Origin of the sequence: Dankookia sp. P2, from assembly GCF_050632255.1 — a bacterium.
In the GTDB taxonomy this organism is placed as follows: Bacteria; Pseudomonadota; Alphaproteobacteria; order Acetobacterales; family Acetobacteraceae; genus Paracraurococcus.
In genome coordinates this window covers 1,680,311-1,734,346 of record NZ_CP192581.1, presented here as the reverse complement: position 1 = coordinate 1,734,346, position 54,036 = coordinate 1,680,311, and the positions used below count along the sequence as shown (strand labels likewise).

Sequence of the window (54,036 nt, the reverse complement as noted above, 5' to 3'; positions counted from 1 at the left end):
GCGCGGCGGCCAGGCCGGGCGCCAGGGCGAGCGCGGCGAGGGCCGCGAGGGTGATGCTTTTCATTGTCGTCCTCCCTTCGGGTCACGGCGGCCCGGCGGCCGCCGTTACACTGTGACCCTACCACCACCGGCTTGCGCCGACGCAATCCCAAGGCCCGGGTGGATGGGCTACAGCGGTTTGCGTTCAGGGAAGAACGCGGCGCCGTTGTGGCTGATTGCCGGCAGGGCAGGGTCAGCCGCGCAAGCGTTCACGCTCGTCCGCCACCTGCCCTAGGAAGCAGCATGCTCGCCGATTGCCTGCACGACCTGGCCGCGCTCGGCCCCGGCGGATTGCCGGCGCTGCTGGGCGCGCTGTTCCTCGCCGGCCTGGCCGGCGGCGTGACGCATTGCGCGACCATGTGCGCGCCCTTCGTGCTGGCCCAGGCGGCGACCGGCGCGGGGGCCGGGGCGGGCGGCTGCGGCGGCTGGCAGGCGCCGCGCTGCTGCCGTACCAGGCCGGGCGGATGCTGGGCTATGGCGCGCTGGGGCGCCGTCGCGGGCGGCGCGGCCGGAGCTGGTGACGCTGGCCAGCGGGCTGCGCTGGGCGCTGGCGGCGCTGCTGGTGCTGGCGGCGGGGCTGATGCTGGCCCAGGCCTCGAAGCGGCTGGGCGGCTGGGTGCCACGGCTCGGCCTGGCCACGCCGCGGCTGCCGCGGGCGGTGGAAGGGCGGATCGGCGCCTTGCTGGCGGACCCGAGGGGGTGGCGCGGCGTGCTGCTGGGGGTGCTGCTCTCGGCGCTGCCCTGCGGCCTGCTCTATGCGGCGCTGGCGGCGGCGGCGGCGGGTGGCAGCGCGCTGGCGGGGGCAATCGGCATGATGGCCTTCGTGCTCGGCACGATGCCGGCGCTGTGCGGCGTGGCGCTGCTCGGGCGGTTCTTCGCGCGCTGGCAGGGGCGCTGGACGCGGACGGCGGGCGGCGCGCTCTTCGCCCTCAACGGGGTGGTGCTGCTGGCGATGGCGGCGCGGCTGGTCGCCTGATCCGCGGCTGGGATGCGTCGCGCCGGGAGCGACGGCGTCCCGGGATTTGCCGGATTTTCACCGTTCGTCTCGCATCCTGGGATCGTCCCAGGAGGTGAGGTCGCATGCCGCGTGCAGTACTGGTGTCCGGGGTGCTGCCCGCCACCCTGGCGGAGAACAGCCGCCCGGGGGATTGGGCGGCGACACTGTCGCTGTCCGGTGACCTGGATGGGCTGGTGGGCGTCGAGCTGCTCGGCCGCGACGCGCTGGATTTCAGCGCCAGCCTGCTGCCGGGGCTGGATGCGGTGCGGATCGTCCCCGGGGCGATGGTGGATTACGAATCGCTCGCCAGCCCGGTGCTGAGCATCTCGCTGCGCCTCCGCTTTGCCGATGGCGGCACCTGGGACGACCTGGCTCCCCGAAGCGTCACGGTGCTCGATGTCGACGACACGGCGCCGACCGGCCTCGCCTTCGCCAGCGGCGGGACGTTGGTGGCGGGGGCGATCGGCTCGGCGATCGGCCGGCTGGCGGTGACCGACCCGGACACCCTGTCCGGCTTCCGCTTCAGCTTCGGCCCCGAGGACGACTGGCGGTTCGAGGTGGTGGACGGCGTGCTGAAGCTGCGCGACGGCATCAGCCTCGGCCTGGACGACATGCCGCAGCGGCCCCTGGTCGTCGAGGTCTCGGACGGCCGGCAATCGGCGGGCTTCCTGCTCTGGCTCGGCGTGGCCGATCCGAATGCAAGGCCTGGCCGACCTGCCGCCGGGGGAGACCCGCGGCGGCTTCGGCCTGGCGGATGCCGGCACGGTGCTGACGCTCCACGAAAGCCGCGACCTGGCGCGGGTGGATGCGCTGGCGTGCGGGGAACAGCTGCTGACCCTGCAGGAGGGCACCCAGATCGTGCTGCCGGCGGTGCAGCGGGTGCAATTCGTCGACGGCTTCCAGGATGTCCGGCGCGGGCAGCGCCGGCCTGCGGGCGGCGGCCCTGGTCCAGGCGCTTGGTGGCCAGGCGGCGGATCCCCGGACGCTGGCCGGACTTGTGGCGCGGTCCGAAGCAGGGGTCGCCTGGACCGACCTCGCGGCGGGGCTGCCGGGGCCGGGCGGGTCGGATGCCGATGCGGTCACCACGCTCTACCGGAATGCGCTCGGCCGCGACCCGAGCGGGGTGGAGCTGACGGTGGAGCTCGGGCCGGCTGGCGGCCGGGCTGGATCGGGCGCAGCTGGCGGTCGATGTGGCGCTGGGCGCGGAATCGCTCGGCCGGCAGCCGGAAGGCGGGGTCTGGGTGGCGGATGCGCTGGGCGCCGACGGCGCCTGGCGGGCCGGGACGGGCGGGCTGCCCGGCCCGGCCGCGCCGCCCGCGGCGGCGGCCGAGCAGGTCTGGCTGCTGTAGCGGCGCGGCTAGCGCACCACCACGTCCCGGTAGGCATGCCAGGTCGCATGCCCGACCAGCGGGAAGACCAGCACCAGGCCGAGATAGAAGGGCACCAGCGCCAGCCCCGTGAAGAGCACGATCAGCCCGGCCCAGAGCAGCATCGGCTTCCATCTCGAGCACCGCCTGGATGGAGACCGTGATCGCCTCCAGCGCCGAGATCTCGCGGTCCACCAGCATCGGGATCGAGACCGCCGAGACGGCGAAGCTGGCGGCGGCCAGGATGCAGCCGAAGCCCGTGCCGATGACCAGGAAGGGCAGCAGCTGGCCGGATCTCAGCATCGCGTAGGGCAATTGTTCCAGGCTGGGGACGCTGCCCAGGCCGAAGAACAGCGCGAAGAGCAGCCCGGCGATGCGCACCCAGAACAGGTGCAGCACCAGCAGCACCACGCCGATGAAGGCGATCTGCCCGCCGTTGCGGCGGAACGGGGCAAGCATGTCCGCCAGCGTCGGCGACCGGCCCTGCTCGCGCAGCCGGCTGGCCTCATACAGGCCGGCGGCGACCAGCGGGCCGACCAGGAAGAAGCCGGAGGTCGCCGGCAGGATGGCCCAGAGCGTCCCGGCCTCGAACAGCAGGAGCGAGACGACCCAGCCGGCCAGGCAGACGGCGCCGCCATAGGCCAGGGCGATCGGCTTGGTCGCCAGCATGTCCCGCCAGCCCGCGGTCAGCCAGACCCAGGGGCGGTCGGTGGCCACCGGCCGGATGCGGGCGGCCTGCGGCTCGGTCAACGGAATGGTTTCTGTCGTCACGGACTTCCTCCCCACAGGCACGGCCCAAGGGCGCGGCGTCGATATATCAGCATGACGGTTTCCTGCCCACGCTCGCTTGATCCGGATCAAGGACTCAGCAGGCAGTTCAAGGCGATCTGGCCGCTGCGCGCGGCGTGGCGGACAGGATCCGCCAATCTCCCCGCCGCGCCCTTTGGGGAGATCGCTTCATGGCCGTCGCGGGCTATGCAGACCCCGCCGCCGGGCACCTGCCGGCGCGGGACTTCGACATGGTGGAGGGGCCGATCAAGGCCTTTGCCATCGCCACCGTCTTCTGGGGCGTGGTCGGCTTCCTGATGGGGGTGCTGATCGCCTCCCAGCTGGCCTGGCCGCTGCTCAACCTCGACCTCGAATGGACGACCTTCGGGCGCCTCCGCCCGGTCCATACCTCGGCGGTCATCTTCGCCTTCGGCGGCAACGCCATGCTCTGCACCTCGCTCTACGTCGTGCAGCGGACCTGCCGCGCGCGGCTGTTCGGCGGCGAGGACATGGGCTGGTTCCTGTTCTGGGGCTACCAGTTCTTCATCGTCACGGCCGCGCTCGGCTATGTCCTGGGCGTCACCCAGGGCAAGGAATACGCCGAGCCGGAATGGTATGTGGACCTGTTCCTGACCGTCGTCTGGGTGGCCTACCTGATCGCCTTCGGCGGCACGATCATCCGCCGGCAGGAACCCCACATCTACGTGGCGAACTGGTTCTACCTGGCCTTCATCATCACCGTCGCCATGCTGCACCTGGTGAACAACGCCGCGCTGCCGGTCGGCGGCGGCAGCGGCAAGTCCTACATCGCCTGGTCGGGCGTGCAGGATGCGATGATCCAGTGGTGGTAGCGGCCACAACGCCGTCGGCTTCTTCCTGACCGCCGGCTTCCTCGGCATGATGTACTACTTCATCCCGAAGCAGGCCGAGCGCCCGGTCTACAGCTACCGGCTGTCCATCGTGCACTTCTGGACGCTGATCTTCCTCTATATCTGGGCGGGCCCGCACCACCTGCACTACACCGCGCTGCCCGACTGGGCGCAGACGCTCGGCATGGTGTTCTCGGTGATGCTGTGGATGCCGTCCTGGGGCGGCATGATCAACGGGCTGATGACGCTGTCGGGCGCCTGGGACAAGCTGCGCACCAACCCGGCGCTGCGCTTCTCCGTCACCGCGGTCGGCTTCTACGCCATGGCCACCTTCGAGGGGCCGGTGATGTCGATCAAGGCGGTGAACAGCCTGTCGCACTACACCGACTGGACCATCGGCCACGTGCATTCCGGCGCGCTGGGCTGGAACGGCTTCATCACCTTCGGCGCCATGTACTACCTGTTCCCGGTGCTCTGGAAGAAGACCGGCCTGTACAGCGAGAAGCTGGTCTCCTGGCACTTCTGGCTCGCGACACTCGGCATCGTCCTCTACATCACCGCGATGTGGGTCAGCGGCATCATGCAGGGCCTGATGTGGCGCGCCTACGACGAGCTCGGCTTCCTGCAATACAGCTTCGTCGAGACCGTCGCGGCGATGCACCCCTACTACATGATCCGCATGCTCGGCGGGCTGCTCTATCTCGGGGGCGCGCTGATCATGGTCTACAACCTCTGGATGACCGTGCGCTCCGACGCCCTGGCTGAGCAGGCTTACGCCGCGCAGCCCGGTCTCGTGCCCGCGGCCGCCGAGTGAAGGAGCGCCGATCCATGTTCCGCTTCCTCCGCGACCACGGCATCATCGAACGCAACCTGGTCCTGATGGGCGTGCTCACGCTCATCACCGTGGCGATCGGCGGCCTGGTGCAGATCGTGCCGCTCTTCACCCTCGAGACCACGATCGAGCGGGTGGAGGGCGTCCGGCCCTACACCCCGCTCGAGCTCGCCGGCCGGGACATCTATGTCCGGGAAGGCTGCTACACCTGCCACAGCCAGATGGTCCGTCCCTTCCGGGACGAGGCCGAGCGCTACGGCCCCTACAGCCTGGCGGCGGAGTCGATGTACGACCACCCGTTCCAGTGGGGCAGCAAGCGCACCGGCCCGGATCTCGCCCGCCTCGGCGGCAAGTATTCGGACGACTGGCACGCCGCGCACCTGCGCAGCCCGCGCGCGCTGGTGCCCGAGAGCATCATGCCGCCCTACGCCTTCCTCGACCGGCCGCTCGACACCGACCTCGATCAGGGCGAAGCTGGCGGCGCAGAAGGCGCTCGGCACGCCCTACACGGATGCGATGGTCGCCAATGCCGTCGCCGACCTCGAGGCCCAGGCCCGGCCCGATGCGGAGGGCGCCGGCCTCGCCGGCCGCTACGCCCGCGCGCGCCAGGGCAGCTTCGACGGCAACCCTGCCGTGGTCACCGAGATGGATGCGCTGGTCGCCTACCTGCAGATGCTGGGGACGCTGGTGCAGTTCCGCGACGTGACCCCCGAGCAGGTCCGGCAGCAGTAGGACGGGGGGCGGATCATGGACCTCCTCAAGCTGCAGTCGCTCCTCTCCACCGTCTGGGTGGTGTGGTTCTTCGTGCTCTTCCTCGGGATGCTCTGGTTCGTCCTGCGCCCGTCGAAGCGGCAGCACTATGCAAGCCTGGCCGACATCCCGCTGCGGGATGAGCGTGCCGGCACCGCGTCCCGATCGCGGAGGGCCGGTGGCCCGGAGCGTGAATCGGGCCGCCAGACTTTCGCCAGGAGCATCTGACGATGCCGACCAAGGTCGAGAAAGACAGCGTCACCGGCCGGGAGACCACCGGCCATGAATGGGACGGGCTGAAGGAGCTGGACACGCCGCTGCCGAAATGGTGGCTGTACGTCTTCTACGCCTGCATCGCCTTCGCCATCGTCTGGGCGATCATCTACCCGGCGATCCCGATGACCGGCGCGCGCGGCCTCTCGGGCTGGACGGCGCGCGGCGCCATCGGGCCGGAGCTCGAGGCCGAGCGCCTGGCGCGCGAGCCGATGCTGGCGAAGCTGCGGGCGGCGACGCCGGCCGAGATCGCCGCCGACCCGACCTTGCGCGCCTATGCGCTGGCCGGCGGGCGCATCGCCTTCGCCAACAACTGCGCGGGCTGCCACGGCTCGGGCGGCCAGGGCGCGGCGGGCGGCTTCCCGAGCCTGGCGGACGATGACTGGCTCTACGGCGGCAGCCTCGAGACCATCCACGGCACCATCGCGCATGGCGTCCGCAACGGCGTCGATGCCGATGCGCGGGGCATCGCCATGCCGCGCTTCCTGGCCGACGGGCTGCTGACCGCGGCGCAGGTGAACGACGTGGCCGAGCACCTGCTGGGCTTCACCGGCCGGGCCACCGACACGGCGGCGGCGGAGCGCGGCGCGGCGGTCTTCGCCGAGAACTGCGTGAGCTGCCATGGCGAGAAGGGCGAGGGCAACCGCGAGATGGGCGCCCCCGCCTGAACGACCAGGTCTGGCTGTACGGCGGCGACAAGGCGAGCATCCTGCGCAGCGTCGGCTATGCCCGCGCCGGCGTGATGCCGAACTGGGCGGCCAAGCTGGACCCGGCCGTGGTCAACATGCTGACCGTCTACGTCCACGCGCTGGGCGGCGGCGAGTAAACGGGGCGGATCATGGGCGAGGTCAAGTCTCCCGATCGCATGCAGGCCAAGGCGGCGCCGGTGACACCGGCGCCGCTCTACGCCACGCGGCAGAAGGTCTACCCGAAGGCGGTCAAGGGGACCGTCCGGCGGGCGAAGTGGCTGATCCTCACCCTCTGCCTCGTGCTGTACTACGCGGTCCCGCTGCTGCGCTGGGACCGCGGCCCGGAGATGCCGAACCAGGCGGTGCTGGTCGACATCGCCAATGGCCGGCTGTTCTTCTTCTTCATCGAGATCTGGCCGCAGGAGGTCTACTACCTGACCGGCCTGCTGGTGCTGGGCGCGATCGGCCTGTTTGCCGCGACCAGCCTGTTCGGCCGCGTCTGGTGCGGCTTCACCTGCCCGCAGACGGTCTGGACCGACCTGTTCATGTGGGTGGAACGGCTGATCCAGGGCGACCGCAATGCCCGGATGAAGCTGGACCTGCAGCCCTGGACCGCCGACTGGCTGCGCAAGAAGGCGATCACCCACGCCATCTGGCTCGGCATCGCGGCGGCCACGGGCGGCGCCTGGATCATGTACTTCAACGACGCGCTGGAGATGACGCCGCGCTTCTTCACCGGGCAGGCGAGCCTCGAGGTCTATTTCTTCTTCGCGCTCTTCACCGCCACCACCTACCTGCTGGCCGGCTGGGCGCGCGAGCAGGTCTGCACCTACATGTGCCCCTGGCCGCGCTTCCAGGCGGCGATGCTCGACGAGAATTCGCTGGTCGTCACCTATCGCGGGCTGGCGCGGCGAGCCGCGCGGCAAGGCCAAGCAGGACGGCCATGGCGACTGCGTCGACTGCATGGGCTGCGTGCATGTCTGCCCGACCGGCATCGACATCCGCGACGGCCAGCAGCTGGAATGCATCGGCTGCGGCCTCTGCATCGATGCCTGCGACGACGTCATGGGCAGGCTCGGCCGGCCGAAGGGGCTGATCACCTTCGAGACGCTGACCAACCTCGCGGCCTCCGAGGCCGCGGCGAAGCCGCTGCCGCCCGGCCCGGCCCGCCAGCAGTGCGGCATGCAGGCGCGGACGCACCTCAAGGTCGTCCGGCCGCGCACCCTGGTCTATGCCGGCGTGCTCGGCCTGGTGGTCGCGGTCATGGCCGGGTCCTGGGCGCTGCGGCAGACCACCTCGCTCTCCGTCCTGCGCGACCGGGCGCCGAATTTCGTCCGGCTGTCGGATGGCGGCGTGCGCAACGGCTATGCGCTGAAGCTCGGCGACAAGACCCGCGGCGTCGAGAGCTACGCGCTGGTGCTGGACGCGCCGGCCGGGCTGCGGCTGGTGGTGCAGGACGCGGCGCTGGATGCGCAGGGCCGCCCGGTGCTGACCACGCGGCCGGACGGCATCACCCAGTGGCGCGCCCTGGTCACCGCGCCGCCCGGCCTGCACCTGCCGGAGAACGTGCCCGTCACCTTCAGGCTGCTGGATGCGCGCGGCCGCGCCGAGGTCTCGACCGCCAGCGTCTTCATGGGACCGAAGCCATGAGCATGGCCATCCAACCCCGCCGCAGCGCCTGGATCCCCTGGGTCTTCGTCGGCGGCCTGCTGCTCGTCGTCGCGGTGAACGCCGTGCTGATCGTCACCGCGGTCAGAAGCTTCACCGGCCTCACCACCGGCCATTCCTATGACCGCGGCCGCGCCTACAACCATGTGCTGGCGGAGGCGGCGCGGCAGGATGCGCTGGGCTGGACCGCCCAGGTGACGCTGGCCGGTGGCGTGCTGCGGGTGACCGCGCGCGACCGCGCGGGCGCGCCGGTGGCCGGCCGGCTCGAGGGCGTGCTGCGCCGCCCGGTCGAGGGCACCGAGCTGCCCTTCGCCCCCGCCGTCGACCTGCCCGGCGCCTGGCAGGCGCCGGTCGCGCTCCGCGCCGGGCAGTGGGAGGCGCGGCTGCGGCTGACCGCTGCGGATGGCAGCCATATCGACATCCGCCAGCGGGTGATCGCGCCGTGACCCTCGCGGCCCGCGCCGCGCCCGAGGCCGCCGCCGTCTGCGCCCATTGCGGCGGGCCGGCCCCGGCCGGCGCGCGCTTCTGCTGCGCCGGCTGCGAGGGCGCGCATGTGCTGGTCGCCGGGCTCGGCCTCGATGCCTTCTACCGACGGCGGGAGGGCGCGGATGGCAGCCTGCGCCCGCCGGTCGACGCGCCGGCCGTGGATTTCACCCTGCATGTGCAGGGCGAGGGCGAGGAGAGGACGCTCGAGCTGATGGTCGCCGGCCTGACCTGCGGCGCCTGCGTCTGGCTGGTCGAGCAGGCGCTGGCGGCCGAGCCGGACGTGACCCGCGCCCGGATCGCGCTCTCCACCCGCCGGCTGACGCTCGGCTGGCGCGGGGCGGCGGCACGGGCCAACGACTTCGTCGCGCTGCTGGCGCGGCTCGGCTTTCGCGCCGCGCCCTGGTCGCCGGCCTGCCTGCGCGCGACCGAGGATGCCGAGGGGCGCGAACTGGTGCGCTGCCTCGGCATCGCCGCCTTCGGCGCCATGAACGTCATGATGCTCTCGGTCGCCGTCTGGGTCGGCTGGGACATGGGCGAGGCGACGCGCGCTGCCATGCACTGGGCGGCGGCGCTGATCGGCCTGCCCTCGGTGCTCGTGGCCGGCCTGCCGATCTACCGCAGCGCCCTGGCGGGTCTGCGCATGGGCCGGCTGAACATGGACATGGCCGTCTCGCTCGGCGTGCTGGCGACGACGTTGATGTCGGCCAGCGAGACGCTGCGCAACGGCGACTACACCTATTTCGACGCGGCGACCGCGCTGCTGGCCCTGCTGCTGGCCGGCCGCGTGCTGGACCGCGCCGCGCGCCGCCGCGCCCGCCAGGCGGTGGCGGAGCTACTGGCGCTGCAGGAAGGGCCGGTCACCCGGCTCGACGCGGATGGCACCGCGCATGCCGCGCCGGCCGGCAACATCCGCGCCGGCGACCGCATCCTGGTCGCGGCCGGCGAGCGGCTGCGGCTCGACGCGGTGCTCGATTCCGGGGAGGCGCTGCTGGATGCGAGCGCCACCAATGGCGAGACCCTGCCGCGCGGCTTCGCCGCCGGCGAGGCGCTGCCGGCCGGGGCCGTCAACATGGGCGCGCCCTTCGTCGCCCGCGTCACCGCCGCGGCCGCCGACGGCTCGCTCGCCGCCATGGCGCGGCTGCTGGAGCGTGCCGAGCAGGCCCGCGGCCGCTTCGTCGATGTCGCCGACCGGGTCGTCCGCATCTTCGTCCCGGTGGTGCATGCGGTCGCGGCGCTGACCTTCCTCGGCTGGTGGCTCGGGGTGGGCCTTACTCGGCAGGAGGCGCTGGTGCCGGCCGTCGCCGCGTTGATCGTCACCTGCCCCTGCGGCTTCGCCATCGCCGTGCCGGCGGTGCAGGCGGTGGCGGTCGGCGCGCTGTTCCGCCGCGGCGTGCTGGTGGCGAACGGCACGGCGCTGGAGCGGCTGGCGACCGCTGACCATGCGGTGCTGGACAAGACCGGGACGCTGACCGAAGGCCGCCCGACCCTGCTGCCCGGCAGCTGGACCGAGGCGGAGCTGCGCGAGGCCGCCGGCCTGGCGCGGGCGAGCAGGCACCCGCTGGCCCGGGCGCTGGCCGCCGCCTGCCCCGAGGCGCCGGCCGCCGAGGGCGTGCGCGAGGTGCCGGGCCGCGGCCTGCTCGCGGGCGAGCGGCGCCTCGGCAGCGCCGCCTTCATCGGCGTGCCGGGGGCGGATGCCGGGCTGACCCTGTGGTATGCGGCGCCCGGGCGCGCGCCCGTCGCCTTCCGCTTCGCCGACCGGCTGCGGGAGGACGCGCCGCGCCTGGTGGAATCGCTGCGCGGCCTCGGGCTTTCGGCCGAGCTGCTCTCGGGCGATGCCCCGCCCGCGGTCGCCGCGGTGGCGACCCAGGCCGGGATCGCGCATTGGGCCGCCCGGGCGACGCCCGAGGCGAAGGCGGCGCGGATCGAGGCGCTGCGGGCCGCGGGCCGCCGCCCGCTGATGGTCGGCGACGGCATCAACGACGCCGCGGCGCTCGGCCTCGCGCATGTCTCCGCCTGCCCGGGCGACGGAACCGACCTGGCGCAGACCGCGGCCGACCTGGTGCTGCGGGCGGAGGGGCTCTCCACCCTGCCGGCGGCCATCCGCACCGCGCGGCGGGCGCAGCGCCTGGCGAAGCAGAACATCGCCTTCAGCCTGGCCTACAACCTGGTGGCGGTGCCGCTGGCGATCCTTGGCGTGGTGACGCCGCTGATGGCGGCCCTCGTCATGGCCTCCTCCTCCCTCATCGTGATCGGCAACTCGCTCCGCGCCGGAAAGGACCCCGCATGGACAGCCTGATCCTCCTGCTGCCGATGGCGCTCTTCATGGGCTTCCTCGGCCTCTGCGCCTTCCTCTGGAACCTCCGCGCCGGCCAGTATGACGACCTGGACGGCGCGGCCTCCCGCATCCTGTTCGACGACATCCCCCGCAAGGAGCCACGCCCGTGAACGGCAGCACCGCTTTCTTCCTGGTCTTCTCCGGCCTCATCGCCCTGGCCGGCCTCTTCGCCGCCGCGATGGCGCATGACTACCTGCAGTTCTTCGGCTTCGCGCTGTTCGTGTTCGGCGTGCTGTTCGGCTTCAGCTGCATCAAGCGCCACTTCGACGCGCAGGACGCGGCGAATCACTGAGGCGGCGAGGCCGGCGCGTCACGGCGCCGGCGTCCAGCTCTGCTTCAGGCTGCGCAGGGTGAAGCTGGTGCGGGTGTGCCGCACGCCGGGCAGGCGGTACAGCTTCTCCCGCAGCAGGCGTTCGTAGCCCGCGGTGCCGCCGACCGCGGCCTTGATGACGTAGTCGTACTCGCCGGTGACCAGCCAGGCCTCGACCACCTCCGGCATCTCGGTCACCGCCTGCTCGAAGCGCTTCAGGCTTTCCTCGTCGTGGCGCTCCATCATCACCTCGATGATGACGGTGTCCGGCAGGCCGAGCTGCGCCTGGTCGAGGATGGCGACATAGCCCTTGATCACCCCCGACTGCTCCAGCCGCTTCACCCGCGTCCAGCAGGGGAGGGGAGAGGCCGACCTGCTCGGCCAGGCTCCGCATTGGTCAGCCGGGCGTTGCGGTGCAGGGCGCGGAGGATCCGGCGGTCGATGGCGTCCATGGCGGAAGCTTCTGCCGCGATGGGGCTGACAGGCAAGGGGGTTGTGCTAGCGTCTCCCCATGCCCCGCGAAATCCGCCTGAACGCCTTCGACATGGCCTGCATCGGCCACATCCAGCACGGGATGTGGACGCATCCGCGCGACCGCTCCACCGACTACCGCCGGCTGGACTACTGGACCGGCCTGGCCCGCACGCTGGAACGCGGGCTGTTCGACGGGCTGTTCCTGGCCGATGTGGTCGGGATCTACGACGTGCTCGGCAACAGCCCGGACGCCGCAATCCGCCATGCGGTGCAAGTGCCGCTGCTGGATCCCATGCTGGTGGTGCCGGCCATGGCGGCCGTCACGCAGCACCTCGGCTTCGGCGTCACGGTGAACCTGACCTATGAGGCGCCGGCGCTCTTCGCCCGGCGCTTCTCGACCCTCGACCACCTGACCGACGGGCGGATCGGCTGGAACATCGTCACCGGCTATCTCGACAGCGCCGCCCGCGCCATGGGCCTGCCGGCGCAGCTGGCCCACGATGCGCGCTACGACGCGGCCGAGCAGTTCATGGCGACCGCCTACGGCTTGTGGGAGGGCAGCTGGGCCGAGGACGCGGTGCGGGCCGACCGCGCCACCGGTGTCTATGCCGACCCCATGAAGGTTCGCGCCATCCGCTCCGGCGGGATCGAGGCGATCCACTTGTGTGAGCCCTCGCCGCAGCGGACGCCGGTGCTCTACCAGGCCGGGGCTTCCGACCGCGGCCGCGACTTCGCCACGCGGCACGCCGAATGCATCTTCCTCAATCCCTCCAGCCCGGAGAACGTCGCCCGGCTGATCGCCGACCTGCGCACCCGCGCCGCGCCGCGGCCGATCCGGGTCTTCGTCGGTGCCACGCTGATCCTCGGCCGGACCCAGGCGGAGGCGGAGGACCTGCTGGCGGACTACCGCAGCCATGCCAGCATCACCGGCGCGCTGGCGCATGCCGCTGCCTCGCTCGGGATCGACTTCGACCGCTTCGGGATGGACGAGCCGATCGCCGCCTCCGGCAGCAACGCCATCTCCTCCAACGTCGAGTCCATGGCGCGGGTCTTCGGCCCCGGCTGGACCAAGCGGCACCTGATCGACCAGTTCATCCTGGGCAGCCGGCAGAAGCCGCTGGTCGGCACGCCGGACGCCATCGCCGACCAAGCTGATCGCCTTCGCCGAGGCGACCGGGGCGGACGGCTTCAACCTGTCCCGCACCGTGATGCCGGAATGCATCGAGGCGGTGGCGGATCTGCTGGTCCCGGCGCTGCAGGCGCGCGGCGCCTACAAGACCGCCTATGCGCCGGGGACCTACCGCGACAAGCTGTTCGGCGCCGGCCCGCTGCTGGCCGCGCCGCATCCGGCGGCAGTCTTGCGCTGCTGAGCGCGAAATGGCGGAAGATCCTTCCGTTTTTTCGGCGGTGCAGCAAGAAATGCGGCAGGACCTCCGGCCCGGACCGGCGCATTCTTCCGGATGAGCCGGCCCGCCCGGGGCCTTGCCGCGCCCCCTGGGCAGTCCGACATTCAAGGCAAGGTGGGGCGGCCGAGGTCGCCCCGTCCGGGAGAGACATGATGGGCAGCATCCAACGCCCCGAAGCCACGCTCGAGGACCGCTGGGAGAAGGCGGGGGAGACGCTGCTGCTGACCGGCATCCAGGCCCTGGTCCGGCTGCCGCTGGTGCGCCACCAGCTTGACCGCGCCATGGGCTGGAACACCGGCGGCTATGTCAGCGGCTATCGCGGCTCGCCGCTCGGCACCTATGACCAGCAGTTGCTGCGTCAGGCGAAGCGCTTGGCCGAGGGCGAACATCGTCGTCCGCCCGGCGCTGAACGAGGACTTGGCGGCGACCGCGATCTGGGGCACGCAGCAGATCGGCCTCTACGGCAACCAGAAATACGACGGCGTCTTCGGCATCTGGTACGGCAAGGGCCCGGGCGTGGATCGCAGCGGCGATGCGCTGCGGCATGCCAATCCCGCCGGGACCGCGCCCAAGGGCGGCGTGCTGGCGCTGGCCGGGGACGACCCCTCCTGCAAGTCGTCCACCATCACCTCCGGCTGCGAGATCTCCTTCATGGATGTCGAGATGCCGGTGCTCGACCCGGCCGGCGTCACCGAGATCCTCGACTACGGGCTGAAGGCGCTGGATATGTCGCGCTTCGCCGGCCTCTGGGTCGGGATGAAATGCGTGGCGGAGACCATGGACGGCGCCGGCACGGTGCTGGTCGACCCGGCCGCCTATGCCAGCATCCGGCCGGATTTCACCTTCCCGGCCGATGGCGTGCACATCCGCCTGCGCGACCATGCCATCCCGCAGGAGGAGCGCCTCCGGCACTACAAGCTGCCGGCGGCGCTCGCCTTCGCCCGGGCCAATGGGCTGAACCGCATCGTCATGGACAGCCCGCAGGCCCGCTTCGGCATCGCCGCGCGCGGCCGCGGCTATGCTACGCTGCGCCAGGCGCTGCACGATGCCGGCATCACCGAGGAGCTCGGCCCGCATGGCGGGCCTGCGCATCTGGAAGGTCGGGATGGCCTGGCCGCTGGACGCGGTGGGGGCGCGGGAGTTCGCCCGGGGGCTCGAGGAGATCATGGTGGTCGAGGACCGCCGCCCGGTGATCGAGCCGCAGCTGCGCGAGGCGCTGTACCACGAGGCGTCGCGCCCGCGCATCACCGGCAAGACCGACGACCAGGGCCGCCGCCTGCTCTCCGACCTGACCGAGCTCGACACCGGCGCGGTGCTGCGGGCGCTCGCCGCCCGGCTGCCGGAGGCGCTGCAGACCGAGCAGCTGCAGGACCGCATCCGCCAGCTCGACCGCATCGCCCAGCTGCAGGCGCCGCCGATCCACGACCGCACGCCGCATTTCTGCCCGGGCTGCCCGCACAACACCAGCACGCGGGTGCCGGAAGGCAGCCACGCCATGGCCGGCATCGGCTGCCACACCCTGGCGATCTACATGGATCGCAACACCGATCTCTATACGCATATGGGCGCGGAGGGCATGCCATGGCTCGGCATGGCGCCCTTCGTTTCCGAGAAGCATATGTTCGTCAATATCGGCGACGGCACCTATGCCCATAGCGGCATCCTCGCCATCCGACAGGCGATCGCCGCCGGCGCCAACATGACCTACAAGATCCTGGTCAACAGCGCCGTCGCCATGACCGGCGGGCAGACCGTGGACGGCGAGCTCGGCGTGCCGGAGATCGCCGCGCAGATGGCGGCGGAGGGCGCGGCGAAGATCGTCGTCGTCTCCGACGATCCGGAGCGGCATGTCGGCGATGCCCGCATGCCGAAGGGCACGGAATACCGCCACCGCCGCGACCTCGACCTGGTGCAGCGGGAGCTGCGCGAGGTGCCCGGCGTGACCGTGCTGATCTACGACCAGCAATGCGCAACCGAGCGCCGCCGCAAGCGCAAGCGCGGCACCCAGGCGGCGGCGACGAAGCGCGTGGCGATCAATCCCCGGGTCTGCGAGGATTGCGGCGACTGCTCGCGCACCTCGAACTGCCTGGCGGTGGAGCCGGTCGAGACGGAGTTCGGCCGCAAGCGCCAGATCGACCAGAGCGCCTGCAACCAGGACCTGAGCTGCGTCGAGGGCTTCTGCCCCTCCTTCGTCACGCTGGTCGGGGCGGAGCCGGTCAAGAAGCCGGTGCCGAAGCTGGGCGAGGCGCTGGCCGAGCCGGCCCGGCCCGATGTGCGGGATGGCGAGCCGGCCTTCAACATCCTGCTCGCCGGCGTCGGCGGGCAGGGGTGACGGCGCTCTCGGCCATCCTCGGCATGGCGGCGCATCTCGAAGGCCGGCCGTCGCGCTCGGTCGACATGCTCGGCCTGGCGCAGAAAGGCGGCGGCGTCTTCGCCCAGTTGCGCATCGGCCGGGCCGGCGCCGATCCCGCGACGATCGAGGCGCCGCGGATCGGCATGGGCCAGGCCGACCTGCTGCTGAGCGCCGACATGGTGGTGGCGCATGGGCGTACCGCGCGGCCGCTGCTCGGCGCCGACCGCACGGCCGCGGTGCTGAACGTCGACCTGCAGCCGACCGCGCAGTTCGTGCTGAACACGGCGACGACCTATGACCGCCCGGGCATGCTGGCCAGCATCCGGGATGCCTGCCGCGAGGTGGTGACGGTGCCCGGCGTGCAGGTGGTGGAGGAGGCGCTGGGCGACCTCATCTACCTCAATGTCTGGCTGCTCGGCATCGCCTACCAGAAGGGGCTGGTGCCGCTCTCCGCCGAGGCGATCAACCGGGCGCTGGAGCTGAACGGGGCGCAGGTCGAGCGCAACAAGGCGGCCTTTGCCCTCGGCCGTGAAGCCGCGCTGGCGCCGCCCGCGCCGGTGACGCCGGAAGCGGAGACGCTGGACGCGCTGGTGGCGCGGCGGGTCGCCGACCTGACGGATTACCAGAATGCCGGCTATGCCCGCGGCTACGCCGAGTTCGTCGCCAAGGTGCGGGCGGCCGAACAGGCGGCGGTGCCGGGCGAGCAGCGGCTGGCCCGCGCCGTGGCGCAGCAGCTTTATCGCCTCATGGCCTACAAGGACGAGTACGAGGTCGCCCGGCTGCACAGCCTGACCAACTGGAAGGGCTTCCTCGACCAGCACTTCACCGGCACGCAGCGCATCGAGCTGAACCTGGCGCCGCCCTTCCTGGCCAAGCCCGACCCGGTGACGGGCATCCCCCGCAAGATCGCCTTCGGCCCCTGGATGCTGAAGGCGATGGGGATGCTGCGGCATGGCAAGGCGCTGCGCGGCACCGCGCTCGACCCCTTCGGCCGGACCGAGGAGCGGCGGATGGAGCGCGCCCTGATCGGCGAGTACCGCGCCGGGATCGAGCGGCTGCTGCGGCTGCTATCGCCGAAGACCCACGCCAAGGTCTGCGAATGGGCCGAGGCCGCGGCCGGCATCAAGGGCTACGGCCATATCAAGGCGCGCAACGCTGCCGCGGCGCGGGCGCGGATGGCGGAGATCGAGGCCGCGGCCGGCGCGCCGGCGCCGCTGGCGATGGCGGCGGAGTGAAGGGCGGCCCGGCGGCAAGGGCCGCCGGGCGACCCGCCCGCGCACTGGACGAAACCGCCTCGCTGGCGCGATATCGCCGACCGGAGGAGATACCATGCCGCTCGACACGCAAGGCCCCTCGGCCGCCGCCTTCGACCTGCCCGAGGCCACGCGCGAGCTGCGCGAGACGGCGCTCGCCTTCGCCAGGGAGGTCCTGGCGCCCAAGGCGCTCGAATGGGACCAGGCGCGGCATTTCCCGGTGGAGGAGATGCGCGAGGCCGCGGCGCTCGGCATGGCCGCGCTCTACGTGCGGGAGGAGAGCGGCGGCGCCGGCCTCACGCGCCTCGATGCGGCGGTGGTGTTCGAGGCGCTGGCGATGGGCTGCCCTACCGTCTCCGCCTACCTGTCCATCCACAACATGGTCGCCTGGATGATCGACCGGTTCGGCGACGACGCCCAGCGGGCGCAGTACCTGCCGGACCTGATCCCGATGCGGAAGGTCGCCAGCTATGCGCTGACCGAGCCGGGCTCCGGCTCGGACGCCGCGGCGCTGCGGACCCGGGCGCGCCGGGATGGCGGCGACTACGTGCTGGACGGCAGCAAGCAATTCATCAGCGGCGCCGGCGTCTCCGACCTGTACCTGACGATGGTGCGGACGGGCGGGGAGGGGCCGGGCGGCGTCTCCGCCCTGCTGGTGCCGAAGGAGACGCCGGGCCTGTCCTTCGGGGCGAACGAGAAGAAGATGGGCTGGAACGCCCAGCCGACCCGCGCGGTGATCTTCGAGGGCGCCCGCGTCCCCGCCGCGGCGCTGCTCGGCGAGGAAGGCCAGGGCTTCCGCTTCGCCATGGCCGGGCTCGATGGCGGGCGGCTGAACATCGCCGCCTGCTCGCTCGGCGGCGCCCAGGCGGCGCTCGACATCGCGCTCGGCTATGTCCAGGAAAGGCGCGCCTTCGGCAAGGCGATCGCCGATTTCCAGAACACCCAGTTCCGCCTGGCCGACATGCAGACCGAGCTGGAAGTGGCCCGCACCTTCCTCTGGCGCGCCTGCTCCAAGCTGGACGCGAAATCGCCGGACGCGACCGCCTTCTGCGCCATGGCCAAGCGCTTCGTCACCGATACCTGCTCGAAGGTCGCCGACGACGCGCTGCAGCTGCTCGGCGGCTATGGCTACCTCGCGGAATACGGGATCGAGAAGATCGTCCGCGACCTCCGCGTCCACCGCATTCTGGAAGGCACCAACGAGGTGATGCGGCTGATCGTCGCCCGGTCGATGCTGGGGCGGCGATAACCATGATCCTCTGGGATTACTGGCGCTCCACTGCGGCCTATCGGGTCCGGATCGCGCTGAACCTCAAGGGGCTCGAGGCCGAGCGCCGCATCCGCCACCTCCGTCGCGGCGAGCAGCGGGCGGCGGATTACCTGGCGCTGAACCCGCAGGGCCTGGTGCCGGCCCTGGTGCTGGCGGATGGCACCGTGCTCACCCAGTCGCTCGCCATCTGCGAATACCTCGACGAGACCCACCCCGACCCGCCGCTGCTGCCGCGCGACCCGGTGCTGCGCGCCCGGTCCCGCGCCTTCGCCCAGGCGATCACCGCCGAGATCCATGCGGTGCAGAATCTCAAGGTGCTGAACCGGGTGAAGGCGCTCGGCCATGACCAGGCCACCGCCAATGCCTGGGCCCAGGACACCATCGCCGAGGGGCTGGCCGCCTGCGAGGCGCTGGTCGGCGACCAGCCCGGACCCTTCTGCTTCGGCACGGCGCCCGGCCTGGCCGACATTGCCCTGGTCCCGCAGTTCTACAACGCCCGCCGCTTCGGCGTGGAGCTCGGCGCCATGCCGCGCCTGGTCGCCGCCGAGGCTGCCTGCCTGGCGCTGCCGGCCTTCGCCGGGGCGGCGCCGGAACGCCAGGCGGATGCCGAATAGGCTTGCAACCCGGGCGCGAATTGCGCACATCTGCGCAATGATCAGATGGTGTGCCATCATCCTGTCGCTGAGCCTCGCGCTCCCGGCCGCGGCGCAGCAGAGGCTGGTGGTGCCGGAGGGTACGGCAGTTGCCGTGCCGGCCCGCGGCGTGCCGGTCGCGCCGCGCGCGGCCCGGGCCGCGCCGCGCACCTGTCCGGCCCCTGCCGCCGGCCGAGCCGGAGATGCCGGCCGCGACAGCGGCGGCGCTGGTGCCGCTGGCCGCCGCGGCGGCCCTGGCCGCGGCGCTCACGGCGGGCGGCGGTGGCGGTGGCGGCGTCTCGGCGCCGGTCCGCACGCGCTGAGGTCCGCGGCGGGGAGTGTCAGCCGCGCGGCAGGGCGCGGCGCAATCTCGCGGCTGATATTGGCCCGTGCCTTCGCCTCGAAGGCCGCATGCAGTTGCGGGTGGCGCAGCAGCCGCGGGGCGGCGCCGATCCGCGCCAGGAAGGTCCGCTGCGCCCTGGCGAAGGCGGCATCGTCCAGGTGCCGCGCCTCGGCCCGCAGGCCGCGGCCGTTGCGGTCGAACACCGCCGCTTCCTCGCCGATCGGGCTGAGGTCGAGGTCGAGCAGCCAGAGCCGCGCCGCGCCGCCGGGGCCGCGTGGCAGCGGGGCGTTCAGGTGGTCTGCGGTGGCGCGGATGGTCCCGCCGACCCAGGCGATCTCGGCCGCGGTGAAGCCGCGCAGCCGGCGCGCCGTCCGGTCCCAGAGCTCGGCCGAGCGCGCCTCGTTATCCTCGGCGCCGGGAACCAGGACCGCGTCATGGAATAGGATGGCGGCAGCGATCAACCGGGCCACCTGCGGCCGCTGCATCGGCCCGGCGCGGCCGAAGCGCAGGTGCCGGGCCCAGAGCACGGTCAGGTGCTGCAGCCCGTGATAGTCGCGCCAGGGGGCGGTCATCCGCCGCAGCAGGTCGGCGCGGATGCCGGAAGGCAGGGCGACCGCATCAAGCAGGGACTGGAAGCCGCGCGGCCGGTTCATGCCGCCAGCCTGGCCGCGCCGTGCCGGCCGGCGCCGAGGACCGGCCGCATCTGGTCCTGTGCCTGCGTCCGGCCGGTTGTGGGATGGCGCGCGGGAATGGTCCTGTCACTCCTGTCGGGCCGCCGGACGACCGGCCTGGCATGGCACAAGGGCAGCTGCACCGGGGCCTCGTCTTGGCGACATCAACCATAACCAAATAAATATTGCTAATAATTCTCCTAAACGTGCATGGAGGCGATGCATCCTCCGCCCTGCCGAAGCCGATCGAGCGGGACCCGGCGCCGGACGAGGGTGAGGCCGGAAGGCCCTCGCCCCATCATCAGGCGGCATTCATCGATGTCTGCAACGAGAATGCCGCCGGCGAAACATCCGCCGATGTGCGCTGCCGCACAGCGTGGCTTGCATCCAGGATGCCTCTGGCGTCTCCTAGGCAGCGAAACGAGAGCGCGTACCCCATGGCCCAGAGCCCCGACGACGAACGGCTCACCCGCTTCCCCATGCTGCGGGACGTCGAGCCGGCCCTGCTGGCCGAGGCGTCCCGCCAGGCGCGCTGGCGCCGGGTGCAGCCGGGCGAGGCGGTCATCGACTACGACGACACCTCGGACGAGGTCTTCCTGATCATCTCTGGCACGGTGCGGATTGCCGTCCATTCCGCCAGTGGGCAGGAGGTGATCCTCGGCGAGGCCGGGGCCGGCGAGATCTTCGGCGAGATGGCGGCGATCGACGGGCTCAGCCGCTCGGCCAATGTCACCGCGGTGCACAGCTCGGTCCTCTGCTGCCTGCCGCGCGCCACCTTCCTCGACCTGGTGCTGAAGACGCCCTCCGCCGGGCTCCTGTTGCTGCGGCTGCTGACCGGGCGGCTGCGGCTGCTGGATGCGCGCAACGTGGAGCTGGCGGTGCTGCCGGTGCGGCACCGGCTCGTGGCGAAGCTGCTGCGGCTGGGCCGGCCGCGGGAGGACGGGCAGCTGCGGATCAGCCCGCCGCCGGCGCAACATGTGATTGCGGCCCGGATCGGCGCGCGGCGGGAAGCGGTGTCGCGCGAGCTCTCCGCCCTGTCGCGGGAAGGGCTGGCGACGGTGACACGGCAGAGCATCCTGCTGCCGAAGCCGGATGCGCTGCGCGAGGGGCTGCGCCGCGCGATGGCCGGCGATGCCGGCAAGGGCAAGGCGAAGGGCTGAGCCTCGCCGCCGGGCGGCGCTACTCCGCCGCGGCGACGGGGCGCTTGGCCCGCCGTTCCCCAACCAGCGCCATCGCCATGGTGGCGACGATGAAGAAGACGGAGGCGGCGAAGACCAGCAGCGGCTGGCCGTGGTCCATCAGGCTGCCGTAGAGGATCGGCCCAACCGTCCCGCCGATGTTGAAGCCGGTGGTGACGATGCCGAAGACCCGGCCGACCGCGTCCGGCGGCGCCGCGGCGCGCACCAGCATGTCCCGCGACGGCATGATCATGCCCGTGAGGAAGCCCGCCGCGCCCAGAGCCGCGACCAGCGCCAGCGGCCCGAGCGGCACCAGCCCGACCAGGGCCACCAGCGCCCCGGTCAGCCCGAAGCCGAGCGCCGCGACGTCGCCGTGCCGGCTGGTGCGGTCGGCAACCACCCCGCCGGCGAGCACGCCGAAGGCGCTGAGCAGCATGAAGGCGCTGAGCGCGACATTGGCCAGGCCGAAATCGACGCCATGCCCGCTGACCAGCGCCGCCACCGAGAAGTTCTGCAGCCCACCGGTCGAGAGGCTGAGCAGGGCGAAGAAGGCGGTCAGCATGATGACCGCCGGGGTCAGGACCGAAGCGGCCCCCTGGGCAGCCTTGGGCTTGGCGGCGGCGCGCGGCGCCGGGGCCGGGTCGGCGGCCAGCGCCAGGGGCAGGGCCACCGCGGCGCCGATCGCGCCGGCCGCGAAGAGCGCGGCCGACAGCCCACCATAGGCCGAGACGCCGAGCATCAGCGCCGGCGCCAGCGCGCCGCCGAGATAGCCGGCGAAGGTGTGGATGGAGAAGGCGCGACCGATCCGCGCCTCGCCGATGCCGCGCGACAGCATCTCGTAGTCGGCGGGGTGGTAGACCAGATTGGCGAGGCCGAGCGCCGCCGCGGCGGCCAGCAGCATCGGGTAGGTCGGGACGAGGCCGAGCGCGACGAAGGCCGCCGCGCCGAGGAGCAGCCCCGCCACCAGCACCCGGCGCGAGCCGAAGCGGTCCACCGCGAAGCCCATCGGCGCCTGCACCAGGCCGGAGACGATGTTGAACACGGTCAGCGCCAGGCCGAGCTCGACGAAGCCGACGCCGAGCCGGGCCTGCAGCAGCGGGAAGAGCGGCGGCAGCACCAGGATGTGCAGGTGGCTGACCAGATGCGCCGCGGAGACCAGGCCGAGCGTGCGGAACTCGGCCGGGGTCCAGGCCCGGGCTGCCGGTTCATCCATGGGGTGGCGTTCCCTCGACATCCTGCCGGGTAGATGGGGTGTCCCGGCCCGGTGGCCAGGATCGGCCAGGCGGCCGGGGCCGGGAAGCGGCGGGTCCCCGGGGCAGCGTCCCGCCCCGGGCATGGGTCAGGCCGGGTGTCAGCGCCGCAGCCGGCGGATCTGGTAGCTGTCGAAGGTGTATTCCGACAACTGCAGCCACTGGTAGGCATCCTGCTTGAAGGCGGTCATGTCGCGGAAGATCTCGGCATAGGCCGGGTCGGCCTTCGCGTATTCCTCGTGCATCTTCATCGTCTCGTCGTAGCAGGCGTCGAGCACGCTCTGCGGGAAGGCGCGCAGCTGCGCCCCCGGCGACCAGGCGCTTCAGCGCCTGCGGGTTCACCGCGTCGTACTTGGCGAGGCCGAGCGAGGTGGTCGCCGCCGCCGCGGTCTGCAGGATGCTGCGCCAGGCCGGCGGCAGTTCCTCGTATTTCTGCTTGTTGACGAAGAGCGAGAGGATGCCCGTCCCCTCCCACCAGCCGGGGTAGTAGTAGTAGGGCGCGACCTTGTAGAGGCCGAGCTTCTCGTCGTCATAGGGCCCGATCCACTCGGCGGCATCGATCGTCCCGCGCTCGAGCGAGGGGTAGATGTCGCCGGCGGCGATCTGCTGCGGCACCGAGCCGAGGCGGGAGAAGACATGGCCCGCCAGGCCGCCGATGCGGGATTTCAGCCCCTTCAGGTCCTCCGGCGACTTGATCTCCTTGCGGAACCAGCCGCCCATCTGCGCCCCGGTGCTGATCAGCGGCCAGCAGAGCACGTTGTACTTCGAGTAGAGCAGGGTGTTCAGCTTGTCGTTGCCGCCCATCTCGTACAGCCACGCCATCTGCTGCCGGCTGTTCAGCCCGAAGAGCAGCACCGTGCCGAACATGAAGGCCGGGTCGGTGCCGATCGAGTAGGACGACGCGGTGAAGCTGGCCTCGACGAAGCCCTTCGAGGTCGCGTCGCGCGCCTCGAGCGCCGGGACGATCTCGCCCGGGGCGAAGACGCGGATGGTGAAGTCGCCATCGGTCGCCTCGCTGACCATGCGGGCGAAGGTGGTGGAGGCGCCGTAGAGCGTATCGAGGTTGCGGGGGAAGCTCGAGGTGAGGCGCCAGGTGATCTTGGGGCGGGCCTGCGCCAGCGCCGGCGCGGCAAGGCCTGTTGCGGCCGCCGGCACGGCGGCGGCCTTCAGTACGGAGCGTCTGTCCATGGTCGATCCCTTCCCGGACGGGCGTCTTGACGCGCCCATCGCCGTGAGAGGCTAGCGCGAGCCCCGCCGCCGGCGATAGCCTGCGCCCGCCGGATTGGAGTTTCCCCGATGCGCCCGAACAGCCTGCACGCCGCCGACCTCGCCCACATGGTCCACCAGCAGACGGATCTCGGCGCCCATGCCAATGACGGCGCGGTGCTGATCGCCCGCGGCGAGGGCGTGCATGTCTGGGACACCGAGGGGAAGCAATACATCGAGGCGATGGCCGGCCTTTGGTGCGCCAGCCTCGGCTTTTCGGAGAAGCGGCTGGCGGATGCGGCCTACAGGCAGTTGCTGGCGCTGCCCTACTACCACACCTTCTTCCAGAAGGGGCACGTGCCCAGCGTGCGGCTGGCGGAGAAGCTGACCGCGGTGGCGCCGGCCGGGCTGAACCACGCGATGTTCCAGTGCAGCGGCTCTGAGGCGAACGACGCCGCCATCAAGCTGGCCTGGTACTACCACAACGTCACGGGGCGGCCGCAGAAGAAGAAGATCATCGGCCGCATCCGCGGCTACCACGGCAACACCGTGGCGACCGCCTCGCTCTCGGGCCAGCCGCACATGCAGGCGGATTTCGACCTGCCGCTCGGCGACCGCTTCCTGCACATCAGCAACCCCAACTACTACCGCGCCGGCCTGCCGGGCGAGACCGAGGAGCAGTTCAGCGCCCGCATGGCGGCGAAGCTGCAGGCGCTGATCGACCGGGAAGGGGCCGACACCATCGCCGCCTTCTTCGCCGAGCCGGTGCAGGGCGGCGGCGGCGCCATCACCCCGCCGCGCGGCTATTTCGAGGCGATCCAGCCGATCCTGAAGAAGGCGGAGATCCTCTTCGTCGCCGACGAGGTGATCTGCGGCTTCGGCCGCACCGGCCATTACTGGGGCTGCGAGACCTACGGCATCCAGCCGGACATGCTGAGCTGCGCCAAGCAGCTGACGGCGGCCTACCAGCCGCTCTCGGCGCTGCTGATCTCGGATGCCATCCATGCCGCGCTGCTGGAGGGATCGAAGCGCAACGGCAGCTTCGGCCATGGCTATACCTATGGCGGCCACCCCGTGGCCTGCGCCGTCGCGCTCGAGACCCTGGCGATCTACGAGGAGCGCGACATGGTCGGCCATGTCCAGCGCGTCTCGCCCGCCTTCCTCGAAGGGCTCGGGGCGCTGCGCGATCATCCGCTGGTCGGCGACGTGCGCGGCGTCGGGTTGATCGCCGGCGTCGAGCTGATGGCCGACAAGGCGGCGAAGGAGGCCTTCCCGGCATCGGCCAAGGTCGGGCTGCTGGTGCAGGAGAAGTGTCACGAAGCCGGACTCATCGTCCGCGCCATCGGCGACCGCATCGCCTTCACCCCGCCGCTGATCATCACCGCCGCCGAGATCGGCGAGATGTGCGCGCGCTTCCGCGCCGGGCTCGACGCCGCCTGGGCCGTGCTGCAGGAGCGCCGGCTGGCCGCCGAATAGGCGCGACTCCCACGCTTCGCGTTTCTTAGTAATTCCATCCTGGCCGGCACGTCCCGGCCGGGACCGGAAGAACGGAGGAAACGCGAATGCGGAGATCGATCGTGGCGGCCGCGGCCGCCTTGGCACTGCCGCCCTGGGCGGGGCAGGCGCATCCCCCGGGCGAGCACGGCCCGACGCAACGGGCCCAGGCGCCTGCGGCGACCACGGCACCAAGGCCTGCGGCGGCCCCGGGCGGCACCTGGTTCTCGTCCAGATACGGCGCCGACGACCAGATCGGCGCGATGAACCTGCTGACCCCTCAGAAGGTGCTGGAAGCGGCGAAGCTCGTCACCCGCGGCCAGGTCTACCGGCTCGGCGTGCCCATCGGCCGCGACACCCCGGCCTATCTGCCGCGCAGCGCCTCGGTCACGGTGATGATGCCCGACCAGCTCGGCGGCGCCATCGTGCCGTCCGAGAACAAGGTGTCCTATGCCGACGACATGTTCGTCGGCTGGCTCGGCGTCGGCAGCCAGATCGACAGCTTCGCCCATCTCGGCATCGACAACACCTTCTACAACGGCAACCACGCGCGTGACTTCATGCGCACCACGGGGGTGACGAAGCTCGGCGTCGAGACCATCCCGCCGACGGTCACCCGCGGCGTGCCGGTCGACATGGCGCGCGCCCGCAGCAAGCCGATGCTGGACGAGGGCGAGATCATCACCGCCGACGACCTCCGCGCCGCCATGCAGGCGCAGAGCGTCGAGGTGCGGCAGGGCGACGTGGTGCTGATCCATGCCGGCTGGGTCGAGCTGCTGGAGCGCGACCCCGCCCGCTTCGGCAAGGGCGAGCCGGGCATCGACAACGGCGCGGCGGAATACCTCGCCAGCCTCAACGTGGTCGCGGTCGGCGCCGACACCTGGGGCGTCGGGGCGGTGCCCTTCAAGAATCCCAACCGCGTCTGGGAGGGCCACCAGACCCTGCTGGCGAAGAACGGCATCCATATCCTGGAGGTCATGGACACCCGGGCGCTCGCGCGCGACCAGGCGAAGGAGTTCCTCTTCGTGCTGGGCCAGCCGCTGCTGAAGGGCGCGGTGCAGGCGATCATCAACCCCATCGCCATCCGCTGAGCTCCGCTGCCGGGGCCCGGCCCTCAGCCGCGTCCCGGCTTTTCCCCTGGCAGCATCCGCCGCAGCACCCCGTCGCGCAGAACCAGATGGTGCCAGAGCGCCGCGGCGACATGCGCCGCGACGACCAGCAGCAGCAGGTGCGCCAGCAGCTCATGCGCCTCCCCCAGAAGTGGCCGAAGGGCGGGGTGAAGGGAGCGGGCATGGGGATCAGGCCGAAGAGCGCGAAGGGACGGCCCCGCGCCCAGCGGCTCGAGGATCCCGGTCAGCGGCACCGCCAGCGTCGTTGCATAGAGCGCGCCATGCGCCAGATGCGCCGCCCGCGCCTGCCAGGCCGGGGTCCCAGGCGGGTCAACGGGCCGAAGGTTCGCCGCCCGCCACAGCAGCCTGAGCATCGACAGCCCCATCACCAGCGCGCCCAGCCCGGCATGCCAGTCGAGCCCCGCCTGCCGCGCCGGCCCGCGCGGCAGCAGGTCTTCCATGAAATTGCCAAGCAGTCAGGCCGCCGCGATCAGCGCGGCGATGCCCCAGTGCAGCAGCTTGGTCGGGGTGCCGTAGCCCGCCGAGGTGTCGCGCATTGCCATGCGGCGCAGGATGCCCGGGCCGCCCGGCCCGGTCCTTGCGGCAACGCAAGGCCGGCTACCGGCGCCGTGCCTTCCAGACCTGCCATCCCAGCAGCGCGAAGACGCAGAGCGCGAGCGCGGCGCCGATCGGGCCGGCCCAGTCCCCGACGAGGTGGAAGCTGTCCTCCAGCAGGTAGCCGGCGACCGCGAGCCCGCCGGTCCAGATCGCCGTCCCGATGGTGGTCCAGAGATAGAAGACGCTGCGCGGCAGGGCGACCAGCCCGGCGGGGATCGAGATGCCGGTGCGGATGCCCGGCATCACCCGCCCGATGCAGACCGCCGCCGGCCCGTTGCGCCGCAGCGCCGCCTCGGCCTGGCCGATCTCCTCCCGCCCCAGCCGGGTGAAGCGGTGCAGCCGGTCGATCATCCGGTACATGCGCTCCGCCCCATAGGCGCGGGCGAGCTCGAACCAGACTGCGTTGCCGACCAGCGAGCCGGCAATGCCGGCCAGGATCACCCCGGCCAGCGACATCTGCCCGCGCGCCGCGGCGAAGCCGGCCAGCGGCACCACCATCTCGGAGGGCAGGGGCGGGAACAGGTTCTCCGCCAGCATCAGGGCGAAGACGCCGAACAGGCCGCCCGCAGCAACGAGGTTGGTGACCCAGTCGATCATCGCCTGCCGATCATGGTGCCCGCCGGAAGAGCATGAGGGTGACCCAGCGCCCCCTGGTATAGTTGAATCCGGTCACCTCCCCAATCTCTTGCAAGGCGAGTGCCAGGGTTGCCGCCTCCCGCTGGAAGTCGCGTTCCGCCCGGTCGCCGACCGCCACCACCCGGCCCGGCGCGCCGGCCAGGAAGCGGGCGGCATCCCCGCCGGTGCGCAGCAGGCTGGTCCCGCCGCCCACTGCGAACAGCACCGAAGGCTCGGAGTGGCTGGTGATGCCGAAATCGCGGGAGGCGAGGCCCGGCGCCTGGTCGTGCAGCAGCGCGGCCAGGCGCGGCGCGATCCAGAGCGGCTCGAGCCGCGGCACTATCCCCTCCAGCACCGCGGCATAGAGCGGCACGGCGAGCAGCGCGCCGAGCAGCCCGGCGCGGCCCCAGGCGCCGCGCGCCGCGTTGCGCGCCACCACCCAGACCAGCAGGGCTCCGAGCGGCAGCAGCAGCGCCGCCCCGAGCGGATTCCGCACCAGGAACCAGCCCGCGGCCCCGCCGCCAGGGCCAGGCCGAGCGCCGCCAGCCCCAGTGCCGCCAGCGCGAACCAGCGCCACCAGCGCGCCGGCAGTCGGCGCAGCGGGTCCATCGCCCAGGCGGCGCCCAGCAGCATCAGCGCCGGGTACATCGGCAGGGTGTAGTGCGGCAGCTTGGTCGAGACTGCCTCGAAGACCAGCCAGGAGGGCACGATCCAGGCCAGCAGGAAACGGGTCGGCGGGTTCAGCCGGTCGCGCCAGGCGGTCGGCAGGGCGCAGAGCACGATCCAGGCGCCGGGAAAGGCGGCGATGCCGAAGCTCAGCAGGTAGAAGCCGGGCGGGCCGCCATGCTTCTCCTCGCCGCTGCCGATCTTCGACAGCATGTCGCCGCCGACCGCCTGCTCGAAGAAGCGGCCCTCCGTGGCGATGCCGATGGCGACGAACCAGGGCGCCGCAGCGGCCACCATCAGCGGCAGGCCCCAGCCAGGGCGGAGCGCCCGCAGCCAGGGCGCGCCCTTGTCGGCGACCGCCAGGGTGATGCCGGCCAGCAGCGGCACCATCGGCCCGACCGGGCCCTTCAGCAGTATGCTCACCCCCAGCACCAGCCAGAAGCCGGCCGCCTGCTTCGCGGTGAAATGCTCCGGCCGCAGATAGGCCTGGGCGAACAGCCCCATGGCGGCGGCGACGGTCGCGAGCAGCGCGGCATCGGTCTTGGCGATATGCGCCTCGGCCACCAGCACCAGGGAGGAGGCCAGCATGGCCGCCCCCAGCAGGGCCGCACGTCGGCCGACCAGCGACCGCCCCCAGTGGAAGGTCGCCAGCACCGCCAGCATCCCGCCCAGCAGGCTCGGGATCCGGTAGGCCCAGATGTCGCGGCGGGTGCCGAGATGCGCCGCCTCGACCAGCGTGACGGATGCCGCCTGCAGCCAGTGGATGCCGGCCGGCTTCTTGTTCCGCTCCTCCTCCCCGACCCGGATGCGGACATAGTCGCCGGTGTCCAGCATCTGCTTCGTCGCCTGGGCGAAGCGGGCCTCGTCGCGGTCGGTCGCCGGCAGGGTGAAGAAGCCCGGAAGCCACAAGGCCAGGCAGAGCAGGACCAGCGCCAGGCGCGGCCGGCGCTGCAGCGCCTCCGGCAGGGCGCCGAGGGAGCGGTCGGTACGCGATGGCGCCATGAGATCCATGGGCGCGCGGACTAGCATGGGCGGCGCCCGGGGGCCATAAACCCCGGCTTCATGGCCAATCCTCCGCAAAGCCCCGCAAGGCGCGCCGCCGCCGCCCTGCTCGACGCCGTCATCCTCCGCCACCGCTCGCTGGAGGAGGCGCTGGACGCGCTGCCAACCGACGGCAAGCCGCACCGGGTGCGCGGCAAGGGGAGGCGCGGCCGGGCGCCGCCGTCTCCCCGCGCGACAAGGCGGCCGCCCACCGGATCGCCGCGGCGGTGCTGCGCCGGGCCGGGTCGATTGATTCCGTGCTGGAGCCCTTCCTGCGCAAGGAGCCGCCGGAGACGGTGCGCAACGCGCTGCGGATCGGCGCGGCGAAGCTGCTGCTGCTCGGCACCCCCGCCCATGCCGCGGTCGGCAGCGCGGTGGACCTTGTCCCCGCGCCCTTCGCCGGGCTGGTCAATGCGGTGCTGCGCAAGGTGGCCGAGGCCGGGCCGGCGGCGCTGGAGGGGCTGGACGCCGAGCGGCGCGACACCCCGGGCTGGCTCTGGACCGCCTGGCACGCCGCCTATGGGCCGGCGGTGCGGGCGATCGCCGCGGCGCATCGGATCGAGGCGCCGCTCGACCTCAGCCTGAAGCCGGGCGCCGAGGCGCCCGAGGGCGGCGAGATGCTGCCGACCGGGACCTGGCGCTACCCGGCCGGGACGCGGGTGACCGAGCTGGCCGGCTTCGCCGAGGGCGCCTTCTGGGTGCAGGACGCCGCCGCCGCCCTGCCGGCCCGGCTGCTGGCGGTGCGGCCGGGGGAGCGGGTGGTCGACCTCTGCGCCGCGCCGGGCGGCAAGACCGCGCAGCTCGCCGCCGCCGGCGCCGCCGTGACGGCGGTGGAGCGCGACCCGAAGCGGGCGGCGCGGCTGCGGGAGAACCTGACCCGGCTGCAGCTGCCGGCCGAGCTGGTGGTGGCCGACGCGGTGCAATGGGATGCCGGTGGCGCCACCTTCGACGCCATCCTGCTGGACGCGCCCTGCAGCGCCACCGGCACCATCCGCCGGCACCCCGACGTGCCCTACCTGAAGCGCGCCAAGGACATCGCGGCGATGGCCGAGCTGCAGCGGGTGCTGCTGGCTGCGGCGGCGAAGCGGCTGACGCCGGGCGGCCGGCTGGTGCTGGCCACCTGCTCGCTGCAGGCCGAGGAGGGCGAGGCGCATCTCGCCGCCGCGGCGGCGCTCGGCCTCGCGGTCGATCCGGTGCGGCCGGAGGAGGTGCCGGGCCTCGCCGAGGCGATCACGCCCGCCGGCACGCTGCGCACCCGGCCGGACATCTGGGCCGATCGGGGCGGCATGGACGGCTTCTTCGTGGCGCGCTTCCGCAAGCCATGATGCCGGCGCCGGCCGCTGCCGCTTGACGCGGTGGCGCCGGCAGTTTCTCCTTCCCGCAATACACAAGCCGCGCGCAGCAAGGCACGGCGGAGGGACGCAGCAGCGCGGGGCCATCCCCGCGTCGCACAGCCTTCCCCCGCCGCGTCCCGCATGCCGCGGCAAGGGCTCAGGGAAGGAAGACAGGCATGTCCAACAGCGGGTCATCGCGCCGTACGCTCCTCCAGGCCGGGGCGGGCCTTGGCCTCGCCGCCAGCGTGCCGGCCACGGCGCGGGCGCAGACCGCCCCGGCGCGCGGCGGCGATCCGCTCCGCGTCGGCATCCTCACCGATCTCTCCGGCCCCTTCGCCGGCGCCGGATCCGTGCCGCTGTTCCAGGGCGGCGAGCTGGCGATCGCGCTGTTCAACGAGCGCGGCGGCGTCGATGGCCGTCCCGTCGTCGGCGTCTCGGCCGACAGCCAGAGCAAGGCCGACGTCGCCATCAACGAGGCCGAGCGCCTGCTGGGGCAGGAGAAGCTCGAGGTCGTCACCGGCATCTACTCCTCGGCCCATGCCGTCCCGCTGTCCGGGCGGTTCGAGGCGCAGAAGAAGATCATGTGGATCACCTCGGCGATTGCGACCGCGGTGCTGAAGGACAAGCACTTCCAGTACGTCTTCCGCCCGACCGTGCATTCCGACCAGTATGCCGAGGGCACCGTCTCGGTCGTCGCCGAGCAGGCGCAGAAGAAGCTCGGCATGCCGCCCGAGAAGGTGAAGCTCGCCTGCATCTACGAGGACGGGCCCTACGGCACCGGCGTCTCCGGCGCCATCGAGGCGAATGCCAAGAAGCGCAACATGCCGCTGGTGCTGAAGGAGGCCTATTCGGCGACGACGCCCGACCTCTCGACGCTCGTCACGAAGCTGCGGCGCGAGCGGCCGGACATCGTCTACCAGGTCGGCTACAACCCGGACATCACGCTCTTCCTGCGCCAGGCGCGCTCGGGCGGCCTGCGGTTCCGGATGCTGTTCGGCCATGGCGCCGGCTGGTCGCAGATCGACAAGCTCTGGGACACCTTCGGCAAGGACATCGAGTTCATGTGCAACGCCGACCCGGCGGCGACGCAGATGCTCGACTGGTCGAAGCTGCAGCCCGGCGTCGCCGACCTGGCGAAGACCTTCGTCGAGAAATACTCGGCGAAGCACCAGGTGCGCGACCTGCCGCCGCATGCCTCGATGGGCTTCAACAATACCTGGATCTTCCTCGAGCACGTCCTCAAGCCGGCGGTGCGGAAGACCGGCGGGATGAGCGCCGACGCGCTGCGCGAAGCGGCGCTGCAGGTGGATATCCCGCTCGGCGGCACCATCCAGGGCTATGGCGTGAAGTTCAACCCGCCCGAGGACGTCATGGCCGGGCAGAATGCCCGCAGCATCTGCGTGGTGATGCAGTTCGAGAACGCCAAGTCGCACGTGATCTGGCCCTCGCAGATCGGCCGCGAGCCGGTCATGCCGCTGCCGCCCGAGAACCCCTATGCGCTGAAGTCCTGAGGTGTCGGGCGCATTTGCGGCACCGATTCAGACCTCCGCGCCGTCCGGCGCTGTGGTCATCGGGGCCGGGACGCCGCTGCTGCAGGTCGAGGGCCTGACGAAGAAGTTCGGCGGCTTCACCGCCGTCGACGCCGTCTCCTTCAGCGTGCCGCAGGGCGAGATCCTCGGGCTGCTCGGGCCGAACGGCTCGGGCAAGTCCACCACCTTCAACTGCATCGCCGGGATGCTGAAGCCGACCGCGGGGTCGGTGAAGCTGGCCGGCGAGGAGATCGCCGGTTGCACGGCGGATGAAAGCTGCCGGCGCGGCATCGGCCGTACCTTCCAGATCCCGCGCCCCTTCCGCGGCCTGTCGCTGCTGGAGAACGCGATGCTGGCGGCGCATTTCGGCGCCGGCGGCGGCATCGACAAGGCCGAGGCGGAGCGCCGCGCGCGCGACGCGCTGCGGCTGGCGCAGCTGCCGGACGATCCCCATGCGACCGCGCATGGGCTGGGGGCCGCGGGCTTGAAGAAGCTGGAACTGGCCCGGGCGCTGGCGACCCAGCCGAAGCTGCTGCTGGCGGATGAATCGCTCGGCGGGCTCGACACCGGAGAGATGCGCCAGGCAGCCGAGATGCTGAAGCGCATCCGCGACGAGCGCGGCATCACCATCGTCTGGGTGGAGCACATCATGGGCGTGCTTCTGTCCGTCGTCGACCGCGTGGTGGTGCTCGACCACGGCGCGGTCATCTTCAAGGGCACGCCGGCCGAGGCCCAGGACGACCCCAAGGTCGCCGAGGTCTATCTCGGCCCGCCGGAGACACGCGCAGCATGAGTGCCGCCCTGTCCACATCCCCCGGCGCGACGCTGGAGCTCTCCGGCATCCAGGCCGGCTACGGCGATTTCCAGGCGCTGTTCGGCGTCGGCCTTCGGGTCGAGCCGGGCGAGGCGGTCGGCGTCGTCGGCCCGAACGGCGCCGGCAAGACCACGCTGCTGCGCGTCATCTCCGGGCTGATCCGGCCGCGCGCCGGCACGCTGCGCTATGGCGGGCGCGACCTGACCCAGGTGCCGCCGCACGAGCTTCCGGGATTGGGCATCGCTCATGTGCCGGAGAACCGCCGGCTGTTTCCTCATCTGACGGTGGAGGAGAACCTGAAGGTCGGCGCCTTCACCCGCGCGGCGCGGGCGCATTTCGACGCGCGGCGCGACCATGTCTACGAGCTCTTCCCGAAGATGAAGCAGCGCCGGCACCAGCTGGCCGGCACCATGTCGGGCGGCGAGCAGCAGATGTGCGCGATCGGCCGCGCGCTGATGTCGGGGCCGAAGATCCTGCTGCTGGACGAGCCCTCGGCCGGCCTCGCGCCCATCGTGGTGCAGCAGGTCTTCGAGCTGGTCCGCCGCATCCGCCAGGAAGGGCTGACGGTGCTGATCGTCGAGCAGAACGTGGCGCAGGTGCTGCGGGTGGTGGACCGCGCCTATGTGCTGGAGACCGGGCGCGTCGCCGCCGAGGGGCGCAGCGCCGAGCTCGCCGCCGATCCCGCCATTCGCCGCAGCTACCTGGGTGGTCACTGAATCATGGATCCGTTCTTCCTGGAGGCCCTGGTCAACGGCATCCTGCTCGGCGGCGTCTTCGCCCTGCCGGCGCTCGGGCTCAACCTCGTCTTCGGCGTGGTCGACGTGGTCTGGCTCTGCTACGCCGAGCTGGTGATGGTCGGCATGTATGCCGTCTGGTTCCTCTACACGCAGCTGGGCTGGCCGCTCTGGCTGGCCTTCGCCGCCTGCCTGCCGATCATCGCGGCGCTGGGCCTGGCGCTGCACTGGCTGGTGGTGCGGCCGCTGCTGACCTCGCCGCCGATCAACCAGGTGCTGGCGACGGGCGGCGTGCTCTTTGTCCTCCAGGGCGCGGCGACCCTGATCTTCTCGACCGAGTTCCGCTCGCTCGGCGTCGACATGCCGCCGATGGAGGTGGGGGAGGTCTTCGTCAGCGGCACCAAGCTGGCGGCCTTCTGCGCCGCGCTGCTGGGCGCCGGCGTGCTCTGGGCCTTCCTGGAATTCACCTATGTCGGCACCGCCATCCGCGCCATCGCCCGCGACCGGGAGGTGATGCCGCTGATGGGTGTCGACCCGCGGCGGATCTACCTGATCGCCTCCGCGGTCGGCGGTGCGCTGGCGGGGCTCGCAGCCTGCCTGCTGGTGGTCCAGCTCGACGTCCATCCCTTCGTCGGCCTGTCCTTCGGGCCGATCACTTTCATGATCTGCGTCATGGGTGGGCTCGGGAACATGCTGGGCGGGTTTCTCGCGGCCTTCCTGATGGGGCTGATCATCTCGGTCGGCGGCTTCTGGGGGACGACGGAATTCTCCTACGTCATCGCCTTCGCCTTCTTCATCGTCACCATGTTCATCCGGCCGCAGGGGCTTTTCGCGCGATGAAGGATTACGTCCTGCCGGCGGTGGCGCTGGCCGCCTTGCTGGCGCTGCCGCTGCTCTCGCCGCCCGACTATGTCATGCATGTCCTCATCACCATGGTGCTGACCGCGCTGGCCGGCACCGGCTGGGCGATGATGGGGCGCTACGGCCTGGTCTCCTTCGGCCATGGCGCCTTCCTCGGCGCCGCGGCCTACACCATGGCCATCCTCTGGAACAGCCTCGGCCTGACGCCCTGGATCGGCATCCCGGTCGGTGTCGGCGTCGCGGTGGTGATCGGCATGCTGCTGGGCTACCCGGCTTTCCGGCTGCGCGTCGTCGGCCACTACTTCGCGCTCGTCACCCTGGCCGCCGGCGAGATCGTCCGCATCCTGATCGTCGCCATGCGCGACATCACGGGCGGATCACTCGGCATGACCCCGGCCCAGGCGCCGCCGGGCGGCGGCTTCCTGGCGATGCAGTTCGACAAGACCGGCTTCTGGTGGCTCTCGCTGGCGGCCTGGGCCGCCGGGCTGCTGGCCTGGCGGCTGCTCGACCGCTCGATGTCCTCGAAGGCGCTGGCGGCGATCTCGGAGGACGAGGACGCCGCCGCCTCGATCGGCATCCGGGTAACGCGGGAGAAGATGAAGGTCACCGTGATCTCGGTGGCGCTGGCCGCCACCGCTGGGGCGCTGACCGCGCAATACCGGCAATACCTGAACCCGGAATCGCTGGCCGGCCTCGGCATCTCGCTGCAGATCGTCTTCGGCGCGATCGCCGGGGGCATGTACGCGCCCTTCGGCCCGACCATCGGCGCCGCCATCACCATAGGACTGGAGGAAGGGCTGCGCATCGCTTTCGGCACCAGATTCACCGGCGGCGCGCCGCTGGTCTACGGCCTGCTGCTGGTGCTGTTCATGCTGTTCCTGCCACGCGGCATCGCCGGGCTGTTCGAGCGGCGCGCCAAGCCGGCGGCGGCGAAGAAGGCGGTGGGAGAGGCGACGGCCTGAGCGCCGGGCCCTCGACGCCCGGGCGGCAGGGCGGTCCGGCCCATGGGTCCGGGAAGGCCAGGGATGCCCTCGACTTCCCGCGCCGGATCGGCGCGCGTGCCCGAAGGTGGCGTCCGCCGCCTCCGGGCCGCCGGTGATCGGTCCCCAGGCGATGCGACGGTTTGCGGCGCGGCCGCGATCTGGGACGATGCGGCCGAAGCGGTGGCCGCTGCCCTCCGGCACGGACCCTGCGGGAGGGAACGCGCATGGAACGACACTATGGCTGGGTCATCGTCGCCGTCGGGGCGCTGATGGGTTGCATCGGCATGGGGTCGATGTTCTCCCTCGCTGTCTTCCTTGATCCCATCGCCAACGGCACGGGCTGGTCGCGCACCGGCATCTCCGCCGCGATGACCATCGCCTTCCTGGCTATGGGGGGCGGCGCCTTCTTCTGGGGCTGGGTCAGCGACCGCCACGGTCCGCGCATCGTCGGCATCGCCGGCGGGATCCTGCTGGGGACCGGCCTGGTGCTGGCCAGCCAGGCCAGGAGCCTGCTCGCCTTCCAACTCGTCTACGGCCTGTTCCTCGGCGCCGCGGTCGGCGCCTTCTTCGCGCCCATGATGGCGACCGCCAGCGCCTGGTTCGACCGCCAGCGGGCGCTCGCGGTCTCGCTCGTCTCCGCCGGGCTCGGCATGGCGCCGGTAACGGTCGCGCCTTTCGCGCAATGGCTGCTTTCCGGCCATGACTGGCGCACCGCGCAACTGGTGATCGGGCTGGTGGCCTGGGCCGTCCTGCTGCCGGCGGCCTTGCTGCTCCGCCGCCCGCCGGCGCTGACGCTGGCGGGCGGAAGCATGGCCGGTGGGGCGGGCGCTGTGGCGGGCGAGGGCCCCACCCCGCGGCAGGCGCTCGGCAGCCGGCAATTCCTGGTGCTGGCCGCCACCTTCTTCGCCTGCTGCCTCGCCCATGCCGGGCCGATCTTCCATGTGGTCAGCTACGCCATGGTCTGCGGCCTGTCCGCCATGGCCGCCGTCAGCGTCTACAGCCTGCAGGGACTGGCGGGGCTCGGCGGACGCCTGCTGCTCGGCGTGCTCGCCGACCGCCACGGCGCCAAGCCGGTGCTGATCGGCGGCCTGCTGCTGCAGGCGCTGGCGATCGGCGCCTTCCTCCCGGCCCGCGGCCTCGGGGAATTCTATGCCGTCGCGGCGGTCTTCGGGCTCGCCTATGGCGGGGTCATGCCGCTCTATGCCGTGCTGGCGCGCGACTATTTCGGGCCGCGCATCATGGGCACGGTGTTCGGCGCGGCGACCATGGTGTCATGCCTCGGCATGGCGACCGGGCCGGCGGTCGGCGGCTGGATCTTCGATCGTTTCGGCAGCTATGCGGGGATGCATCTCAGCTCCCTGGCCATCGGGCTCGGGGCCGTGGCCATCGCCTTCACCTTCCCGCCGCTGCCGCGCTTGCGGGCGGGGCGGCTCGAGCCGGCCTGACGGACCGGCCGCTGGCGCCTATCGGGCACCTGCGCGACCGCCTGGTCGGCGACGCCTGCTTCAATCTCGGGGTCGGTGCCGCGATCCTGCGGATCGAGACGAATGCGGCGAAGGGCGACCTCGCCGTGGCGCTCGGCCACGACCATTCCCACACCCCGGCCCGGGCCGCGGCGTATCGTGGCCGCGTGCTGCGGAGCGGATCTTCGCCGGCGCCGGCGGGACCACCCGAGGCGGTGGCTGACGGGTGGCGGACAGACCTGCCCGCCATCGGCTCGGACCCAGCGGGGCCGATCCGGCCGCGGATGCGGCACCCAGGCCCGCAGGGTAGGGGCGGGCCGCCGGTGCCGGCGGACGCCGCGCCCACGGGCTTCGCCCGGCCCGTCAGCAGGGGTCGATCAAGCGTTTGCGGCCGCTGCGCGGCGGCGCCGGCGGCAGGCCACGCAGCACCTTGCCGAGGATGCCGCGGGTATCCGCGGGGTCGATGACGTCGTCATAGGCGAAGCGCCCGGCGACCTCGAGCGCGGTGTTGTAGGCGCGCAGCTCGGCGGTGCGGGCGCGATGCGCCTCGGCGCGCGCCGCCGGGTCCGCGATCGCCTCCAGCTCCTGCCGGTGGATGATGCTGGCGGCGCCTTCCAGCCCCATCCCGCCGAACTCGGCGGTCGGCCAGGCCAGCAGGATGCTCGGGTGCAAGGGGCGGGAGCCCATGATGTAGTAGCCGAGCCCATAGGCCTTGCGCAGCACCACGGTCATGATCGGGACCGTCGCATTGGCCAGCGCGGTCAGCAGCCGGGCGCTGCGGCGGACGAGGTTGGTCTTCTCCACCTCCGGCCCTACCATCAGCCCCGGCGTGTCGCACAGCACCAGCAGCGGGATGTCGAAGGCGTCGCAGATCTGCACGAAGCGCGCGGCCTTCTCCGCGGCCGGCCCGTCGATGGCCCCGGCCAGGAACATCGGCTGGTTGGCGATGACGCCGACCGCGCGACCCTCGATCCGCGCCAGCGCGGTTACCATGGCGCGGCCGTAGCCTGCCTTCACCTCCAGCACGCTGCCGCGGTCGGCGATGCCGGCGATCACCTTGCGCACGTCATAGGCGCGGCGCGGGTTCTCCGGCACCAGGTCGCGCAGCAGGGCGCCGTCCGGCGCCTCGCCGGCCGGCGCCGGCGGCCCGAAATAGCCGAGGTAGCGGCGGGCCGTCTCGATCGCCGCGGCCTCGTCCTCCACCAGCACGTCGACGGCGCCGGAGGCGACATGCACCGCGGCGGGGCCGATCTCCTCCGGCGTCAGCTTCAGGCCGAGCGCCGCCTCCACCAGCGGCGGGCCGGCCATGCCCATGCAGCCGTCCTGCGTCATGACCAGCAGGTCGCACATGCCGGCCAGGTTGGCATGCCCGGCGAAGGCGCGGCCCGGCACGATCCCGATGGTCGGCACCAGGCCCGAGAGGCGCGCGAAGGTCACGAAGGTCGCCGAGGCGCCGCGCCCTTCCACCTTCATGTCGTGCGGCCGGGCCCCGCCGCCGTCGAGCCAGCAGATCACCGGCACCCGGTGCTGCTCGGCATGCCCCAGCATGCGGCTGATCTTGGCGTGGTTGTTGGCGCTCTGCGTGCCCGCATAAACCGTGTAGTCATAGGCCACGATGTCGGTGGCGCGGCCGCCAACCTGCGCCGTGCCCATCACCAGGCCATCGGCCGCGCCGCTCATGCCGGGCAGGGCCGGGCGCACCAGCCCGCCATACTCGACGAAGCTGTCGGGATCGGCGAGCGCCGCCACCGCCTCCCGCACCGTCCAGCGACCACGCCGGCGCTGCCGCGCGACCGCCTCGGGCCGGGCCGCATCCAGCAGCGCCGCCCGCGCCCCGAGCGCCGCCTGCAGCGTGGGGCGCGCCGCGCCGGACCTTCCTCCGCCATGCCGTCCTGCCCTGTCACTGCGCGCGGATGTTCGCGGCGCGGATCACCTCGCGGAAGGTCGCGCGGTTCTCCTCCATCAGCCGGTTCAGCCCGGCGGAGTCGGTGAAACTCGGCACCAGGCCGTTCTCCATCAGCTTGTCCCGCACGCGGGGATCCTCGACCGCGCGGCGCAGCGCCGTCTCCCACTGCGCGACCACGCCCGCCGGCATGCCGCGCGGGGCGCAGAGCCCGAACCAGGCATAGGTCTCGAAGCCCGGCACGTCGCGGGAGATCAGCGGCGTCTCCGGGAAGAAGGTCTGCGCCAGCGGATCGCCGAGGCCGATCAGCTTCAGCCCGCCATTGCGGATCTGCCCGATGGTGTCGCCGAGATTGGTGATGGTGAAGCCGATGCGCCCGCTGACCAGGTCGAGCAGGGCAGGCTGCGAGCCGCGGTAGGGCACATGGACCATGTCGGTGCCGGTCTTCTGCTTCAGCAGCTCCCCCGCCAGGTGCTGGACGGAGCCGACGCCGGGCGAGGCGTAGCTGATCTGGCCGGGACGCCGGCGGGCTTCCTCGACGATGTCGGCCACGCCCTGCCAGGGGCTGTTCGGCGCGACGACCAGCCCGAAGGTGGTGCGGGCCATCATGCCGAGGCCGATCAGGTCCTTCGCCGGGTTCACCGGCAGGCGGGTATCCGGCAGCTCGGTGATGATGGTCATGTTGCCCGTGGTGCAGAACAGCACGGTATGGCCGTCGGCCGGGCTGGTCGCCGCCGCCTCGGCCGCGACCATGCCATTGGCGCCGGTGCGGTTCTCCACCACCACGCGCTGCCCCAGCATGGGCGAGACCGTGTCCGCCAGCAGGCGCGCCGCGATGTCGCCCGACCCGGCGGGGGCGAAGCCATAGAGCATGCGCACCGGCCGGTCGGGGAAGTCCGCCCGGGCCATGCCGCCCGACAGCAACGCCAGCGCCGCGGCCAGCCGCAGGAAGCTTCGCATCCGCCTTCCTCCCTTGTCCGCCTTCGGGCGGGATTCTCGTTCCGGGCCATCCTGCCGGCCGGCGGCGCCGGCGCCAAGACATACTTGCTAACCAGCCAGCAAAAAGCCTAGGCTCGCTGCAAGGCGCCCTCGGCAAGCGGGCCGCGCGGGAGGAGTGCAGCACCATGCTGGTCCGGCATCTTGGCTGAACCCCGGCTCGACCCGCGCATGCCGCCGCTCGACCGCTGCGTGCTCCGCCCGCTGCTGGAGCGCCACGCGCGGGAGCGGCCTGAGCAGGACTGCGTCAGCTTTGAGAACGGGCCCGGCTGGACCTGCCGCGCACTGCGCGACCGCGTCGCCGCCGTCGCGGCCGGGCTGCAGCGCCAGGGCGTCCGGCAGGGCGATCACGTCCTGGTCTGGCTGCCGAACGGGCCGGAAGCCCTGCTGGTCTGGTTCGCCGCCAACTGGCTCGGCGCCGTCCAGGTGCCGCTGAACATCAGCTATCGTGGCCGCATCCTGGAGCATGTGCTCGGCATCGCCGATGCCGCCCTGATCGTGGCGGATGCCGCGCTGGTCGAGCGGCTGCGGGACGTGGCGCTGCCCGCCGCGCTGCGCCGCGTCGCCGTGGTTGGTGGCCCGCCGCAGGCGGTGCCGGGGCTGGAAGTGATCGACGCCGCCGCGATCCTGCAGGTCGAGGGCGAGCCGGAGCCGCCGGAGCGCCCGATCATGCCCTGGGACACCCAGAGCATGATCTACACCTCCGGCACCACCGGCCCGTCCAAGGGGGTGCTCTGTTCCTACATGCACTACACCAGCAGCGGCATGGCCTTCCCCTTCGTGCGGGAAGGCGACCGCGGGCTGGTGACGCTGCCGCTGTTCCACATGGGCGGCACCGGGTCGGTCTACCGCTACCTGCTGCGCGGCGCCGCGATCGTCGTCGCGGAATCCTTCCGCACCCAGACCTTCTGGGAGGTGGTGCGGCGCCACCGCATCACCTGCGCCTCGCTGCTCGGCGCCATGACCTCCTTCCTGGTGAAGGCGCCGCCCTCGCTGCAGGACCGCGACCATACGCTGCGCGCCCTGACCATCGTGCCGCTGACCGAGGACGCCGCGGTCTTCCGCGAGCGATTCGGCGTCGAGGTCTGGACCACCTTCAACATGACGGAGATCGCCTGCCCGATCTTCTCCGAACCCAACCCGACCCGCATCGGCAGCTGCGGCCGCCCGCGCCCCGGCATCATCGCCCGCATCGTCGACGAGCACGACTGCGAGGTGCCGCACGGCGCGGTGGTGGAACTGGTGCTGCGCAGCGATGCGCCCTGGTCGATGAACCACGGCTACCACCGCAATCCGGACGCGACCGCGCGGGCCTGGCGCAATGGCTGGTTCCATACCGGCGATGCCTTCCGCCGCGATGCCGAAGGCGAGTTCTTCTTCGTCGACCGGATGAAGGACGCGATCCGCCGCCGCGGCGAGAACATCTCCTCCTTCGAGGTCGAGGCGGAGATCTGCGCCCATCCCGCGGTGCGCGAGGCCGCGGTGGTGGCGGTGCCGAGCGAGTTCGCCGAGGACGAGGTGCTGGCGGTGGTGGCGCCCGTGCCGGGGACGGAGATCGATCCCGCCGCGCTGATCGAGTTCCTCGCGCCGCGGCTGCCGCATTTCATGGTGCCGCGCTACGTCCGCATCCTGCCCGAGCTGCCGAAGACGCTCACCGCAAGGTGGAGAAGCACCTGCTGCGGGCGGAGGGTCTGGGCACCGATACCTGGGACCGCGAGCGGGCCGGCATCCGGCTGCGGCGCGAACGCCTGGCCGGAGGGAGGTGACGATGCGTGCGCTGCTGCTGATCCTGGTGCTGCTGGGCGGCACCGCGCAGGCGCAGGACTTCCCGAGCCGGCCGCCGCGGCTGGTCGCGGGCTTCTCCGCCGGAGGCACGCTCGACATCGTCGCGCGGCTGATGGCGGAGGGCATGTCGCCGCTGCTGGGCCAGCGCGTGGTGGTGGAGAACCGGCCTGGCGCCAATGGGATGATCGCGGCCGAGGGCGTGGCGCGGGGGCCGGCCGATGGCTATGCCCTGCTGGTCTGCCCGATGGGCACCATGACGATCAGCCCGCAGCTGCCCGGCGCCTCCCTGCCGATCGACCCGCCGAAGGACCTGGTGCCGGTCGCCAACATGATCGCCGCGCAGCATGCGATGGTGGTCTCCGCCGCCGCGCCCTGGCGCAGCGTGGAGGAGGTGGTCGCCGCTGCGCGGGCCCGGCCGGGGGCGGTCAGCTACGCCACGGCCGGCGCCGGCTCCGGCCAGCAGCTCTCGGGGGCCTGGCTGGCCCGGCTGACCGGGACGGAGATGACGCCCATCCCCTATCGCGGCATGGCACCGGCGATGCCCGACATCGTCGCCGGGCGCACGAGCTTCGCCATCACGAATATCGGCGACGTCGCCGGCCAGGTCGCCGGCGGCGAGCTGCGGCTGCTGGCGGTGGCGAGCGCGGGCGGCTCGCCGCTCTATCCGGGCGCGCCGCTGCTTGGGGACGCCGTGCCGGGCTTCGAGGTCAGCGGCTGGATCGGGCTTTGCGGCCCGCGCGGGTTGCCTCGGCCGGTGGTCGCCCGCTGGGCGTCGGCGGTGGCGCGAGCGCTCGAGGATCCGGGCATCCTCGCCCGCCTGCGCGAGGGCGGCATGACGCCGCGCTACGAGGATGCCGCCGGCCTCGCCCGCACCATGGAGGCGGACCGCGCGAAATGGGGCCGGGTGATCCGGGAGGCGGATATCCGTGCCGAATGAGGCGGAGACGCTGGAGGCGCTGCTGCGCCGCCGCGCCAGCTGCCGCGGCTTCCGCGCCGAGCCGGTGCCGCGGCCGGTGATCGTCCGCATCCTGGAGATGGCGCAGCGCACCGCGTCCTGGACCAACAGCCAGCCCTGGCAGGTGGAGATCCTCGGCGGCGCGGCGCTGGAGCGCTTCTGCGCGGCGTTGCACGCGCATGCCGCATCGGGCGCGGCGCCGACCCCGGACATCCCTTTTCCGCGCGAATACCGCGGGGTCTACCGTGACCGGCGGCGGGACACCGGCTTCGGCCTCTACGCCGCGCTCGGCATCGCCCGCGACGACATGGCGGCCCGCCAGCGGCAGGCGCTGGAGAATTTCCGCGCCTTTGGCGCGCCGCATCTGGCGCTCGTCACCACCGACGAGGCGCTGGGCGCCTACGGCGCCGTCGACTGCGGCGGCTGGGTGGCGAATTTCATGCTGGCGGCGGAATCGCTCGGCGTCGCCAGCATCGCCCAGGCGGCGATCGCCGGGCATGCCGGCTTCGTCCGCGGGCTGCTCGGCCTGCCGGAGGACCGCCAGCTGGTCTGCGGCGTCGCCTTCGGCTTCGCCGATCCCGCCCACCCCGCCAATGCCTTCCGCACCGGCCGTGCCGGGCTGGACCAGGCCGTCAGCTGGCATGACGCATAGAGAGGACACTCCCTTGGCAGCGATCCGCGTGGATCCGAGATGGCCGGCAGCATCTGGAAGCTGCTGGTGGCCGTGGGCGACGAGGTGGCGGAGGGTGCCGACCTGCTCCTGCTGGAATCGATGAAGATGGAAATCCCGGTCGCCGCGCCGAGATCCGGCAAGGTCGCCGAGATCCGCGTCGAGGAGGGGGAGACGGTGACCGAGGGCCAGTGCCTCCTGGTCCTGGCGGGCTAGCATGCCGGATCCCAGGCTGCCGGCGCCGGAGGATTGCGTGGTCCGCGCGCTGGTCGACCGCCGCGCCGCGACGATGCCGGACCGGCCCTATGCGCTGTTCGATGCGGACGGCACCATCTGGACCTATGCCGACCTCGCCCGCTGGACACGGCGTTTCGCCGTCGGCTTCGAGCGGCTCGGCGTGCGGCAGGGCGATGTCGTGCTGTGCTGGCTGCCGAACGGGCCGCATGCCCTGGCCGCCTGGTTCGGGCTGAACTACCTGGGCGCCGTGTACATGCCGGTGAACACCGCATATCGCGGCGCGCTGCTGCAGCATGTGGTTGCGCTGTCGGGCGCCCGGCTGATGGTCGCCGATGCCCGGCTGGCGCCCCGGCTGGCAGAGATCGACACCGCGGCGCTGCGGCAGGTGGTGGCGATCGGGGAGGGGCGCCGCCGCTCCCCGGGCTCGACCTGCTGCCCGAGGCGGCGCTGACCGAGGCGGGCGAGGAGCCAGGCCCGCCACCGCAGCCCATCGAGCCCTGGGATACCCAGGCGGCGATCCTCACCTCCGGCACCACGGGCCCATCCAAGGCGGTGCTCTGTTCCTATGCGCAGTGGTGGGCCGCGGCGAAGGCGCATACCTACCTCGATGCCGAGGACCGGCAGATGGTGACGCTGCCGCTCTTCCATGTCGGCGGCACCTCGCCCTGTTTCAACGCGCTGGTGCGGGGCGGCTCCGTCGCCATCGTCGGCGCCTTCGACACGGCGAGCTTCTGGGACAGCGTGCGGCGCACCGGCACCACGGCGATGACGGTGCTCGGCACCATGGCCTCCTTCCTCGCCAGCCAGCCGGAATCGCCGCGCGACCGCGAGCATCCCCTGCGGAAATGCGTGATCATCCCGCTGAACCAGGCGGCCCTGGGATTCGGCCGCCGCTTCGGCGTGGACTGGTACAGCACCTACAACATGACCGAGCTGTCCTGTCCCATCTTCACCGGCCGCAACCCGGAGACGCTGGGCACCTGCGGGCAGGTGCGGCCGGGCTACGAGGCGCGGGTGGTGGACGCGAACGACTGCAGATTGCCGCCGGGCGAGGTCGGCAAGCTCGTCCTCCGCAGCGACATGCCCTGGGCGCTGAACCATGGCTACCACGGCAACCCGGACGCCACCGCGCGGGCCTGGCGCAACGGCTGGTTCCACACCGGCGACGCCTTCCGCCGCGACGAAGCGGGGGAGTTCTTCTTCGTCGACCGCATCAAGGACGCGATCCGCCGGCGCGGCGAGAATGTCTCCTCCTTCGAGGTGGAGCGGGAGGTCGCGGCCCATCCCGACATCCGCGAGGCCGCGGTGGTGCCGGTGCCGGGCGAGCATGGGGAGGACGAGATCCTCGCCGTCGTCTCCTGCGTGCCGGGGCGCGCGCTCGACCCGGCGGCGCTGATCGGCTTTCTCCGCCCGCGGCTCGCGCATTTCATGGTGCCGCGCTTTATCCGCTGCGTGGACGGCCTGCCGATGACACCGACCCAGAAGGTGCAGAAGCACCTGCTGCGCGAGCAGGGCGTGACGCCCGACACCTGGGACCGGGAGGCGGCCGGCATCCGCATCCGCCGCGACCGGCTGGATGCAGCCCGGCTCGGCCCGGTGCGATGAACGCGCCGGTGCGCCGCACCCAGCTCGACCGCCGCGCGAGCTCGGATGGCAGGCTGCTGGCGGCGGCCCTGCGCCTCGTCGCCCGCGGCGGCTCCGCCGGGACGAGCCTCGCCTCCATCGGGCGGGAGGCCGGCTTCAGCCGCGGCCTGCCGGTCGAGCGCTTCGGCAGCAAGGTGGCGCTGCTGCTGGCCCTGATCGACGCCATGGAGGCCTGGGCGGAGGAGAACGTCTTCGCCGGCATGCCGGCGGAAAGCGGCCTGGACGGGCTGCTCGCGCGCGTCGAGGCGCATTTCCGCGGCTGCATGGAGGGGCCGGAGGCGGTCGGCGCCCTTTACATCCTCAGCATGGAGTCGCTGACCGTCGTGCCGGAGCTGCGGGCCCGCCTCGCCGCCTTCTTCCAGGGCTATCGCCGCGCCTTCGAACACCACATCCGCAGCGGCCAGGCCAAGGGCGAGATCCGCCCGGAGCTCGACCCGGCGGTCGAGGCCGGCGTCGTGCTCGGCATGATCCGCGGCCTGGTCACGCAATGGCTGCTCGATCGTGATTCCATCGACCTGCAGCGTGCCACGCGCGCGGCGTTGGAGGCCTGCCGCAGGTCGTTGCGCGCGGAGACGCCGGCATGAGGGCGGTGGAGGCGGCCCGTGCCGCGCTGCAGGACGCGGCGCGCGGCGAGGCCCTGGCCCGGCAGCGTGCCCGCGGCAAGCTGACGGCGCGCGAGCAGATCGCCGCGCTGCTCGACCCCGGCAGCTTCCTCGAGGTCGGCGGCTTCGCCACCGCCGATCCGGACGGCGAGGCGGGCCGGCGGCTGTCCCCGGCCGATGGCGTCGTTACCGGCACCGGCCGGATCGAGGGCCGCGCGGTGGTGGTGGTGGCGCAGGATTTCAGCGTCGCGGGCGGCAGCATCGGCCGGCTGGGCACGGCGAAGACGGTGCATGCGGTCGAGACGGCAGTGGCCCGCGGCCTGCCCCTGGTCATGCTGCTGGACGGCGGTGGCCACCGCATCCAGGACGGCCAGGACGCGCGCAGCTTCGCCCATGCCAGCCCGCTGATCCGCACCCTCGCGCGCGCCTCCGGCTGGGTGCCGCTGGTGGCGCTGATGCTCGGCCCCGGCTTCGCCGGCCCGACCAATTCGCGGGCCTGTCCGATCTGGTGGTGATGGTGCGGGGCATCGCCGCGATGGGCATGGCCGGCCCCGCTCTGGTGAAGGCCGCGACCGGGGAGGATGTCGACCAGGACGCGCTCGGCGGCGCCGAGGCCCAGGCGGACAGGCATGGCTTGGCCGACCTGGCGGTGGAGACCGAGGCGGCGGCCTTCGAGGCGGCACGCCGCTTCCTCTCCTACCTCCCTGCCAATGCGCGGGCGCCGCAGGCTGTCCTCCCCGCCGAGGACCCGGCGGACCGGCGGGAGGAGGCGCTGCTGCATCTTGTCCCCGCGGAGCGCCGCCGCGGCTTCGACGTCCGCCTGGCCATCGCCGGCATCGCCGACCGTGGCAGCGTGTTCGAGCTGAAGCCGCGCTTCGCGGCCAATATGGTGACCGCGCTCGCCCGGCTGGATGGCCGGCCGGTCGGGATCCTGGCCAACCATTCGCTGCGGCTCGGCGGGATCATCGATGCCGCGGCGGCGGAGAAGGGCGCGCGGTTCATCGCCTTCTGCGACGCCTACGGCCTCCCGCTCGTCTCGCTGATCGACGTGCCGGGCTTCCTGATCGGCTCGGGCGCCGAGCGCAGCGGGCTCGGCCGGCGCAGCGCCCGGCTGCCCTTCGAATGGGCCCATGCGACGGTGCCCCGCATCTCGGTGGTGCTGCGCAAGGGCTATGGCCTGGGCTACATCGCCATGGCCGGCGGCCGCAGGCATGCAGGCGGATGCCGCCTTCGCCTGGCCCGGCGCCGAGATCTGCGCCATGTCGATCGAGGGCTCGGTCGACATCGCCTATCGCCGCGACTATGCGGCGGCGCCGGATCCGGCGATGCGGCGGCAGGAACTGATCGATGGCATTCGCGCCCGCACCGGCGCGCTGCGCGCGGCGGAGGGCTTCGGCGTGGATGACGTGATCGACCCGCGCGACACCCGCTGCCGGATCATCGAGGTGCTGCGCCAGACGGAAGGCCGCGCGCATGGCGGGATGCCGCCGAAGAAGCGCGCCATCCCGCCGATCTGAGCGGCAGGCCTAGTTCAGCGCGATGCCGCGGCTGCGGATCAACCGCCCGTAGGTGTCGAGGTCGCGTGCGACCAGCGCGGCGAATTCGGCGCGCGTCGTCGGCTCCACCTGCATGTCAGCCATGGCGCGGGCCTGCACCGCCTCGCCGCGGATCGCCGGGATCAGGACCTCGCTCAATCGCCGCAGCACGGGCTCAGGCGTGCCGGCCGGCGCGACCATGCCGTGCCAGTAACGCCAGACGAAGCCCGGCATGTCCTGCTCGGCGAAGGTCGGGATGGCGGGCGTGGCCGCCAGGCGCTGCGGCGTCGAGATCGCCAGCACCCGGAAGGCGCCGCTGTCCAGATGCGGCAGCAGGGTGGCGAGCGAGCCGGCGAAGAGCGGCACGCGCCCCGCCAGCAGCTCGGTCACGATGGGCTGCTCCCCGCGGAAGGGCAGGTGGGCGAGCTCGAGGCCGGTCTCCGCCTGGAACATCTCCATCATCAGGTGCGGGCTGGTGGCGACGCCGGCGGTGCCATAGGCCAGGCCGCGCTGGCCCCGCAGCGCGGCGACGGTGCCGCGCAGGTCGCCGCCGGCCAGTGTCCGCGCGGCGGCCAGCACCAGCGGCCCGCGATAGGTGACGCTGAGCGGCGCGAAATCCTCCGGCTTGTAGGGCAGGGAGGGGTAGATGTGCGGATTGATGGTGAGGATGCTCGAGGTCAGCCAGCCCAGGGTCAGCCCGTCCTGCGGTGCCCGCGCCACCGCCTCGGCCGCGATCAGCCCGCCCGCGCCGGGGCGGTTGTCGAACACGACGGGCACGCCGAGCGCGAGCCGCATCTGCTCCGCGACCATGCGCGCCAGGACCTCGGTCGGCGCGCCGCCGCCGAAAGGGTAGATCAGGCGGATCGGCCGGTCGGGCCAGGCCTGCGCCTGCGCCTGCGCGGCGGGCGCGGTGGCCAGCGCCGGGACCAGCAGCGCCGGAAGCGCGCGGCGGCCGAAGCCGCTTTCTGGAAAGCCGGTCATCGCGTCCTCCTCCCGCTGCGCCGCTTCGGGCACGATCCTGGACTTCACCATGCCTGGGCGTCGGATGTCAGGTCAGCACGATTCCGGGGCCCGATGCGGGTGGAAAATCGGAGCGACACGAGGTGCTAACGGCGAGGTCGCCCCGGCACGGCCATCGGACCCTGCCTCGAAGCCCTGCTGCATCACCCGCCTGAACGCTGCCGAGGAGGTGCGATGTCCATCGCGCGACGGGGGAGGCGGGCTTGCACGCGACCTCGGTCACCTGCGCCGCAACCATCCGGCACCCGCAACCCCCACCCATGCCGCTCGGTGCTGCGGCCGGATGCCGGCTGCATCTGGCCGGCTCGAGGCAGTCGCCGGCATTGCTGCCGCGGCGTCACTCACCCAGGCGCCGACGACGCTGCGCCAGCGAGGCGGGCAGGAAGGGAGGCAGAAGGCGTGACTTGACAAATGAATGTTTGCAAGTCAGCCGCTTGAGCGAAATATCTGGCGGAGAGGGTGGGATTCGAACCCACGGTCCGCTTGCACGGACTTCGGTTTTCGAGACCGACGCGATCGACCACTCTGCCACCTCTCCGTGGCCGGTCCGGGCTATAAGGGCAGCGGCGCCGGCGCGCAACGCCCTTGCTGCCGGCCGCCGCCGGATATGCGATACGGGGCCATCGCGCCGTTGACGCCGCCGGCAGGCCCCGCTATAAGCCCCGCCTCCCGACGGCGCCCCGGCGTCGCCGGCGGCCTTCTATGGCCGATACTTCCACAGAACTCTTCCGGGGCGGTGCCGCCTCGGCACGCAATCCTGGCACGACCAGGTGGGGCCGCACGATGACCTTCGCAGTGATCCGCACCGGCGGAAAGCAGTACCGGGTAACGCCGAACGCCGTCCTGACGGTCGAGAAGCTGGAAGCCGAGCCCGGCGCCACCATCACCTTCCATGACGTGCTCGCGCTCGGCACCGAGGCTGGCCTGACCATCGGCGCGCCGACCGTCCCGGGCGCCAGCGTCACCGCGACCGTGGTCGAGCAGACCCGCGGCCCGAAGATCCTCATCCTGAAGAAGCGCCGCCGGCAGGAGCAGCCGCCGCAAGCGGGGCCACCGGCAGGACCTGACCACCCTGCGCATCGGCGACATCGCGGCCGCCTGAAGGAGATCGACAGATGGCACACAAGAAGGCTGGCGGTTCCTCCCGCAACGGGCGCGACAGCGCCGGCAAGCGCCTCGGCGTGAAGCTGTTCGGCGGCCAGGCGGTCAGCGCCGGCAACATCATCGTGACCCAGCGCGGCACGAAGATGATGGCCGGCCCGCATGTCTATGTCGGCCGCACCCACTCCCTGCACGCCGCCATCGACGGCCGGGTGAAGTTCACCCGTCGGGCCGAGGGCCGGGTGCATGTCTCGGTCGAGCCGATCCCCCAGGCCGCCGAGTAACCGGCACAACCGCCACGGCGCGTTGACACGGGGCCTTCCGGCCCCCGTTTGCATTTTCAGGGTCCCATTGCGCCATGAAATTCCTGGACGAAGCCAAGGTCTGGGTGAAGGCCGGCGATGGCGGCGACGGCGTCATCGCCTTCCGCCGCGAGAAATACATCGAATTCGGCGGCCCCGACGGCGGCAATGGCGGCAAGGGCGGCGATGTGGTGATCGAGGCCGTGGACGGCCTCAACACCCTGATCGACTACCGCTACGCGCAGCACTTCAAGGCGCGCAAGGGCGGCAACGGCGCCGGCCAGGACCGCACCGGCGCGGGGTCGGAGGATGTTGTCCTCAAGGTGCCGGTCGGCACCCAGATCCTGTCGGACGAGAAGGACTTGGTGCTCGCCGACCTCGACGAGCCTGGCAAGCGGGTGGTGATCTGCCGTGGCGGCGATGGCGGCCACGGCAATGCCCATTTCAAGTCGGCCACCAACCGCGCCCCGCGCCGCGCCGACAAGGGCTGGCCGGGCGAGGAGCGCTGGATCTGGCTGCGGCTGAAGCTGATCGCCGATGTCGGGCTGGTCGGCCTGCCGAATGCCGGCAAGTCCACCTTCCTGGCGGCCGTCAGCGCCGCCCGGCCGAAGATCGCCGACTATCCCTTCACGACCCTGATCCCGCAGCTCGGCGTGGTGCGGCTGAACGCGTCGGAGGAATTCGTCCTCGCCGACATCCCCGGACTGATCGAGGGCGCGCATGAGGGCGTCGGGCTCGGCGACCGCTTCCTCGGCCATGTCGAGCGTTGCGCGGTGCTGCTGCATCTCGTCGATGGCAGCCAGCCCGACCCTGCCGCCGCCTGGCGCACGGTGCGGGAGGAGCTGGCGCAATATGGCCAGGGCCTGGCCGAGAAGCCCGAGCTGCTCTGCCTGAACAAGGTGGACGCGATGACCCCGCAGGCCCGTGCCAGCCGGGCGAAGGCGCTGGAGCGCGCGGCAGGCGTGCCCGTCATGCTGATCTCGGGCGCGACCGGGGAGCAGGTGCCGCAGGTCCTGCGGGCGCTCGCCGACATCGTCGCCAAGGCCCGGGCCGAACGTGCCGAGCGCCCGGCGTCGGCGCTGGTGTCGCCATTGCGCAGCATGGTCCGCCCGATCGAGTCGCTCGACCAGGACCAATGAGCCGGATTGCCCGAGGGCGGACCCGCCCGCAGGCCTGAGGCCGCCGGGCGAGGCGGCTTCCCGCAGGAAACGGTCCTGTTTGGAACGCCCGGGGCTGCACGGCCCCGGGCGTTTTGCGTGTCCGGGTCGCCGTGGCACCCGCCCGGACCAGGGCCGGGCCTCCCCCGTGGTTGTCCGCATTGCGCAACGGTCGTTTTGGGGCCGGCCGCCAAGGCGCTGAATCGGCGCAGGCTTCGGCACCCAGCGTGCCGGAAGGCCACGGTTTTCATTCTGAATTAGGAACGAAAAACGTGATCAGAGAATCACAGCTCCGAGATTGCGCGTGTAGGTTGAATACGACATATCGTATCCCGGCACGGAGCAATCACTTTTCTGTGCTTCACGTAACTGTGGGGAACAAGCTCTAGGTGCTCGGGCGGCTGCTGGCCAACCGCGTTCGGCGTATCAACCATAGGTTGTTTTCTGAGATATTAGTTCTCTGAAAACGATCTCGCCGACCACCCAGGGCTGTCCGTCCCCCAAAGCAATGCAGGACGCCTGATCATGGCCGGTACACTCGACCTGACTCAGTACACCACCGTCTGGGACGAAAGCTTCAACGCCGGCACGGGCATGCTTTCCCGCGACTGGGGGCCGGGAATCGACACCAGCGTGGCTGGCCAGATCACCATCAGCAGCACGCCCGACAACCAGGACAGCGGCACCATGGTCCCGCCGACCGGCAGCGCCGCCGGCTATGGCTACGGCCTGTTCAGCTTCACCCTCTCGATGGCTCAGGGCGATGCGCCGGGTCCCTATGCCCTGCTCTGGCCGGGCACCGATGTCTGGCCGGGGCCGGAACTCGACCTGGTCGAGCTTCAGCCGGGCGGCCAGGCCTATTCGACGATTCATTGGAAGGGCGCCGACGGCTCCAACCAGTTCCAGTCCTACAACCTGGACGGCGTGGACGTGAAGCAGACCCACACCTACTCGCTCGACTGGCAGGCCGGCCGTCTGACCATGTATGTCGACGGCACCCAGATGTGGACGACGACCGACCACGTCCCGGCCGATGCGGCGCATGGCGGTGAGAACGAGGCCCCGGAATCGGCATGCAGACCTGGTGGTCGACCGGCGCGCAGCATGGCAGCGGCTACGACAACACCATCACGCTCTACGACCTGAGCTACCGCACCGCCAATGCCAGCTACAACGGCGGCACGAGCACGAATCCCGGCAGCAACGCCGGCACGGGCAACAACGGCGGCGGCACCGTCACGACGCCGGTCACCCAGACCGTCGGCAGCGGCGCCGACAGCCTGGTGCTGAAGATCTCCCAGGATGCCTGGCAGGGCAGCGCGCAATACACCATCGCGGTCGATGGCAAGCAGGTCGGCGGCACCCTGACCGCCGGCGCCAGCTATGGTAGCGGCGAGGACAACATCACCGTGAAGGGTGATTTCGGCGCCGGCGCCCATACGCTGACGGTGACCTTCCTGAACGACGCCTATGGCGGGAGCAGCGCGGCAGACCGCAACCTGCATGTCGACGGCGTGAGCTTCAACGGCGCCGCCCTCGCCAACGGGACTGCCGGGCTCTACTCCAACGGCGCGGCCAACTTCGGCTTCACCAAGGCCGCCCCCGTCAGCGGCGGGGCCAGCACCACGCCCGGCGACACCGCGCCGGCGGTGAAATTCGGCTTCGTCGGCAACTACACGAAGACCGCCTGGGAAGGACACACCACCTTCGGCGGCGCCGACTATCATACCTTCGGTGCGACCGGCGCCTGGAACGACACCCCGGCGGTGCTGATGGCGCCGACGGCCTGGAATGCCGGCTTCGCCAGCAAGCTCGCCTTCGACAACTTCGTGCAGGCCAATCTCGACCTGCATGCGGCCGGGACCCAGGCGCTCGACGTCATGCTGGTCAGCGCCAAGCGCGGCGCGGTGACGCTGGGCGACGGCAACGACCACCTGACCTGGGTGGCGCACAGCAACGGCACCGGTGCCAACACCATGACCATCCAGACCGGTGCCGGCGACGACGTGGTGAAGGTGACCGCGGCCGGGCTCTCCTCGCTGGCCGACTACGACCGCACCGACAATGGCAGCCTCTACAACGGCGCCTATGACGGCCGCTACTCGATCGCCGACGTCACCTTCGGCGCCGGCAAGGACAGCGTCACGGTCGAGGGCATGGCCAAGCTGGTGCTGCATGCCGGCAGCGGCGCGGCAACCGCGGTCGGCGGCGGCGGCAACGACCTGTTCACCGCCGGTACCGGGACCGGCGACTTCACCGGCGGCGCGGGCAAGGACACCTTCGCCTTCGCCGCACATGATGGCCATGCGGTGATCCAGGACTTCACCGCCGGCGTCGACAAGCTGAAGTTCATCGGCCTGACCAGCGCCGACATCCACACCAAGGCGGCGACCGAGGGCGGCGTTGCCGGCCTGCTGGTCACCTACGACACGGCGGGTGACAGCGTCTTCCTGGCGCATGCCACCAAGCTGGCGGCGGCGGACATGCTCTTCGCCTGATCGGTCGGTGCAGACGGGAAGGGGCGTCCCCGCAAGGGGCGCCCTTTCCCTGCGCGGGTGCCTTATGCTATGCGCCCGCCCATGCAATCCCTGGACGACAGCGCACCGGTGCTTCCCGCCTTGGCGGCCGCCCGGCGCGTGGTGGTGAAGATCGGCTCCGCCCTGGTGGTGGAGGAGAAGACCGCGGCCCCGCGCGCCGCCTGGCTGGCGAGCGTCGCCTCCGATGTCGCGGCCCTGCGTGCTAGGGGGACCGAGGTCATCCTGGTCTCCTCCGGCGCCATCGCGCTCGCCCGCCGCGCCCTCGGCCTGACCCGCAAGAAGCTGAAGCTCGAGGAGAAGCAGGCCGCCGCCGCGGTCGGGCAGATCCGCCTCGCCGGCGCCTGGGCGGATGCGCTCTCGGCCCAGGGGCTGCCGGCCGCGCAGCTCCTCCTCACCCTCGAGGACAGCGAGGACCGCCGCCGCTACCTCAACGCCCGCGCCACGCTCGGCACCCTGCTCGAGCTCGGCTGCATTCCCGTCATCAACGAGAACGACACAGTCGCCACCGCCGAGATCCGCTTCGGCGACAACGACCGGCTGGCCGCCCGCGTCGCCGAGATGACCGGCGCCGACGCGCTGGTCCTGCTGTCGGACATCGACGGGCTGTACACCGCCGACCCGCGCAAGGATCCCGCCGCGGCGCACCTGCCGGTGATCGAACGCATCACCGACGAGATCATGGCCATGGGCGGGGACCCGCCGCCCGGCTATTCCTCGGGCGGGATGCGCACCAAGCTGATCGCCGCCCGCATCGCCACCGGCGCGGGCTGCGCCATGGCCATCGCCCTCGGGCAGCGGGACAACCCGCTGCGGGCGATCGAGGACGGGGCGCGCTGCACCTGGTTCCTCGCTTCGCCGGAGGGGCGCACCTCCCGCAAGCGCTGGATCGCCGGATCCCTCGCGCCGCTCGGC

At 72.0% G+C, this 54,036-nt stretch carries 54 protein-coding genes, 1 tRNA gene and 6 pseudogenes (2 of these 61 only partly in view); 46 read left to right on the top strand and 15 right to left on the bottom strand.

Annotated features, from left to right (window positions below):
- Positions 1–64 carry the 5' end (the start) of a hypothetical protein gene (locus tag ACQ86J_RS10360; RefSeq protein WP_431271045.1) on the bottom strand. It extends 461 nt beyond the left edge of the window, so only the first 64 of its 525 coding nucleotides appear in the window; the start codon lies at positions 62–64; the stop codon falls past the left edge of the window.
- Between the two features lie 322 nt (positions 65–386).
- Between ACQ86J_RS10360 and ACQ86J_RS10355 the strand changes: the two genes are divergently transcribed.
- From ACQ86J_RS10355 to ACQ86J_RS10345, 3 genes are all read left to right on the top strand, one after another.
- Positions 387–560, top strand: coding sequence for a hypothetical protein (locus ACQ86J_RS10355; RefSeq protein ID WP_431271044.1), 174 nt, complete (start codon positions 387–389; stop codon positions 558–560).
- On the top strand, positions 557–1,015 hold the full coding sequence (locus ACQ86J_RS10350) for a sulfite exporter TauE/SafE family protein (protein ID WP_431271043.1): 459 nt from the start codon (positions 557–559) through the stop codon (positions 1,013–1,015). The genes ACQ86J_RS10355 and ACQ86J_RS10350 overlap by 4 nt, the downstream gene beginning before the upstream one ends.
- 104 nt (positions 1,016–1,119) lie before the next feature.
- Positions 1,120–2,169 (top strand): hypothetical protein, encoded by a 1,050-nt coding sequence (locus ACQ86J_RS10345; RefSeq protein ID WP_431271042.1) that lies wholly within the window; start codon positions 1,120–1,122, stop codon positions 2,167–2,169.
- Here the strand turns inward: ACQ86J_RS10345 and ACQ86J_RS10340 are convergent.
- The gene (locus ACQ86J_RS10340) at positions 2,116–3,174 is read right to left on the bottom strand and encodes a DUF2189 domain-containing protein (protein WP_431271041.1); all 1,059 of its coding nucleotides are present in this window, start codon (positions 3,172–3,174) and stop codon (positions 2,116–2,118) included. The two genes, ACQ86J_RS10345 and ACQ86J_RS10340, sit on opposite strands and share 54 nt — an antisense overlap.
- A 134-nt stretch (positions 3,175–3,308) precedes the next feature.
- On the opposite strand from ACQ86J_RS10340, the gene ACQ86J_RS10335 reads away from it, so the two are divergent.
- The 12 genes and pseudogenes from ACQ86J_RS10335 to ACQ86J_RS10280 all read left to right on the top strand — a co-directional run bounded on the left by ACQ86J_RS10335 (position 3,309) and on the right by ACQ86J_RS10280 (position 11,365).
- Complete coding sequence (locus ACQ86J_RS10335) at positions 3,309–4,022, top strand: cbb3-type cytochrome c oxidase subunit I (RefSeq protein ID WP_431271040.1); 714 nt, start codon at positions 3,309–3,311, stop codon at positions 4,020–4,022.
- A 46-nt stretch (positions 4,023–4,068) separates the two neighbouring features.
- On the top strand, positions 4,069–4,854 hold the full coding sequence (locus ACQ86J_RS10330; RefSeq protein ID WP_431271039.1) for a cbb3-type cytochrome c oxidase subunit I: 786 nt from the start codon (positions 4,069–4,071) through the stop codon (positions 4,852–4,854).
- A gap of 14 nt (positions 4,855–4,868) precedes the next feature.
- Positions 4,869–5,261: pseudogene (gene ccoO / locus ACQ86J_RS10325) on the top strand (cytochrome-c oxidase, cbb3-type subunit II); the annotation flags it as partial.
- Between the two features lie 127 nt (positions 5,262–5,388).
- Positions 5,389–5,604 carry a hypothetical protein gene (locus ACQ86J_RS10320; RefSeq protein ID WP_431271038.1) on the top strand — a complete coding sequence of 72 codons (216 nt, stop codon included), beginning with the start codon at positions 5,389–5,391 and terminating at the stop codon, positions 5,602–5,604.
- Positions 5,605–5,619: 15 nt separating this feature from the next.
- The gene (locus ACQ86J_RS10315; RefSeq protein WP_431271037.1) at positions 5,620–5,850 is read left to right on the top strand and encodes a cbb3-type cytochrome oxidase subunit 3; all 231 of its coding nucleotides are present in this window, start codon (positions 5,620–5,622) and stop codon (positions 5,848–5,850) included.
- Positions 5,851–5,852: 2 nt separating this feature from the next.
- Positions 5,853–6,563 (top strand): cytochrome-c oxidase, cbb3-type subunit III, encoded by a 711-nt coding sequence (ccoP, locus tag ACQ86J_RS10310; RefSeq protein WP_431271036.1) that lies wholly within the window; start codon positions 5,853–5,855, stop codon positions 6,561–6,563.
- 170 nt (positions 6,564–6,733) lie between these two features.
- Positions 6,734–7,441 (top strand): annotated as a pseudogene (locus ACQ86J_RS10305) (4Fe-4S binding protein); the annotation flags it as partial.
- 106 nt (positions 7,442–7,547) lie between these two features.
- Positions 7,548–8,234 (top strand): 4Fe-4S dicluster domain-containing protein, encoded by a 687-nt coding sequence (locus ACQ86J_RS10300; RefSeq protein ID WP_431272360.1) that lies wholly within the window; start codon positions 7,548–7,550, stop codon positions 8,232–8,234.
- On the top strand, positions 8,231–8,698 hold the full coding sequence (locus tag ACQ86J_RS10295; RefSeq protein ID WP_431272359.1) for a FixH family protein: 468 nt from the start codon (positions 8,231–8,233) through the stop codon (positions 8,696–8,698). Before ACQ86J_RS10300 ends, ACQ86J_RS10295 begins: the two co-directional genes overlap by 4 nt.
- A complete protein-coding gene (locus ACQ86J_RS10290) occupies positions 8,695–11,034 on the top strand; it encodes a heavy metal translocating P-type ATPase (protein ID WP_431271035.1) in 2,340 nt (779 codons plus the stop codon). Before ACQ86J_RS10295 ends, ACQ86J_RS10290 begins: the two co-directional genes overlap by 4 nt.
- A complete protein-coding gene (gene ccoS, locus ACQ86J_RS10285) occupies positions 11,022–11,183 on the top strand; it encodes a cbb3-type cytochrome oxidase assembly protein CcoS (RefSeq protein ID WP_431271034.1) in 162 nt (53 codons plus the stop codon). Before ACQ86J_RS10290 ends, ccoS begins: the two co-directional genes overlap by 13 nt.
- Positions 11,180–11,365 carry a hypothetical protein gene (locus ACQ86J_RS10280; protein ID WP_431271033.1) on the top strand — a complete coding sequence of 62 codons (186 nt, stop codon included), beginning with the start codon at positions 11,180–11,182 and terminating at the stop codon, positions 11,363–11,365. Before ccoS ends, ACQ86J_RS10280 begins: the two co-directional genes overlap by 4 nt.
- An 18-nt stretch (positions 11,366–11,383) precedes the next feature.
- Here the strand turns inward: ACQ86J_RS10280 and ACQ86J_RS10275 are convergent, their stop codons facing one another.
- Positions 11,384–11,725: an Lrp/AsnC family transcriptional regulator gene (locus ACQ86J_RS10275; protein ID WP_431271032.1), complete on the bottom strand. Its 342-nt coding sequence runs from the start codon at positions 11,723–11,725 to the stop codon at positions 11,384–11,386.
- Entirely contained in the window at positions 11,722–11,835 is a 114-nt protein-coding gene (locus tag ACQ86J_RS10270) for an AsnC family transcriptional regulator (protein WP_431271031.1), read from the bottom strand. Before ACQ86J_RS10270 ends, ACQ86J_RS10275 begins: the two co-directional genes overlap by 4 nt.
- Before the next feature lie 59 nt (positions 11,836–11,894).
- On the opposite strand from ACQ86J_RS10270, the gene ACQ86J_RS10265 reads away from it, so the two are divergent.
- From ACQ86J_RS10265 to maiA, 5 genes are all read left to right on the top strand, one after another.
- Complete coding sequence (locus tag ACQ86J_RS10265; protein ID WP_431271030.1) at positions 11,895–14,456, top strand: NtaA/DmoA family FMN-dependent monooxygenase; 2,562 nt, start codon at positions 11,895–11,897, stop codon at positions 14,454–14,456.
- Positions 14,369–15,595 carry a thiamine pyrophosphate-dependent enzyme gene (locus ACQ86J_RS10260; protein WP_431271029.1) on the top strand — a complete coding sequence of 409 codons (1,227 nt, stop codon included), beginning with the start codon at positions 14,369–14,371 and terminating at the stop codon, positions 15,593–15,595. The genes ACQ86J_RS10265 and ACQ86J_RS10260 overlap by 88 nt, the downstream gene beginning before the upstream one ends.
- Complete coding sequence (locus tag ACQ86J_RS10255) at positions 15,592–16,851, top strand: DUF6537 domain-containing protein (RefSeq protein WP_431271028.1); 1,260 nt, start codon at positions 15,592–15,594, stop codon at positions 16,849–16,851. Before ACQ86J_RS10260 ends, ACQ86J_RS10255 begins: the two co-directional genes overlap by 4 nt.
- A 94-nt stretch (positions 16,852–16,945) precedes the next feature.
- On the top strand, positions 16,946–18,118 hold the full coding sequence (locus ACQ86J_RS10250; protein ID WP_431271027.1) for an acyl-CoA dehydrogenase family protein: 1,173 nt from the start codon (positions 16,946–16,948) through the stop codon (positions 18,116–18,118).
- Between the two features lie 2 nt (positions 18,119–18,120).
- A complete protein-coding gene (gene maiA, locus ACQ86J_RS10245) occupies positions 18,121–18,753 on the top strand; it encodes a maleylacetoacetate isomerase (protein ID WP_431271026.1) in 633 nt (210 codons plus the stop codon).
- 285 nt (positions 18,754–19,038) lie between these two features.
- On the opposite strand, the gene ACQ86J_RS10240 is transcribed toward maiA, so the two are convergent.
- Positions 19,039–19,767 carry an HD domain-containing protein gene (locus ACQ86J_RS10240; RefSeq protein WP_431271025.1) on the bottom strand — a complete coding sequence of 243 codons (729 nt, stop codon included), beginning with the start codon at positions 19,765–19,767 and terminating at the stop codon, positions 19,039–19,041.
- A gap of 455 nt (positions 19,768–20,222) precedes the next feature.
- Here ACQ86J_RS10240 and ACQ86J_RS10235 point away from each other — a divergent pair, with 455 nt between their 5' ends.
- A complete protein-coding gene (locus tag ACQ86J_RS10235; protein ID WP_431271024.1) occupies positions 20,223–20,945 on the top strand; it encodes a Crp/Fnr family transcriptional regulator in 723 nt (240 codons plus the stop codon).
- Between the two features lie 19 nt (positions 20,946–20,964).
- On the opposite strand, the gene ACQ86J_RS10230 is transcribed toward ACQ86J_RS10235, so the two are convergent.
- A complete protein-coding gene (locus ACQ86J_RS10230) occupies positions 20,965–22,176 on the bottom strand; it encodes an MFS transporter (RefSeq protein ID WP_431271023.1) in 1,212 nt (403 codons plus the stop codon).
- The gene (locus ACQ86J_RS10225; protein WP_431271022.1) at positions 22,169–23,401 is read right to left on the bottom strand and encodes a TRAP transporter substrate-binding protein; all 1,233 of its coding nucleotides are present in this window, start codon (positions 23,399–23,401) and stop codon (positions 22,169–22,171) included. Before ACQ86J_RS10225 ends, ACQ86J_RS10230 begins: the two co-directional genes overlap by 8 nt.
- A gap of 108 nt (positions 23,402–23,509) precedes the next feature.
- On the opposite strand from ACQ86J_RS10225, the gene ACQ86J_RS10220 reads away from it, so the two are divergent.
- Entirely contained in the window at positions 23,510–24,895 is a 1,386-nt protein-coding gene (locus ACQ86J_RS10220; protein WP_431271021.1) for an aminotransferase, read from the top strand.
- An 86-nt stretch (positions 24,896–24,981) separates the two neighbouring features.
- Positions 24,982–26,004 (top strand): cyclase family protein, encoded by a 1,023-nt coding sequence (locus ACQ86J_RS10215; protein ID WP_431271020.1) that lies wholly within the window; start codon positions 24,982–24,984, stop codon positions 26,002–26,004.
- A 23-nt stretch (positions 26,005–26,027) separates the two neighbouring features.
- On the opposite strand, the gene ACQ86J_RS10210 is transcribed toward ACQ86J_RS10215, so the two are convergent.
- From ACQ86J_RS10210 to ACQ86J_RS10195, 4 genes are all read right to left on the bottom strand, one after another.
- Positions 26,028–26,483: a cytochrome b gene (locus tag ACQ86J_RS10210; protein ID WP_431271019.1), complete on the bottom strand. Its 456-nt coding sequence runs from the start codon at positions 26,481–26,483 to the stop codon at positions 26,028–26,030.
- A gap of 157 nt (positions 26,484–26,640) precedes the next feature.
- Complete coding sequence (locus tag ACQ86J_RS10205; protein WP_431271018.1) at positions 26,641–27,237, bottom strand: DedA family protein; 597 nt, start codon at positions 27,235–27,237, stop codon at positions 26,641–26,643.
- Positions 27,238–27,247: 10 nt separating this feature from the next.
- Complete coding sequence (locus ACQ86J_RS10200; RefSeq protein WP_431271017.1) at positions 27,248–27,691, bottom strand: hypothetical protein; 444 nt, start codon at positions 27,689–27,691, stop codon at positions 27,248–27,250.
- Complete coding sequence (locus ACQ86J_RS10195) at positions 27,595–28,923, bottom strand: ArnT family glycosyltransferase (protein WP_431271016.1); 1,329 nt, start codon at positions 28,921–28,923, stop codon at positions 27,595–27,597. The genes ACQ86J_RS10200 and ACQ86J_RS10195 overlap by 97 nt, the downstream gene beginning before the upstream one ends.
- Positions 28,924–29,189: 266 nt before the next feature.
- Between ACQ86J_RS10195 and ACQ86J_RS10190 the strand changes: the two genes are divergently transcribed.
- From ACQ86J_RS10190 to ACQ86J_RS10160, 7 genes are all read left to right on the top strand, one after another.
- Entirely contained in the window at positions 29,190–30,287 is a 1,098-nt protein-coding gene (locus ACQ86J_RS10190) for an RsmB/NOP family class I SAM-dependent RNA methyltransferase (protein ID WP_431271015.1), read from the top strand.
- 185 nt (positions 30,288–30,472) lie between these two features.
- Entirely contained in the window at positions 30,473–31,807 is a 1,335-nt protein-coding gene (locus ACQ86J_RS10185; RefSeq protein ID WP_431271014.1) for an ABC transporter substrate-binding protein, read from the top strand.
- Between the two features lie 52 nt (positions 31,808–31,859).
- Positions 31,860–32,618 carry an ABC transporter ATP-binding protein gene (locus ACQ86J_RS10180; protein WP_431271013.1) on the top strand — a complete coding sequence of 253 codons (759 nt, stop codon included), beginning with the start codon at positions 31,860–31,862 and terminating at the stop codon, positions 32,616–32,618.
- Positions 32,615–33,355: an ABC transporter ATP-binding protein gene (locus ACQ86J_RS10175; RefSeq protein ID WP_431271012.1), complete on the top strand. Its 741-nt coding sequence runs from the start codon at positions 32,615–32,617 to the stop codon at positions 33,353–33,355. The genes ACQ86J_RS10180 and ACQ86J_RS10175 overlap by 4 nt, the downstream gene beginning before the upstream one ends.
- Positions 33,356–33,358: 3 nt before the next feature.
- Entirely contained in the window at positions 33,359–34,213 is an 855-nt protein-coding gene (locus ACQ86J_RS10170; protein WP_431271011.1) for a branched-chain amino acid ABC transporter permease, read from the top strand.
- The gene (locus tag ACQ86J_RS10165; protein ID WP_431271010.1) at positions 34,210–35,196 is read left to right on the top strand and encodes a branched-chain amino acid ABC transporter permease; all 987 of its coding nucleotides are present in this window, start codon (positions 34,210–34,212) and stop codon (positions 35,194–35,196) included. Before ACQ86J_RS10170 ends, ACQ86J_RS10165 begins: the two co-directional genes overlap by 4 nt.
- 245 nt (positions 35,197–35,441) lie before the next feature.
- Positions 35,442–36,662, top strand: coding sequence for an MFS transporter (locus tag ACQ86J_RS10160; protein WP_431271009.1), 1,221 nt, complete (start codon positions 35,442–35,444; stop codon positions 36,660–36,662).
- 381 nt (positions 36,663–37,043) lie between these two features.
- Here the strand turns inward: ACQ86J_RS10160 and ACQ86J_RS10155 are convergent, their stop codons facing one another.
- A complete protein-coding gene (locus tag ACQ86J_RS10155; RefSeq protein ID WP_431271008.1) occupies positions 37,044–38,441 on the bottom strand; it encodes an acyl-CoA carboxylase subunit beta in 1,398 nt (465 codons plus the stop codon).
- 139 nt (positions 38,442–38,580) lie between these two features.
- A complete protein-coding gene (locus tag ACQ86J_RS10150; protein WP_431271007.1) occupies positions 38,581–39,543 on the bottom strand; it encodes a Bug family tripartite tricarboxylate transporter substrate binding protein in 963 nt (320 codons plus the stop codon).
- A gap of 207 nt (positions 39,544–39,750) precedes the next feature.
- Between ACQ86J_RS10150 and ACQ86J_RS10145 the strand changes: the two are divergent.
- From ACQ86J_RS10145 to ACQ86J_RS10100, 10 genes and pseudogenes are all read left to right on the top strand, one after another.
- Positions 39,751–41,172 (top strand): annotated as a pseudogene (locus ACQ86J_RS10145) (AMP-binding protein); the annotation flags it as partial.
- 175 nt (positions 41,173–41,347) lie between these two features.
- The gene (locus ACQ86J_RS10140; RefSeq protein WP_431272358.1) at positions 41,348–42,301 is read left to right on the top strand and encodes a Bug family tripartite tricarboxylate transporter substrate binding protein; all 954 of its coding nucleotides are present in this window, start codon (positions 41,348–41,350) and stop codon (positions 42,299–42,301) included.
- Complete coding sequence (locus tag ACQ86J_RS10135; RefSeq protein WP_431271006.1) at positions 42,291–42,971, top strand: nitroreductase; 681 nt, start codon at positions 42,291–42,293, stop codon at positions 42,969–42,971. Before ACQ86J_RS10140 ends, ACQ86J_RS10135 begins: the two co-directional genes overlap by 11 nt.
- A 39-nt stretch (positions 42,972–43,010) precedes the next feature.
- Positions 43,011–43,205, top strand: a complete 195-nt coding sequence (locus ACQ86J_RS10130) for an acetyl-CoA carboxylase biotin carboxyl carrier protein subunit (protein ID WP_431271005.1) — start codon at positions 43,011–43,013, stop codon at positions 43,203–43,205.
- Position 43,206: 1 nt separating this feature from the next.
- A complete protein-coding gene (locus tag ACQ86J_RS10125; RefSeq protein WP_431271004.1) occupies positions 43,207–43,677 on the top strand; it encodes an AMP-binding protein in 471 nt (156 codons plus the stop codon).
- Positions 43,656–44,831: an AMP-binding protein gene (locus ACQ86J_RS10120; protein ID WP_431272357.1), complete on the top strand. Its 1,176-nt coding sequence runs from the start codon at positions 43,656–43,658 to the stop codon at positions 44,829–44,831. Before ACQ86J_RS10125 ends, ACQ86J_RS10120 begins: the two co-directional genes overlap by 22 nt.
- Positions 44,828–45,454 (top strand): TetR/AcrR family transcriptional regulator, encoded by a 627-nt coding sequence (locus ACQ86J_RS10115; protein ID WP_431271003.1) that lies wholly within the window; start codon positions 44,828–44,830, stop codon positions 45,452–45,454. The genes ACQ86J_RS10120 and ACQ86J_RS10115 overlap by 4 nt, the downstream gene beginning before the upstream one ends.
- On the top strand, positions 45,451–45,987 hold the full coding sequence (locus ACQ86J_RS10110; protein ID WP_431271002.1) for a carboxyl transferase domain-containing protein: 537 nt from the start codon (positions 45,451–45,453) through the stop codon (positions 45,985–45,987). The genes ACQ86J_RS10115 and ACQ86J_RS10110 overlap by 4 nt, the downstream gene beginning before the upstream one ends.
- Positions 45,987–46,616 (top strand): annotated as a pseudogene (locus ACQ86J_RS10105) (carboxyl transferase domain-containing protein); the annotation flags it as partial. The gene ACQ86J_RS10110 and the pseudogene ACQ86J_RS10105, both read left to right, overlap by 1 nt.
- Positions 46,603–46,989 (top strand): carboxyl transferase domain-containing protein, encoded by a 387-nt coding sequence (locus ACQ86J_RS10100; RefSeq protein WP_431271001.1) that lies wholly within the window; start codon positions 46,603–46,605, stop codon positions 46,987–46,989. The pseudogene ACQ86J_RS10105 and the gene ACQ86J_RS10100, both read left to right, overlap by 14 nt.
- A 9-nt stretch (positions 46,990–46,998) precedes the next feature.
- Here the strand turns inward: ACQ86J_RS10100 and ACQ86J_RS10095 are convergent, their stop codons facing one another.
- Complete coding sequence (locus tag ACQ86J_RS10095; RefSeq protein ID WP_431271000.1) at positions 46,999–48,039, bottom strand: Bug family tripartite tricarboxylate transporter substrate binding protein; 1,041 nt, start codon at positions 48,037–48,039, stop codon at positions 46,999–47,001.
- Positions 48,040–48,475: 436 nt separating this feature from the next.
- Positions 48,476–48,565: transfer RNA gene (locus ACQ86J_RS10090), tRNA-Ser, on the bottom strand.
- A 245-nt stretch (positions 48,566–48,810) separates the two neighbouring features.
- Here ACQ86J_RS10090 and rplU point away from each other — a divergent pair.
- From rplU to proB, 6 genes and pseudogenes are all read left to right on the top strand, one after another.
- A pseudogene (rplU, locus tag ACQ86J_RS10085) lies at positions 48,811–49,129 on the top strand (50S ribosomal protein L21).
- Between the two features lie 13 nt (positions 49,130–49,142).
- The gene (gene rpmA, locus ACQ86J_RS10080) at positions 49,143–49,412 is read left to right on the top strand and encodes a 50S ribosomal protein L27 (RefSeq protein ID WP_431270999.1); all 270 of its coding nucleotides are present in this window, start codon (positions 49,143–49,145) and stop codon (positions 49,410–49,412) included.
- 74 nt (positions 49,413–49,486) lie between these two features.
- The gene (gene obgE / locus ACQ86J_RS10075) at positions 49,487–50,569 is read left to right on the top strand and encodes a GTPase ObgE (protein ID WP_431270998.1); all 1,083 of its coding nucleotides are present in this window, start codon (positions 49,487–49,489) and stop codon (positions 50,567–50,569) included.
- Between the two features lie 543 nt (positions 50,570–51,112).
- Positions 51,113–51,733, top strand: coding sequence for a family 16 glycosylhydrolase (locus tag ACQ86J_RS10070; RefSeq protein WP_431270997.1), 621 nt, complete (start codon positions 51,113–51,115; stop codon positions 51,731–51,733).
- The gene (locus ACQ86J_RS10065; protein ID WP_431270996.1) at positions 51,661–53,085 is read left to right on the top strand and encodes a carbohydrate-binding domain-containing protein; all 1,425 of its coding nucleotides are present in this window, start codon (positions 51,661–51,663) and stop codon (positions 53,083–53,085) included. The genes ACQ86J_RS10070 and ACQ86J_RS10065 overlap by 73 nt, the downstream gene beginning before the upstream one ends.
- A gap of 81 nt (positions 53,086–53,166) precedes the next feature.
- Positions 53,167–54,036, top strand: a pseudogene (gene proB, locus ACQ86J_RS10060) (glutamate 5-kinase) (it continues 277 nt past the right edge of the window).

What these genes read in the sequence shown, in the direction of transcription:
- ACQ86J_RS10170 (WP_431271011.1), top strand. Translation starts at nt 33,359, where the DNA reads ATGGATCCGTTCTTCCTGGAGGCCCTGGTCAACGGCATCCTGCTCGGC.
- ACQ86J_RS10270 (WP_431271031.1), bottom strand. Translation starts at nt 11,835, where the DNA reads ATGGACGCCATCGACCGCCGGATCCTCCGCGCCCTGCACCGCAACGCC.
- ACQ86J_RS10300 (WP_431272360.1), top strand. Translation starts at nt 7,548, where the DNA reads ATGGGCTGCGTGCATGTCTGCCCGACCGGCATCGACATCCGCGACGGC.
- ACQ86J_RS10215 (WP_431271020.1), top strand. Translation starts at nt 24,982, where the DNA reads ATGCGGAGATCGATCGTGGCGGCCGCGGCCGCCTTGGCACTGCCGCCC.
- ACQ86J_RS10110 (WP_431271002.1), top strand. Translation starts at nt 45,451, where the DNA reads ATGAGGGCGGTGGAGGCGGCCCGTGCCGCGCTGCAGGACGCGGCGCGC.
- ACQ86J_RS10100 (WP_431271001.1), top strand. Translation starts at nt 46,603, where the DNA reads ATGCGACGGTGCCCCGCATCTCGGTGGTGCTGCGCAAGGGCTATGGCC.
- ccoS (WP_431271034.1), top strand. Translation starts at nt 11,022, where the DNA reads ATGGACAGCCTGATCCTCCTGCTGCCGATGGCGCTCTTCATGGGCTTC.
- ACQ86J_RS10265 (WP_431271030.1), top strand. Translation starts at nt 11,895, where the DNA reads ATGCCCCGCGAAATCCGCCTGAACGCCTTCGACATGGCCTGCATCGGC.
- ACQ86J_RS10205 (WP_431271018.1), bottom strand. Translation starts at nt 27,237, where the DNA reads ATGATCGACTGGGTCACCAACCTCGTTGCTGCGGGCGGCCTGTTCGGC.
- ACQ86J_RS10330 (WP_431271039.1), top strand. Translation starts at nt 4,069, where the DNA reads ATGATGTACTACTTCATCCCGAAGCAGGCCGAGCGCCCGGTCTACAGC.
- ACQ86J_RS10235 (WP_431271024.1), top strand. Translation starts at nt 20,223, where the DNA reads ATGGCCCAGAGCCCCGACGACGAACGGCTCACCCGCTTCCCCATGCTG.
- ACQ86J_RS10095 (WP_431271000.1), bottom strand. Translation starts at nt 48,039, where the DNA reads ATGGTGAAGTCCAGGATCGTGCCCGAAGCGGCGCAGCGGGAGGAGGAC.
- ACQ86J_RS10070 (WP_431270997.1), top strand. Translation starts at nt 51,113, where the DNA reads ATGGCCGGTACACTCGACCTGACTCAGTACACCACCGTCTGGGACGAA.
- ACQ86J_RS10225 (WP_431271022.1), bottom strand. Translation starts at nt 23,401, where the DNA reads ATGGACAGACGCTCCGTACTGAAGGCCGCCGCCGTGCCGGCGGCCGCA.
- ACQ86J_RS10345 (WP_431271042.1), top strand. Translation starts at nt 1,120, where the DNA reads ATGCCGCGTGCAGTACTGGTGTCCGGGGTGCTGCCCGCCACCCTGGCG.
- ACQ86J_RS10115 (WP_431271003.1), top strand. Translation starts at nt 44,828, where the DNA reads ATGAACGCGCCGGTGCGCCGCACCCAGCTCGACCGCCGCGCGAGCTCG.
- ACQ86J_RS10230 (WP_431271023.1), bottom strand. Translation starts at nt 22,176, where the DNA reads ATGGATGAACCGGCAGCCCGGGCCTGGACCCCGGCCGAGTTCCGCACG.
- ACQ86J_RS10240 (WP_431271025.1), bottom strand. Translation starts at nt 19,767, where the DNA reads ATGAACCGGCCGCGCGGCTTCCAGTCCCTGCTTGATGCGGTCGCCCTG.
- ACQ86J_RS10195 (WP_431271016.1), bottom strand. Translation starts at nt 28,923, where the DNA reads ATGGCGCCATCGCGTACCGACCGCTCCCTCGGCGCCCTGCCGGAGGCG.
- ACQ86J_RS10065 (WP_431270996.1), top strand. Translation starts at nt 51,661, where the DNA reads ATGCAGACCTGGTGGTCGACCGGCGCGCAGCATGGCAGCGGCTACGAC.
- ACQ86J_RS10150 (WP_431271007.1), bottom strand. Translation starts at nt 39,543, where the DNA reads ATGCGAAGCTTCCTGCGGCTGGCCGCGGCGCTGGCGTTGCTGTCGGGC.
- ACQ86J_RS10165 (WP_431271010.1), top strand. Translation starts at nt 34,210, where the DNA reads ATGAAGGATTACGTCCTGCCGGCGGTGGCGCTGGCCGCCTTGCTGGCG.
- ACQ86J_RS10140 (WP_431272358.1), top strand. Translation starts at nt 41,348, where the DNA reads ATGCGTGCGCTGCTGCTGATCCTGGTGCTGCTGGGCGGCACCGCGCAG.
- maiA (WP_431271026.1), top strand. Translation starts at nt 18,121, where the DNA reads ATGATCCTCTGGGATTACTGGCGCTCCACTGCGGCCTATCGGGTCCGG.
- ACQ86J_RS10125 (WP_431271004.1), top strand. Translation starts at nt 43,207, where the DNA reads ATGCCGGATCCCAGGCTGCCGGCGCCGGAGGATTGCGTGGTCCGCGCG.
- ACQ86J_RS10130 (WP_431271005.1), top strand. Translation starts at nt 43,011, where the DNA reads ATGGCCGGCAGCATCTGGAAGCTGCTGGTGGCCGTGGGCGACGAGGTG.
- ACQ86J_RS10295 (WP_431272359.1), top strand. Translation starts at nt 8,231, where the DNA reads ATGAGCATGGCCATCCAACCCCGCCGCAGCGCCTGGATCCCCTGGGTC.
- ACQ86J_RS10250 (WP_431271027.1), top strand. Translation starts at nt 16,946, where the DNA reads ATGCCGCTCGACACGCAAGGCCCCTCGGCCGCCGCCTTCGACCTGCCC.
- rpmA (WP_431270999.1), top strand. Translation starts at nt 49,143, where the DNA reads ATGGCACACAAGAAGGCTGGCGGTTCCTCCCGCAACGGGCGCGACAGC.
- ACQ86J_RS10315 (WP_431271037.1), top strand. Translation starts at nt 5,620, where the DNA reads ATGGACCTCCTCAAGCTGCAGTCGCTCCTCTCCACCGTCTGGGTGGTG.
- ACQ86J_RS10185 (WP_431271014.1), top strand. Translation starts at nt 30,473, where the DNA reads ATGTCCAACAGCGGGTCATCGCGCCGTACGCTCCTCCAGGCCGGGGCG.
- ACQ86J_RS10320 (WP_431271038.1), top strand. Translation starts at nt 5,389, where the DNA reads ATGGTCGCCAATGCCGTCGCCGACCTCGAGGCCCAGGCCCGGCCCGAT.
- ACQ86J_RS10220 (WP_431271021.1), top strand. Translation starts at nt 23,510, where the DNA reads ATGCGCCCGAACAGCCTGCACGCCGCCGACCTCGCCCACATGGTCCAC.
- ACQ86J_RS10175 (WP_431271012.1), top strand. Translation starts at nt 32,615, where the DNA reads ATGAGTGCCGCCCTGTCCACATCCCCCGGCGCGACGCTGGAGCTCTCC.
- ACQ86J_RS10210 (WP_431271019.1), bottom strand. Translation starts at nt 26,483, where the DNA reads ATGGAAGACCTGCTGCCGCGCGGGCCGGCGCGGCAGGCGGGGCTCGAC.
- obgE (WP_431270998.1), top strand. Translation starts at nt 49,487, where the DNA reads ATGAAATTCCTGGACGAAGCCAAGGTCTGGGTGAAGGCCGGCGATGGC.
- ACQ86J_RS10260 (WP_431271029.1), top strand. Translation starts at nt 14,369, where the DNA reads ATGGCCTGGCCGCTGGACGCGGTGGGGGCGCGGGAGTTCGCCCGGGGG.
- ACQ86J_RS10160 (WP_431271009.1), top strand. Translation starts at nt 35,442, where the DNA reads ATGGAACGACACTATGGCTGGGTCATCGTCGCCGTCGGGGCGCTGATG.
- ccoP (WP_431271036.1), top strand. Translation starts at nt 5,853, where the DNA reads ATGCCGACCAAGGTCGAGAAAGACAGCGTCACCGGCCGGGAGACCACC.